Below are 57671 nucleotides of genomic sequence, written 5' to 3' on the forward strand. Positions count from 1 at the left end.
ATTTAAATGTATTGGACGCTACATTGCCATGCCAATAGCCTGTTTTCCTTCGTCAATCAAGCATGGTTATCGCTTGATTCGGATGATGATTCTTGAAGAGAAAACAAATGGCAATGTATCAGGATGGTCATGATGGAAATAATATTCCCGATAGCAGAGATTGTAATTTCTTTGCATCGGATAAAGATCTAGGTGCCTTGCTGTCTTTGCATTTGGGGCGCGAATATTATTCTGGTATCAAGGAGCAGTTGTTTGATCTGGGTGGCAGGATAACGGCGGAGCTGGATGAGCTGGCATTGCTGGCTGATCGGAATCCACCGGTGTTGTATCCACGGAATCGTCGCGCCGAGCCTGTGGATCATATTGAAAAGCACCCGGCTTATATCAAGCTGGAAGAGGTAGCTTATTCAGAATTGGGCTTGGCATCGCTCAGTCATGATGGAAAAAATAATCCCCCATTACTGAAATATGCCCTGACATATCTGTTTGTGCAGGCGGAATTTGGCTTGTGTTGCCCGGTCAGCATGACTGACTCCCTCACCCGCACCTTGTGCAAGTTTGGCGAGCCAGACCTGGTGGCGCGCTATTTACCTTTTCTCAGCACACGGGATTTTGACCAGCTCTATCAGGGCGCCATGTTCATTACCGAGCAGCAAGCCGGTTCGGATGTTGGCCAGGTGGCCACCCGTGCCGTGCGCAGCCAGGCGACGGATGGCAGCGAACAGTGGCAGCTGTATGGCGACAAATGGTTCTGCTCCAATCCGGATGCCGATCTGGCCATGGTGCTGGCACGTCCGGAAGGGGCTGCTGAAGGGATACATGGCCTGGGTTTGTTCTTGTTGCCCAGGCATTTACCGGACGGGCAACGTAATGCCTACCGTATCGTGCGGCTGAAACCGAAAATGGGCACCCGTTCCATGGCCAGCGGGGAAATCGTGCTGGAAGGGGCCACCGCCTACCTGATTGGCCAGATTGGCCGTGGTTTCCAGCAAATGGCCGACATGATCAATATGTCGCGGCTGTCCAACGGGGTGAGGTCTGCCGGGCTGATGCGCCGTGCCTTGTCAGAAGCCTTGTTCGTGGCTGGTCAGCGTCAGGCTTTTGGCAAACGCCTGATCGACATGCCGCTGATGCAACGCCAGTTGCTGAAAATGCTGCTGCCTACCGAACAAGGCCGTTCCATGTTCATGCATACCGCGCAAATGCTGGGGCGGGCCGATGCTGGTGATGCCAGTGCGCAAAGCGCGGTACGGCTGTTGACGCCGCTGATCAAGTTCCGTACCTGCCGCGATGCGCGCCGGGTGACCGGCGATGCCATGGAGGTGCGCGGCGGGCTGGGCTACATCGAGGAATGGAGCGATGCCCGCATTGTGCGCGATGCCCATCTGGGCTCCATCTGGGAAGGCACCAGTAATATCGTGGCGCTGGACATTCTGCGTGCCGTCAAGCGCGCCGGGGCGCTGCCACCTTTGTTGGTCCATGCCTTGGCCCTGCTGGACGAGGCCGCTCTGCCCGCTGTCAGCGATCAGCTGTTCCGTCGCGTATTACGTCAGGCCGCCGACAATCTGGTGCAGGTGGCCGAGCGGGGCGAGGAACAGTCGGTTCGCCAGGCGGGCAGCCTGTTCTACCACGTGTTGACTGCCTTGTTTATGGCTTGTGAAGGTGCGCAGCTGGCCCCGAACTACCGTCGCTTGGCCTTGGCGCATCTGGTGCTGCGCCACCGCGTATTGCCACAGGACCCAATGCAATTGGATGGCGCGGCCCTGCCCGTGGGCTTGGCCACAAAACTGCTGGCTGATCAGGATATCAATCTGGATGAAGCGATGGCCTGCCTGCCGTCAGGAGCGCGGGCATGAGGCCGGCGGCAGGAGCCTTGCACGGGGTGCGCGTGCTGGACTTGAGCCGGGTGCTGGGCGGCCCGTATTGCAGCCAGGCACTGGCCGATCATGGCGCAGATGTCATCAAGCTGGAGCCGCCCGGCGGGGATGAAACCCGTGGCTGGGGGCCCCCCTTTCTGGGTGATACCGCCTGGTACTTCGAGGGCGTCAACCGTAACAAACGCGCCATTTGCGTCGACCTGTCGCAAGAAGCAGGGCGGACCATTGTGTGGCAGTTGCTGGAGCAGGCCGATGTGCTGCTGGAAAACTTCAAGCCCGGCACGCTGGCGCGCTGGGGCATGGACTATGCCCGCGATCTGGCACCGCGTTTTCCTCGCTTGATTCATTGCGCGGTGACCGGCTTTGGCGTGGATGGCCCGCTGGGGGGCTTGCCTGGCTACGATGCCGCCATCCAGGCCATGACCGGGCTGATGAGCGTCAATGGCGAGCAGGACGGGCCACCATTGCGGGTGGGGCTGCCGGTGGTGGACATGGTGACCGGGCTGAACGCCTTGTCCGCCATCTTGCTGGCCTTGTATGAGCGTGAGCGCAGCGGGCTGGGGCAGTCGCTGGATATTGCGCTGTACGACTGCGGTGTGTCGCTGCTGCATCCGCATCTGCCCAATTACTTTGGCTCGGGCACGGCCACGCCGCGCAGTGGCAATGCCCATCCCAATATCGCGCCTTACGACAGCTACCGTACCGCCAGCGTGCCCTTGTATCTGGCCGTGGGCAACGACCGCCAGTTTTCCCGGCTGTGCCAGCGGCTGGAGTGTGCAGCGCTGGCGGATGACCCGCGCTTTGTCGACAACCGCAGCCGCTGCGCTCATCGCCCGGAACTCAAACAGGCATTGGAGGCGGCCCTCAGCCAGCATCGGGCGGAGGAGCTGGCCCCGCGTCTGTTGCGTGATGGCGTGCCCTGCGCGCCGGTGCAGGGGGTGGAACAGGTGGTGGCACATCCGCATACCGCCTACCGCCAGTTGCTGGTGAGTATGGGGGAATACCGTGGTACCGCCTCGCCAATCAAGCTGTCGCGCACCCCCGCGCGCTATGACACGCCACCCCCGGCCTTGGGCCAGCACAGCCGTGACGTGCTGGCCGAGCTGGGCTATGCGCCTGCACAGCAGCAGGCGCTGCTGGATGCCGGAACGGTGATCGGCCCACGCTGAAACCACCCGGCCTGCTTCCTGCCCGCCGCCCATGGTGGCGCTGGCAGGACCGCCCCATTTTCTGGAGAGACTATCCATGCATCACTCGCATACCCAGGCGGACGACAAGAAAAAACCGCTACGGGCCGCCATTGCCGCTTTTGTTGGCACCACTATCGAGTGGTACGACTTTTATATTTATGGACTGGCTGCCGCACTGGTGTTCGGCAAGGTGTTTTTTCCCGCTTCGCTCGACCCCGGCGTGGCTACGTTGCTGTCTTTTGTCACGCTGTGGGCCGGTTTTATCGCCCGGCCATTGGGCGGCATCATTTTTGGCCATTTTGGCGACCGTATCGGCCGCAAAACCACGCTGGTCATCACCCTGATGCTGATGGGCCTGTCCACGCTGGGCATCGGCCTGTTGCCGTCGTACCAGAGTATTGGCGTGCTGGCACCCATTGGCCTGGTATTGCTGCGCATCGTGCAGGGCATTGCCGTGGGCGGCGAGTGGGGCGGGGCGGTGCTGATTGCCAGTGAAAACGCGCCCAAGAACAAGGGCATCCTGTATGCCGCCTTTGCCCAGCAAGGCTCACCGGCGGGCAATCTGCTGGCCACGCTGGTGTTTTTCCTGCTCAGCCGCATGCCCATGCCGGACTTTGTGCTGTGGGGCTGGCGTATTCCCTTTTTGTTGTCGGCGCTGCTGGTGCTGGTGGGGCTGTTTATCCGCCTGCAACTGAGCGAATCGCGCGCCATGCAGCAGGTGATGGCCGAGAACAAGGTGGAGCGGCTGCCGCTGCTGAGTGTGATCCGCCAGCACGGCATGCTGCTGTGGATGGCCATGCTGGTACCCACTGTCATCCATGTGACCTATCTGAAAACCACCTTTGCCCTGTCCTGGGCCACCAGTGAGTTGGGTTATGGCCGGGAAACCTTTTTTCAGATCATCCTGTGGGCCTTGATGGTGCAGTTCGTGGTGCAGCCATTTGGCGCGGTGCTGGTATCGCGTATGGACAAGGTCAAAGCCATTTTGTGGATTTTGCTGCCGGAATTCCTGCTGATGCCGTTGATGTTCTGGGCCATCTCCACGGGTAGTTACTGGCTGGCTGTCAGTGCCATGTGTCTGGCCACCATTCCGCACTCCATGTTTTACGGGGCCATTGGCGGCATTCTGGCCCAGGCCTTCCCGGTGCAGCTGCGTTACACCGGCATGTCCTTCTCCTACCAGCTGTGTTCCTTGCTGATTGGCGGTGGCACGCCGGTGCTGGCGCAGTGGCTGCTCAATCTCACGGGCGGCATCAGCCTGGTGGCCATTATTTCTGCTTGCTATGCGCTGGTATCGCTGTTCAGCACCCTGTGGCTGCTCAAACGCATCCCAGCGCTGGATGCAGCGGAGTCCGGCGCGACGCCTGCACCGCTTGCCGCCACCGCAACGGTACAGCCACGCTGATCCACACCGTCCTAGGAGAAACAAGCATGCTTTATGCCGATATTCCCGATTTACTGCATTGCACCGGGCCGCTGGACGGGGTGCTGACCTTGCGTTTGCACCGACCCGCCGTTCGCAATGCGCTGTCCACCCCCTTGCTACAGGCCTTGGTGGAGGTGCTGGCGCGGGCCGAACAGGACGCGGCGGTGGCGGCGGTAGTGCTGACTGGTGGTGACACTGTGTTTGCCGCCGGGGCAGACCTGGCGGAAATGGCGAACAAGAGCATGCCCGCCATGTTGTGTGACGAACGCCCGCAGCTATTTGCCGCCATTGCCCGTTTTCCCAAGCCCTTGCTGGCCGCCGTGTGTGGCTATGCGCTGGGCGGCGGCTGTGAGCTGGCCATGCACGCCGACATCATCATTGCGGGCGAGTCGGCCTGTTTTGGCCAGCCGGAAATCAAACTGGGCATCATGCCGGGTGCCGGTGGTACCCAGCGCCTGCTGCGGGCGGTGGGCAAGTCGTTGGCGATGAAAATGGTGCTCAGCGGCGACTTTATTGGGGCAGAAGAAGCCAGACAGGCTGGGTTGGTGGCCGAGGTATGGCCGGATGCCGATTGCCTGCCCAAGGCGCAGGCCCTGGCAGCGCGCATTGCCCGTCAGGCCCCGCTGGCCTTGCGCCTGGCCAAAGCCGCCGTGCTGGCGGCACAGGAAACCAGCTTGTCCGCCGGGCTGGCGCAAGAGCGGGCCCACTTCGTCACCCTGGCCGCCAGCCAGGATAGGCAGGAAGGCATCCGTGCCTTTCTGGAAAAACGCCCGCCACAGTGGCAGGGATGTTGATCCCGCCTGTTCACGTAAAGAGAGAACCCATGCAACAAACCCTTTCTGTTTCACGACAGGTGGTCATTATCGGTGCTGGCGTGATGGGCCGTGGCATCGCCATGGTGGCCGCTGCCGCTGGTCATCCGGTGTGTGTATATGATGCCAATGGCCGAGCCAGCGTCCAGGCGGTAGAGACCATTCACCAACACTGGCAGCGCCAGGCCGACAAAGGCAAGTTATCCGTCGCAGACGTGGCGCGCCTGGGAGAACGGCTGTCCCGCGCCGAACAACTGGAGCAACTGGCCGAGGCCGGTCTGGTGATTGAAGCCATTGTCGAAGACCTGGCCGCCAAGCAGGCGCTGTTTTGCCAGTTAGAGCAAATCGTGGCAGCGGACTGCCTGCTGGCCACTAATACCTCCTCCCTGTCCATTACCGCCATTGCCGCCGCCATGGCCGCGCCGCAGCGGCTGGTGGGCATGCACTTTTTCAACCCAGCCCCGGCCATGCGTCTGGTGGAGATCGTCCGTGGCTTGGCCACGGAAGCGGATGTGCTGGAACAAGTGAGTGCCACTGCCCGCGCCTGGGGCAAGGAGACGGTGCTGGTGCGCTCCAGTCCCGGATTTATTGTCAATCGCATTGCCAGGCCGTTTTATTTGGAAAGCCTGCGCTGCCTGCAACAAGGCCTGGCCGACTGCGCCACGCTGGACCGCCTGCTGCAGCAGGCGGGTGGATTCCGCATGGGGCCGTTTGCCTTGATGGACCTGATTGGCCTGGATGTGAATCTGGCCGTGCATCGCGCCATCTGGCAGGCCATGTGCTTCGACCCGCGCTACACCCCCTTGTGGATTCAGCAGGAAATGGTGGCCGCAGGCTGGCTGGGACGCAAAAGCGGACGTGGTTACTACGTGTATCCGCAAGTCGAACCCGCCGTGGTGGAACCCTTGCCGGAACCGTGTCCGGATTGGGAGCAGGTCGCCTTCAATCTGGTGCAACCTGTGGCCGCAGTACTGGCTCAGCGGCTGCAACAAGCCGGTGTGCCCGTAGTGGGCGGCCACGATACTGCATCGGACTGGCTGTTCCGCTTGGGCACCGCACATGTATATCTCAGCGATGGCCGCCCGGCGGCGCGGCGTGAACAAGTGGATCGACACCCATGCCTGTTGCTGGATCAGGCTGTTGATTTTCAGCACGTCAGCCTGCTGGCCGCCCAGTCCAGCCCACGGCTATCGGCACCGGACCGGCAGGCGCTGGAGGCGGTATTGGGCGAGGCAGGCATCCGCCTGTGTCATCTACCGGACGCTGCCGGGCTGCCGGTACTGCGCACGGTGGCCATGCTGGTCAACGAAGCCGCCGATGTTCTGCAGCAAGGCCTGGCCAGCACCGAGGATATCGACCGTGCCATGTGTCTGGGCCTGAATTATCCACAAGGTCCATTGGCCTGGGGCCGACGGCTGGGCTATGGCTGGCTAGCTCAGGTGCTGCGCCATCTGGCGGATTACCACGGTGATGGTCACTACCGTATTGCCGGCTGGCTGCAGCAACAGGCCTTTTCTTCCCTGTCATCCCCTGCCGAGGTGCTGTAATGCAAGACGCTTATATTTGTGATGCAGTCCGTACCCCGATCGGCCGCTATGGCGGCAGCCTGTCAAGCATCCGCTGTGATGATCTGGCCGCCTTGCCCTTGCTTGCCTTGCACGCGCGCCACCCCGAGCTGGATTGGAGTGCGCTGGATGATATCTGGCTGGGCTGTGCCAATCAGGCCGGGGAGGACAACCGTAATGTGGCACGCATGGCGGGCCTGTTGGCCGGCCTGCCCATCAGTGCCGCGGGGGTGACGCTGAACCGGCTGTGTGGTTCCGGTATGGATGCAGTGGGCAGCGCCGCACGCTGCATCGCACTGGGCGAGGCGGATTTGCTGCTGGCTGGCGGTGTGGAGAGCATGTCGCGTGCACCACTGGTGCTGGGCAAGGCGGCCCAGGCCTTTGACCGCAATCAGGCCCTGTTCGACACCACCATAGGCTGGCGCTTTATCAACCCTTTGATGGCAGAACAGTTTGGCACCGACTCCATGTCGCAAACCGCTGACAACGTGGCAGCTGCCTTTGGCATCAGCCGGGCCGATCAGGACTGCTTTGCCCTGCAATCGCAACAACGCTGGCACGCCGCACAGCAGCAGGGCCGCTTTGCCGCGGAAATCATCCCGGTGACGCTGTCACGTCCGCGCCAGCCGGAGCGGGTGTTTGATTGTGACGAGCACCCGCGTCCGGAGGTGACGCTGGAAGGGCTGGCCAGCTTGTCCGGCATCAATGGCAAGGATCTGTCGGTGACGGCGGGCAATGCCTCCGGGGTGAATGACGGGGCTTGCGCCTTGCTACTGGCTTCGGCGCGTGCAGTAGAACAGTACGGCCTGCGCCCACTGACCCGCGTGCTGGGCATGGCCTGCGCCGGGGTGGAGCCACGGCTGATGGGCATGGGCCCGGTGCCCGCCAGCCGCAAGCTGTTGCAGCGGTTGGGTCTGCGCTTGGACCAGATGGAGGTGATTGAAATCAACGAAGCCTTTGCTGCCCAGTCACTGGCGGTGCTGCGTGAGCTGGGGCTGGCGGAGGATGCGCCCCACATCAACCCCAATGGTGGGGCGATTGCCATGGGGCATCCGCTGGGCATGAGTGGCGCACGCTTGTTGGCCACCGCCAGTTATGAGCTGCAACGCCGTCAGGGCCGCTATGCCTTGTGCAGCATGTGCATCGGCGTGGGGCAGGGCATTGCCATGGTGCTGGAGCGGGTCAGCTAGAGCGTTGCCGTAGCCGCCGCACCAAGCGCCAGCCCAGCAGCACGGCCAGCACGCTGGCGTACAGCATGGGCTGGGTGAGGTCTTTCTTCACCAGCCACCAGTAATGCAGCACACCCAGCAGCGCCACCGGGTAAACCAGCCGGTGCAGCTTGCCCCAGTTGCGTTTCAGCCGTTTCATCCAGCCCTGGGTGGAGGTGATGGCCAGCGGGGTCATCAGCAGCATGGCGGCAAAGCCGATGGTGATGAAGGGGCGCTTGGCGATGTCGTGCAGCATGCCGGGCCAGTCGAAGAACTGATCCAGCCACACATAGGTGGTGAAGTGCAGGCAGCCGTAAAAAAACGCATACAGGCCCAGCATGCGGCGCAGACGCAGCGGCCAGCCCCAGCCGGACAGCTGGCGCAAGGGGCTGATGGCCAGGGTGATCAGCAAGAAGCTCAGCGTCCAGGTGCCGGTGGAGCGGGTGATGAACTCCACCGGATTGACTGCATCGCCAGACAGCACTATCCACGCCGCGCGGGCCAGTGGCAGCAGGCTCAGCAGGAACACGGCGATTTTCAGCCAGTTGAAGCGGGCAGGCTGGCGGGCGGCAGCAGGGTTTTTCATGCGCAGGGTCGTCATGTCAGAAGTTCTTGCGCAGGTCCATGCCACGGTACAGGCTGGCCACCTGATCGCCATAGCCGTTGAACGGCAGTGTTTTGCGCTTGAGGAATTCGCCAATGCGCCGTTCGCTGGCCTGGCTCCAGCGTGGATGGTCCACCTCCGGGTTTACATTGGAATAGAAGCCGTACTCGTGGGCATTGGCCATATTCCAGCTGGTGGCGGGCATTTGCTCTTGCAGATGGATGCGCACGATGGACTTGATGCTCTTGAAACCGTATTTCCACGGCACTACCAGCCGGATCGGTGCACCGTTCTGGTTGGGCAGCACATCGTTGTACAGGCCGACGGCCAGAATGGTGAGCGGGTGCATGGCTTCGTCCATGCGCAGCCCTTCACGGTACGGCCAGTCCAGTACGCGGCTGCGCTGGCCGGGCATCTCGGCCGGGCGTTGCAGGGTTTCGAAGGCCACGTATTTGGCGCGCGAGTTGGGGGCGACTTGCTTGAGCAGGCTGGCCAGCGGAAAGCCTATCCACGGAATCACCATACTCCAGCCTTCCACGCAGCGCAGGCGGTAAATGCGTTCTTCCAGCGGCTGTTTCAGCAGTTCTTCGATGCCAAAGCTGCGCGGCTTGCCTACCTCGCCATCCACCACCACATTCCACGGCCGGGTTTTCAAGGAACCGGCGTACATGGCAGGTTCGCTCTTGTCGGTGCCGAATTCGTAGTAGTTGTTGTAGCTGGTGATGTCTTTCAGGCTGTTGGGTTTGTCGCTGGTGGACAGCTGGCTTTTCTTGCTGGCCAGTGCGGCCAGGGTTTCGCCGGACAGCAACAGTCCGGCACTACCCAGCATGAACTGGCGGCGGTTGAAATACACGCCTTCGGGGGTGATTTCCGAAGGCTGGATGTCGGTGGGTTTCTTGATGAGCATGATGGTTTCTCCAGTGCTGTGCTTCTTTGTCGCAGCAACAGGGAGAATCTGACATGCAATCTTTACGATTGTTCTGGCTGGGCTGATAGCTAATGGCTAATTTGTGTTAAGGCCTGATACAAAACCCCCGCTGCCCGGATTCTCTACGCGGCGTTGTTAGCGGCTAGAAGCCGCCGGTCGGTAAGGGGACTAAGCTGCACTCAGGCCGCCAGTGTCGCCCAACTGCGCCCCAGCGCGCTGCCCTGGCCTCCATCGCGCGCCAGCAACTGGCCAATGGCTTGCAGGGCCGTCCAGCGCGGACCGCACCAGTCCGGCGCAATCAGGGTGGGGGCTTGCGCGGTGGCGGAAATGCGGTGGAATACCACCTCCGGCGGGGTATGGCGAATCAAGGAAGCGGCCAGGCTGGCGTAGTCGTCCAGCGCCATGGCAGATACCTCGCCGCGTTGGTGCTGGGCGGCCATGCGGCTGCCGCGCACGATCATCAGCGGATGCAGCTTCAGGCCCTGTACGCCGATTTCCAGCACGGTATCCAGCGTGGCATGCACATCGGCGGCATCTTCGCCGGGCAGGCCGGCAATCAGGTGGGTGCATACCGGCAAGCCATATTGCTGCGCACGGCGCACTGCATCGCGGTAATCAGCCAGTGTATGGCCACGCAGGATGCGGCGCTGGGTGTGGTCGTGCGCAGTTTGCAAGCCCAGCTCCAGCCACACTTCCTTGCCGGTGGCCTGGTAGGACGCCAGCAGTTCCAGTGCGCTGTCCGGCACACAGTCCGGCCGGGTGCCGACGCACAGGCCGATGACATCGGCGCTGGCGGTTGCTTCGTCATAGAGCTGGCGCAGGCGGCTGACTTCGGCATAGGTGCTGGTGTAGGCCTGAAAGTAGGCCAGGTAACGACGCGCCCGGTCGGTTTTATCCTTTTCGCGGGCAATCTGGCCGCTGATGGACAGTTCGGCGGCATCCCGGCCAAAGCTTTTGACATTGCAAAAAGTGCAGCCGCCACGCCCCAGCGTGCCGTCGCGGTTGGGGCAGGTAAAGTCACCGGCCAGTGACAGCTTGTGTACCGGCTGGCCATGACGGCGTTTGAGGTAGTGCCCGAAAGTGTGCAGATGAGCGGTAAGGTCCATGAGGCAGAACAACAGTGTGCGGCAGAAAAGCGCATAGCGTAGGCTGTTTGCCCTTGCCGGACCCTGTGCCACATCAAGGCTTGGGCTCAGAGCTGGTGAAAGCCCAGCGAGTACAGCAGTACGAAGATGGCCGAGGCCACCAGCAAGGCGATGGCCAGGGTGCTGATGAATTCGCGCAGGCTGGCCCGCTGACGTCGGTCCAGCAGCCAGCGTGCAATGGCATACAGCACGGCAAACAGCAGCAACAGGCGGAACAGGCGACCGATCATGACGGGGGCTGAGAGAAGAAAACCGGGCCGATTATGCGGTGGCAGCTGTCCGGTAGCAAGCAAGGCTATGGATATAATCGGCCAGACAGGCGATGATAGCAGCCGTAGCCTACAGGAGGCTCCGCACCGAGAATGGCCAGCAAGGCCGCCGGCGGGGCAATAATCAATAGAGGCCTTTTTTGTTATGTCTGATCTGACAAGGTCCGTCGGCATCGTGCAGGCGCAGACAGCGGTATTCGATACTCCGCTGCATCTGGCCAGCGGTGCCGTGCTGCCTGATTACCAACTGTGTTTTGAAACCTATGGCACGCTCAATGCGGCGCGCAGCAATGCCATCCTGATCTGCCATGCGCTGTCCGGCCATCATCATGTGGCAGGGCGCTACACGCCCGAGGATAAGGCCGCAGGCTGGTGGGACAATATGGTGGGCCCGGGCAAACCCATCGACACCGACCGCTTCTTTGTGGTGGGGCTGAATAATCTGGGTGGCTGCCACGGCAGTACCGGCCCGTCTTCCATCAATCCGGCCACCGGCCAGCCCTGGGGGTCTTCCTTCCCGGTGATGACGGTGCCGGACTGGGTGTGCTCGCAAGCGCGGCTGGCCGACCGGCTGGGCATAGACCGCTGGGCCGCGGTGATTGGTGGCAGCCTGGGCGGCATGCAAGCGCTGCAATGGAGCATCGACTACCCGGAGCGGGTGGCGCATGCGCTGGTGATTGCCTCCGCGCCCAAACTGTCGGCACAGAACATCGCCTTTAACGACGTGGCCCGTCAGGCCATTCTCACCGACCCGGATTTCCACGGCGGCGACTACTACGCCCACGATGCCATTCCGCGGCGCGGTCTGCGGCTGGCGCGCATGCTGGGCCATATCACCTATCTGTCCGACGACGGCATGGGCGAGAAATTCGGCCGCATGCTCAAAAGTGGCGATTACCAGTTTGGTTACGAGGTGGAATTCGAGATCGAATCCTACCTGCGTTATCAGGGCGACAAGTTCTCTGATTATTTTGACGCCAATACCTATTTGCTGATGACCAAGGCACTTGACTACTTCGACCCGGCCAAGGATCTGAACGACGACATCGTGGCGGCACTGAAAAAGGCCACGGCGCGTTTCATGGTGGCCAGCTTTACCTCGGACTGGCGTTTCTCGCCAGAGCGCTCGCGCGAAATCGTCAAGGCGCTGGTGGCTGCGGACAAGGAAGTGGTGTACGGCGAAATCGAATCCGTGCACGGCCATGATGCCTTCCTGATGCTGGATGAGCCCTATGTCAACCTGATGCGTGCCTATCTCAACCGTGTGGCCGAGGAGGTATCCGCATGAGCGCTGCCAACACCTTGCGGGCCGACCTGCAACTGATTGCCGACTGGGTAGCCCCCTCTAGCCGGGTACTGGACCTGGGCTGCGGCGACGGTGCCCTGCTGTCCTGGCTCAACCGTCACAAGGCGGTGCGTGGCTATGGCGTGGACTTTGACGTCAATAACGTGGTGCGCTGCGTGCAAGCCGGCGTCAATGCCATTCAGGGCAACCTGGAAACCGGTCTGGCCGAATTCGAAGACCAGCGTTTTGACCATGTGGTGTTGTCGCAAACCATTCAGGCCATGCACAATACCGAGCAGATTCTGGTGGAAATGCTGCGTGTCGGCCGTGAGGCCATCGTCACCTTCCCCAACTTCGGCTACTGGGAAAACCGCTGGCAGATTCTGCAAGGCCATATGCCGGTGTCGGAAACCATTCCTTACCAGTGGTACAACACGCCTAACATCCATTGGTGCATGCTGGGGGATTTCGAAGCGCTGTGCGCCCAAAACGGCATCCGCGTACTGGAGCGGGTGGTGATGAACGAAGCCAAGCGCATTCACTTCCTGCCCAATCTGCGCGGCAGCCTGGCGTTTTACCGGGTTGCCCGGCAAACGGCCTGATGATTGATGACTAACAAAGGCGGCTGTTGGCCGCCTTTTTGCATTGGCGGCCCATGCCGCAAGGATACATGACGCAAACTCCCGTTCACTGGCGGCAGGCCATCCTGTCGCGTCGCATACTGATCTGCATTGCCACCGGCTTCAGTTCCGGCCTGCCCTTGTATCTGCTGATCAACCTGCTGCCGGCCTGGCTGCGCAGCGAAGGGGTGAATCTCAAGGCCATCGGCCTGTTTGCCCTGATCGGCCTGCCGTATACCTGGAAATTCCTGTGGTCGCCGCTGCTGGACCGCTTCGTCCCGCCGCTGTTGGGGCGGCGTCGTGGCTGGATGCTGCTCAGCCAACTGGCCTTGCTGCTCAGCATGGCCTTGTTCGGCCTGTTCAATCCCGCCATCCAGTTACAGCAGATTGCAGCCCTGGCGGCGGCGGTGGCCTTTTTCTCTGCCAGCCAGGACATCGTGCTGGATGCCTATCGCCGCGAGCTGCTGCCCGAAGTCGAGCTGGGCCTGGGCAACGCAGTGCATATCAATGCCTACCGGCTGGCCGGACTGGTGCCCGGTGCCTTGTCGCTGATTCTGGCCGATCACACCAGTTGGACCAATGTATTCATCATCACCGCGCTGTTCATGTTGCCGGGGCTGCTCATGACCCTGCTGGTGGCCGAGCCCAGGCTGGCTGCTGCACCACCCAAAACGCTGCGCGAGGCGGTGGTGGAGCCGTTTCATGAATTCATCCACCGCCAGGGCTGGCACAGTGCCGCCACCATTCTGGGCTTCATCTTCCTGTACAAGCTGGGAGACAGCATGGCCACCGCGCTGGCCACACCGTTTTATCTGGACATGGGCTTTGCCAAATCGGATATCGGCCTGGTGGCCAAGAATGCCGGGCTGTGGCCGGCGGTGATTGGTGGGCTGCTGGGCGGGGTGTGGATGCTCAAGCTGGGCATCAACCGTGCGCTGTGGCTGTTTGGTGTGGTGCAGGTATTGTCGATTCTGGGTTTTGCCTGGCTGGCCAGCTACGGCCATTTCCAGCAGATTGGCCCTGTCCAGTTAGGTCAGCTGGCGCTGGTGATCGGTTTTGAAGCGCTGGGCGTAGGCCTGGGCACGGCGGCCTTTGTCGCCTTTATCGCCCGTACTACCCATCCGGCCTATACCGCCACCCAGTTTGCCCTGTTTACCAGTCTGTCTGCCGTGCCGCGCACCTTTGCCAATGCGGCTACCGGCTATATTGTGGATGGTCTGGGCTGGATGGGTTTTTTCCTGCTGTGCACCCTGCTGGCCCTGCCTGGCATGTTGTTGCTGTTGAAAGTGGCCCCGTGGCGCGGGGATGATCAGAACGGAGAGACTGCATGAAGGCAACTGTTATCCTGTTGAGTCTGCTCAGCCTGCCGGTGCTGGCCGAACCAGGGCCGGACGCCTCACCGGAGCCTGCCATGCCGGCTGCCGGCAATAACGTGGTATTGCAAAAGGTGGATTACCAGTGCGCGGCCCACCGCATGGTCAGCGTCGAGTATCCGCAGGCAGAAGTGGAAGACGTGGTACCCATCCGCATCAGCTGGCATGGTCGCCATTACCGGCTGGTGCGGGTCAGCAGTGCCAATGGCGCACGCTATGCCAGCCAGCAGCTGGTGTGGTGGAACAAGGGCGAGCAGGCGGTATTGCTCACCCGCGGCGGGCGCACGCTGGCACGCGATTGCCAGCCCTTGGCAACCGCGACAACTGCGCCAGTCCCTACCCCGGCAGCACCATAAAGAAACCGGCCATCAAGGCCGGTTTTGCTTTGTGCAGCGTGACTCAGGCTTTTTTACGGTGCAGGTCGGGCAGCAGCACGGTGATGATGCCCAGCAGCGGCAGGTAGGCACACAGCTGGTACACGGTTTCGATGCCGTAGTGGTCGGCCACCTTGCCCAGCACCGCCGCACCAATGCCGCCAATGCCGAAGGCAAAACCGAAGAACAACCCGGACACCATGCCTACCTTGCCCGGCACCAGCTCCTGTGCATACACCAGAATGGCAGAGAAAGCCGAGGCCAGAATGAAGCCGATGATGAAGGACAGCACGCTGGTCCAGAACAGGTCCACATGCGGCAGCGCCAGGGTGAACGGTGCCACCCCCAGAATCGAGAACCAGATCACCCGCTTGCGGCCAATGGCATCGCCAATCGGCCCGCCCAGCACCGTGCCGGCCGCCACAGCAAACAGGAAAATGAACAGATGCAGCTGCGCTGCCTGTACGCCCAGTCCGAAGTGCTGCATCAGGTAGAAGGTGAAATAGCTGGTAATGCTGGTGAGGTAGAAATACTTGGAGAACACCAACAGCACCAGCACGCCCAGCGTGAACGCCGTGCGCTGCGGCGACAGACCGGTGGGCACGATGGCCTTGTGTGCCTTGGCCGTACGCTGCTGATGGCTATACCAGTTACCGATGCGCCACAGCACCAGCATGCCTAACAGCGCAGCCAGCGAGAACCATGCCAGGCTGGGCTGACCATAGGGAAACACCACCAGCGCGGCCAGCAGCGGGCCAGTGGCACTGCCAGCATTGCCACCTACCTGGAACAAGGACTGTGCCAGACCATGGCGACCGCCGGACGCCATGCGCGCCACGCGGGAGGATTCCGGGTGGAAAATGGAAGAGCCAGTGCCCACCAGTGCGGCGGCAAGCAGCAACACCGGATAAGTGGACGCCACCGACAGCAGCAGTAGGCCGCACAGGGTGGAACCCATGCCGAATACCAGCGAATAAGGCAGCGGGCGCTTGTCGGTATAGATGCCGACCAGTGGTTGCAATAGCGAGGCGGTACACTGGTAAACCAGCGTCATCAGGCCGATCTGGGCGAAGCTTAGATGAAAGCCGCCTTTCAGTACCGGGTAGATGGCCAGAATCAGCGACTGCAGCATGTCGTTGAGGAAATGGGTAAAACTGATGGCACCCAATACCCGGAAGCGGGTGTCCTGCGGCGGGGCCATGCTCTGGCTGGCGCTTGTCATGATGATGTCGTCTTGTGGTGGTGGGTTCATCATGCTATCAAGGGCTATCCTTGCCCGTCTTGTGCATTCAGGGCAATTATCTGCGAGAAAATGACAGTCATGAATGATTATCAACATCTGCACCAGTACGACACCGGCATCGCCCCGGTAGTGGCCAAGGCCCGCGACTACCCGGCGGGTGAGGACACGCCGCGTCATGCCCATCCCACCGCGCAGCTGTTGTATGCGGTGGAAGGCGTGATGGTGGTGAGTACGGCGCTGGGGCAGTGGATTGTGCCGCCTACCCGTGGCATCTGGCTGCCAATCGACACCTGGCATCAGGTGCGGATGATCAGCGCGGTGCGCATGCGCACGGTGTATGTGCGGGCTGACAGTCTGGAAGGCTTGCCGCAGGAGTGCAGGGTACTGGCCATTTCGCCTTTGTTGCGCGAGTTGATTCTGGCAGCGATGAGCATTGCCGTGCCGTATCCGCCGGATTCGCGCGATGAGCGGCTGATGAAGCTGCTGCTGGATGAAATCCGCAGCCTGCCCACGCTGGCCTTGTCTTTACCCAGGCCGCAAAGCCCGGTTTTACAAGGCTTGTGTGATGTGTTGCTGGCCGAGCCGGGCGATGCGCGTTCGGTGGAAGAATGGGCCACACAGTTGGCGATGGACCCGCGCACCTTGCAACGGCGCTTCAGCCGAGAAACCGGCTTGTCACTGGGGCAGTGGCGGCGGCAGGCACGGCTGATTGTGGCCTTGGAGAGGTTGGCTTGCGGAGCCAGCGTGCTGGAAGTGGCACTGGATCTGGGCTATGCCAGCCCCAGTGCCTTTGCCACCATGTTCAAGCGTGAACTGGGCGTATCGCCCAGCAGCTTTTTTGCGCCGCTGCCGGATGAGACTTATCCGGTGCTATCCGGTGGTTAGAGCCGCTAACAAAACCTCGTAGAGCACCCGAGTCAAGGCGCGCCGACGCAGACAGTACAATGGGTACGGCAAGTCGGCGCAACGCAGAATCGGGGGTTTTGTTAGCGGGTCTTAGGGCAGGGCGCGGCGCAGCGCGTCCAGCTGGGCCAGGCTTTCATCCAGAATCAGCAATTGCAGCATCTGCTCGGCCAGTGCCTCTTTGCCACCCCGGTAGGCATTGGCAAAGGCATCCACGGCGGTGGCATCCAGCAAGCCGTCGGTCTGGCGGTTAAGCCGGCTGCCAAGGCCGGAAAAGCGTTCGGCCAGGCTGGTTTTCAGCCAGCCGGAGAGCGGCGGGTTGAAACCGCGTTTCTTACGCTGGAAAAAGTCGGCGGGCAGGGCAGGGTGCATGGCGCGGCGGAAGATCAGCTTGGCCGGTGCGGTATAGCGTTCGCTGTCTGAAGTGGCCAGCAGATGCTGGTACAGACCGTGGTCCAGCAGCGGGGCACGGCTTTCCAGGCCATGCGCCATGGTGCACAGGTCGGACTTTTGCAGGATGTAGTCCGGCAGGTAGTTGGCAAAGTCGATGGCCAGCAGGCTTTGCAGGCCGGGCACGGCATCACTGGCTTCCGGGCCGATGTCGTCCGGCTTGCGCCAGTAGCTGAGTTGTTGCAGCTCACGCCCGGCTTGCAGGTAGCGGCGCTGACCCGGCGTCATGCCGGAGAAGCGCAGCGAATAGGCCTCCTTCCAGCTCATCGCCAGCTCGGTACCCAGCTTGCCCTGTTTGCCATCCAGCGAGGTGCGGATACCCAGTGGCAGTTGCAGGTGACGACGCCAGCGGGTGCGCAGATGCTTGTTCATGCGCTTGTAGCCTGCCAGCAGCTCGTCGCCGCCGTCGCCCACCAGCACTACTTTCACGTGCTTGCTGACTTCCCGTGCCAGATACCAGGTGGGGAAGCTGGACGGGTCGGCAAAGGGCTGGTCGAGGTCGGCCACAATGCGCGAGAAATCCGCCGCCAGGTTTTCCGGTATGTCGATGCGGATATTACTCAGCCCCATGCGCTGGGCGGAATCGGCCGCGTCGATGGATTCATCCAGCGTGCTGCCGGGAAAGGCAGCGGTAAAGGTGGAAAACTGCTGATAGCCCTGGGTAGCCAGTCGGCTGGCAATCAGGGTGGAGTCAATGCCGCCGGACAGCAGCACACCCAGCGGACGGTCCGCCACGGTGCGCATGGCCACGGCGTGGTCCAGCTCTGGCAGCCAGTCGCCAGCCGTGGCTTGCGGCTGCCAGTAACGGCGCTTCTTGAGCTCACGGTTGGTAAGGTCGAATTCCAGGCAATAGCCGTTTTCCAGGCGCTGGATGTTTTCGAATACGGTGGCCGGTGCCGGGATGTAACGGTGTGCCAGATAGGCGTCGATGGCGGTGTGGCTGAACTGGCGGGCAGGCAGAGGCAGGAAGGGCAGCACCGAGCGCACCAGCGAGCCGAAAGCCAGGTTGCCATCCAGCAGCGCATACAGCAGGGGTTTTTCACCCATGCGGTCGCGCGCCAGATGTACCTTGCCCTGGCGCAGGTCCAGAATGGCAAAGGCAAACATGCCGCGCAGGCGGGTCAGCAAGCCGTCAATGCCCCAGGCCTCATAGCCGCGCAGGATGAATTCGGTATCGGAATGGGTGCGGAACACGGCACCGGTCTGTTCCAGTTCGCGCTTGCCTTCTTCCCAGTCGTATACCTCGCCGTTGTAGCAGATCCACACTTGGCCATCGTCATTGCCCATGGGCTGGTCGGCCTCGGGGCGCGGGTCGATGATGGACAGCCGCGCATGCAGCAAGGCGTTGTGGATGGCGTCATCCGCTGCGGGCCGGCCTTGTTGGTCCAGCCTTAACTGGTGGGCGGCATCCGGGCCACGCCTCGCCAGTTCCAGCAGCATGGCATCGGCGGTGGCCGCTGCCACCGGGTGTTGGGAGAAGAAACCTGCGATTCCGCACATAAGACATGATCCTGAATCCTGACCTCGGCACCCGGCTGTCGGTCAGTCGTCGCAAAAATGGAAAACCGGCTGGCTATGCCGTGTGCAGCGCGCCGCCGGTATCAAGCAGACAGCCTGGCTGTCTGGCCTGTGGTTTATTGCATGGTGTTGTGCAGTTTCAGTGCTGCCTCGGCCAGGCGCTTGCCTTGGGCCAGCGCCAGCTTGCGCTCGTCTTCGGACAGCGGCCGGTCATTCTTGACCCCGGCCACATGGCTCACCCCATACGGGGTGCCGCCGGTCTGGGTGGCTGCCAGCGCTGCTTCGGCAAAGGGCAGGCCGACAATCAGCATGCCGTGGTGCAAGAGCGGCAGCATCATGCTCAGCAAGGTGGACTCTTGTCCGCCGTGCATGGAGGAGGAACTGGTAAACACGCAACCGGGTTTGCCCGCCAGCGCACCGGCCAGCCATTCGCCACTGGTGCTGTCGATGAAGTACTTCATGGCCGCCGCCATATTGCCAAAGCGGGTGGGGCTGCCCAGTGCCAGGCCGATGCATTCGGTCAGATCGCTTTTTTCCACATAGGGTGCGCCCTGAGCCGGAATGGCCGGTTCACTGGCTTCGCACACGGTGGATACCTTGGGCACGGTACGCAGTCGCGCCTGGCAGCCAGGCACGCTTTCGATACCACGGGCAATCAGGCGGGCCAGTTCGGCAGTGGCACCATGCTGGCTGTAATAGAGAACAAGAATGTCTTGCACGGCAATGTCCGTTGATATGCCATCGTCAGATGATGGCCTGGATAACAGGCTGCATGATACCAGTTTCCAATCGTTAATTTGTGTGAAGACGGTATGCATCCCATGACTTTTGCAAGGTGTTTGCCAGGGATGTACCGCTGTGGATACGCAAAATCGCGTGGCGCTCACTTGCCAGCGGCAGGTGGCTGCATTACCTTGCCGCAGATGAAACTGCCGCATAAATACGCTACTCAGGCAGGTTTTGTCGGTTTTCTGGTCAGACGCATGGGCAGCCATCGTGTGATGCAGGTAGCCGGCAGCCTGACTTTTACCACCTTGCTGGCGCTGGTGCCCTTGTTCACCATTGCGCTGACAGTGATATCGGCCTTCCCGGTATTTGCCGATTACAGCACGCGCTTCAAGGTGATGCTGTTGTCCACGCTGGTGCCGGAGTTTGCCGGCAAGGTGATTTCCGTTTACATGCGCCAGTTTGCCGACAATGCGGAAAAGCTGACCGCAGCCGGTATCGTGATGCTGGGTGTCACGGCCTTGATGCTGATGTCCACCATCGAGCGCACCTTCAATGCCATCTGGAGTGTGCGCCGTGGCCGGCCCTGGCTGCAGCAGAGCATGGTGTACTGGACAGTGCTGACACTGGGCCCGCTGGTGCTGGGTGGCGGCTTGCTGTCCTGGCGCTGGCTGCTCAAGTTCACCCGCTTTGAAAAGACCATGCCGCTGCTGGCCAGTACCGTCGAGGCGGGTGGAACCATCCTGCTGACCGGTATTGTCCTGTCGCTGCTGTACCGCATTGTGCCCAACCGCTTTGTCCCGATCCGTCATGCAGCGCTGGGCGCGATGATTACGGCGGTGCTGCTTGAACTCACCAAGCTGCTGTTTGCGTATTACATCGGCCAGGTCGCCAATTACCAGCTGGTGTACGGCGCTTTTGCCAGCATTCCGATTTTCCTGCTGTGGGTGTACTGCCTGTGGATGGTGGTGCTGGCCGGTGCGGTATTCACCGCGTCCCTGTCTTACTGGGAGGGCGGGGCCTGGCGGCGTCGCTTTGAACCGCGCCGCCGTTTTCTGGATGCAGTGGAAGTGTTGCTGATGCTGGATGCGGCCCAGGTACAAGGCTGCAGCCTGACCCCGGTACAGCTGCGCGAGCAGGTGAAGATAGGCTATGACGAACTGGGCCTGGTGCTGGACAAGCTGGCACAGCATGGTTACGTGCAAAAAGGTCAGCGCGATGGCTGGGTGTTGATGCGCAAACTGTCCAGCGTGCACTTGTCCGACCTGTTCCAGCTGTTTGTCTACCGGGCCGACCTGGCCAATGACGATGATGTCGGCCAGGGTATTGAAGCCTTGCTGGGCAGTGTCACCGAACGGCTTCAGACCGTGACGCTGGAGGATTTTGCCCGCCGGCTGGGGCGGAAGTAGTCGGTATTCTGGTAGAAGGCCGGGTTTTCATTGTCCGGCCACCAGCCCGGTATGCCCAGCAAGGGCAGCGGCCACAGCTGGCGCGGACTGGTCAGCCAGTTGTCATCGGCCAGCAGCGCAGCCAGCCTGGCATCCAGCCAGGCCCGTTGCGTGTGTTCATCCAGCTGGAAAAATCCGGTGTCGACATCCAGCAGCAAGGCTTTGCCGCACCAGCCTATATGCGGCTGCAAACCTACTTCGAAAATGGCGTGTCCCAGCGTATGCACGCTGATGTGCCGTCCCCAGGCAGCACGCTCATCGACAAACAGCGTGTGCCACTGCATGTCATCCAGTGCCTGGCCCAGTTCCGGACGGGCACAGGCCACGATCACCCCGCATTCATCCAGCAAGGTGGCGGCATCACGCCGTGGCCCGCGTTTGACCTCTCCACGGCTGATGGCCCGCACATGGCGCGCGTTCAGTGCCTCCTTGCTGCGCGGCCATGCCAGCCAGGCCAGCGCATTGAACCAGTCATGCCAGTTGTGGCTGCGGGTGGGCACCTCGCCGGTGCTGCCGATGTGCATTTCATAGTAGGTGTCTGCTTGCAGGTCACAGCAGAAACGCAGCTGCGCGGGGAGCTGGCAGCGCAGGCGGGCCTGTTGCAGCAGATGGTCGTAGTCCTGTTGATCCGGCCAGTCCGCCAGCGGCAGCAGGGTGGCAAAATCGGCAACCGGCTGGTACAGCGGGTGGCTGAGGTAGTGCTTGCTCCAGTCTTTCACGGCAACGGCCATCGCGGGAAAACGCGTATTCTAGAGCCACAGTCGCCGTCTGCGATAGCCGCCTTGCCTGCTGCTGTCCCTCACACCACCTTGAGCGCCAGGTCATGACATACCCGGTTGCGTCCTTCGTGCTTGGCCTGGTACAGCAGTTTGTCTGCCCGCTTGAGCAAGTCGTCCACGTGCAAGTCGGTTTCGCGCAATAGCGTCATGCCCAGGCTGACGGTGTAATGGATGTTCTGGCCATTGACCGTCACCTGGCTGTTGCTGACAGCCTGGCGCAAGCGTTCGGCCGCGGCCAGCGCGGCATTGCTGTCGGTATTGGGCAGGACGGCGGCAAATTCTTCGCCCCCCAGGCGGCCGGTCAGGTCACTGGTGCGCAATACTTCGCGACACAGGCGGGCAAAGTGGGTGATCACTTCATCCCCGGCCGCATGACCGTATTGGTCGTTGATGTTCTTGAAATGGTCCAGGTCCATCATCAGCACCCCCATTGGCGTCTGATAGCGCTGGCTGCGTTTGAGTTCTCGCCCGGCCTGTTGCAGGAAATGGCGGCGGTTGTCCAGGTGAGTCAGTTCATCGACGGTGGCCAGCTGGACCAGCTTCTGTTCATGCAGGTCGCTTTGCAGGGCAATGGCAGTGATGTGCGAACTGCGGTACACCAGACGCATTTCTTCCGGCGTGGGGGTGCGTGGCTCGCTGTAATAAATGGCAAAGGTGCCCAGCAGTTCGCGCTGACTGCTAAACAGTGGCGTGGACCAGCATGCGCGCAGCGCAAAGCGGCGGGTCAATTCCAGATAGGGCTGCCACAAGGGGCTGCTTTCCATATCCTCGACAATAATGGTGCGTTTCCAGTAGGCCGCGGTGCCGCAGGAGCCGACTTCCGGGCCGATCGCGATGCCTTCTATCCGGGAGGTATATCCCGCAGGCAGCCTCGGGCCGGATGCCACATGCAGGTGCTGGCCGTCTTCGGTCAGCAGCATCACCGAACAGCGGCCTCCCGCCAGCTGGGTTTCTATCATGGTGCAGATCTGCGCCAGCGTATCTTCCAGCGGCTGATTGGAGGCAATCATCTCCATCACGGCATTTTCTTCACTCAGCAGGCGCTGGGCCAGTCGACTGTCGGTGACTTCACGGTCGACCGACAGAATGCTGGTGAGCTTGCCGTGGCTGTCGAATTCCGGAAACAGCCGGGTTTCGAAGATATGGCGCCGGTTGAGCAGCAGCAATTCCATCTCGAAACAGCGTGGCTGCCCGGTGTCGATCAGCGTCTGGCATTCATTTTCAAACTGCTGGACGATATCAGCCGGCCAGCCTTTTTCCGCCATGGTCTTGCCGATGTGTTCATCGCGGATCAGCGGTGAATAACGGCTGACACTGCGGTTGATGAACTGGCAACGCAGCGCCAGATCATAACGGGCAATGATGTCGCTGGAGTTTTCCACCAGCGTGCGGAATTCCTGTTCCCGCCTGCGGATGGCCGCTTCGGCCAGTTTGCGCGGGGTGATGACCTGACTGAGGGCCAGCACGCGATGCGTATCGTCCTCACAGTCCTTGCCCTGCAGGATTTGCTCCAGCCACTCCCAGTGCTGTTTTTCGTGGCGGATACGGTATTCCAGCTCCTGGCTGGTCTGCCCGCTGTGAGCGATGGCTTGCAGGGCGTTTTCCAGCTGTGGTCTGTCATCCGGGTGCACACGCTCCAACCAAGCGCCCAGATCCAGTTGCACCTCATTGGCGGGTAAGCCTAACAGGGTGGCCAAGGCCGAGGGCGAGCCATGCACCAGCTTCTTGTCGAGGTCGAATTCGCACAGGCCGATGCGCGCACCTTGCATGGCTGTCAGCATGGCCTGGGCTTGCGGTACGGCCAGCACCGCCTCGTCCTGCGCATGCAGCTGGATGATGCGCCAGCGTGCAGGCAGGAATTCCGCAGGTAGCACCAATTGCTGAATGTTCAGGCGGGCATGACCACAGCGCGCATCCGTCCACGCCATGGGCTGGGCACTCCCCAGCAGGGCGGTCTGTTGTTGCAAGCGCGTGTACAGCGTATCTGGCAGGCGCTGGTCGGGGCCGATATCCAGCCACTGTTCACAGGCTTCACCGGCAGCCTGCACACGCCCTTGTTCATCCAGAATCAGCATGGCTTCGCCGGAGTGCTGCGCATTGAAACGCAGGGCATCTTCTTGCAATTGGCGCAGCCGCCAACGTTGCCACAGGCTACCCAGCCACCCCCCTGTTGCCAGGCCCAGGCTGCACAGCAGGGGCCATTCCCAGGAGAGGCTGGCTGCCGGCGCCGCCCATGCCGAAGCACTAAGTAACAACAGGGCCGCGCCAGACCGGATGGTGCTGCTGCCGGTATTTGCGCTCAATTTATCCAATTGTCTACCCGCCGCTTTCTGATGCCGCCCCTGTTGACGTTTGTGCGGGGCTTTACTTCATCATGGCACCTGATTTCGGAATTGTGATGATGAAAATCAGACTGCATATGCCGCTATCGTCGTTTTTGTGCAACAAATAAAGTATGCTGTGCCGATTGTTGCGGAGTGTTGCATGGATTATTTTCCGATTTTTCTCAAGCTGCAGGATGCCGCCTGCCTGGTGGTGGGCGGGGGTGATGTCGCCCTGCGCAAGGTACGTTTGCTCAAGGCGGCTGGTGCTCGCCTGACGGTGCTTGCCCCGGAAGTGACGGCCGAGCTGGCCCAGATGATTGAACGGGGCGAGCTAGAGTGGCTGCCGGAGCGGTTTGAGGCATCGCGCGTTGCTGGCATGCGGCTGGTGGTGGCGGCCACCAATTTGCGCGCGGTCAATCAGCAGGTGTCGGCTGCGGCGCAAGCACAGAATATTCCGGTCAATGTGGTGGATGACCCGGAACTGTCCACCTATATCACGCCCGCCATCATCGACCGCTCGCCGTTGGTGATTGCCGTTTCCTCCGGCGGTGCCGTGCCGGTGCTGGCCCGCCTGGTAAGGGCACGGCTGGAAAGCATCATTCCGGCGGGTTTCGGCTTGCTGGCGGCATTTTCGGCCCGCTTCCGCGAGCGGGTAAAAGCCCGTTTTGCCGATGTGGAGTCGCGTCGCATTTTCTGGGAAAACGTGCTGGAAGGGCCGATTGCCGAAGCGGTGATGAATGGTCGCGAGGCAGTGGCCTGTGCCGAAATGGAGCAGCAACTGGCATCGGCAGAGGATCGTCCCAGCGGTGCGGTGTATCTGGTGGGCGCCGGGCCGGGCAATCCCGACCTGCTTACCTTCCGTGCGCTGCGCCTGATGCAGCAGGCCGATGTGGTGCTGCATGACAAGCTGGTTGCGCCGGAACTGCTGGAGCTGGTACGGCGTGATGCCGAGCGCATCTATGTGGGCAAGGCACGTGCCAATCACACCTTGCCGCAGGAAGACATTAATGCGCTGATGGTGCGTCTGGCCAGCGAAGGCCGGCGCGTGTTGCGCTTGAAAGGCGGCGACCCGTTTACATTTGGCCGTGGTGGTGAGGAAATCGAAACCCTGGCCGCCCATGGCATTCCGTTTGAAGTGGTGCCGGGCATTACCTCGGCAAATGGCGCAGCCAGTTATGCCGGTATACCCTTGACCCATCGTGACCATGCCCAGTCGGTGACCTTTGTCACCGGCCACAAGAAAGACGGCAGCATTGATCTGGACTGGCCAGCCCTTACCCGGCCGGATCAGACCGTCGTGGTGTACATGGGCCTGACCATGGCGGCTGATCTGTGCGCGGCCTTCATCGCCCATGGCAAACCGGCGGATACCCCGGCGGCAGTCATCGAATGGGCCACCACCGCGCGTCAGCGCACGCTGACCGGAACACTGGAGAGCCTGCCGGCACTGATTTCTTCCTATGGTGTTGCGTCGCCAGCGCTTATCATTGTGGGCAGCGTTGTCACGCTGGCAGATAAACTGGCCTGGTTCCGCCGTGTGGAAAACGGGCCTGCTACAATGGCGGATTCGCAGCAGAAATGAGTGCAGCCTGCCCCCGGGGCAGCTGTGTGCCGATCATCGTTACGGACAAGAAGACGCGGGCATGGTAGGTGTATTGGTCATATCGCATGGCAATCTGGGCGCTTGTCTACTGGACTGCGCCCGGCATGTATTAGGTCGGGACCCGGACAATATCGCCACGCTGGCGGTAGAAAAAACCGAGGACCCGGATCAGAAACTGGTCGAGGCTTCTGCGTTGGTTGCGCGCCTGGAACAAGGCGATGGCGTAGTGGTTCTGACTGATATGTATGGTGGCACACCATCCAATATCGCCAGCCGGCTGATTAACCCGGGCAAGGTGGAAGCCGTTGCCGGGGTCAGTCTGCCCATGCTGGTACGTGCGCTCAGCTATAGCAGCCAACCGCTGGAAATCGTGGTCAGCAAGGCCATTACCGGTGGGTTGGAGGGCGTGCTTTATATTCTTCCAGGGGACGGTAATGCTGCGCGTTGAAATACAAATTATCAATAAACTTGGCCTGCATGCGCGGGCTTCGAGTAAATTCACCCAGCTGGCCAGCCGCTTCAAGAGCGATGTGGGCATCGCCCGCAACGGTCGGCGTGTCAACGGCAAGAGCATCATGGGTGTGATGATGCTGGCCGCGGCCAAGGGGGCCACCGTGGAGCTGGACGTGGACGGCCCGGACGAGCAGGAAGCGCTGGATGCGCTGGTGGCACTGATCAACAATCGTTTTGACGAGGCTGAATGAATCAGCCCGCTTGAGGAGGGGATGGGACGATGAATATCACCCTGCACGGTGTAGCCATTGGTGGCGGCATCGCCATTGGCCGGGCCCATCTCATCTCGCGCAGCATGGACGATGTGGCGCATTACGGCCTGGAAGAGAAGGACATTCCGGCCGAAATGGCGCGCTTCGACGAAGCCGTGCGTGCCACACGCAAGGAACTGGAGATGCTGTGGGGCAGCATCCCGGAAAATGCCCCGGCCGAGTTGGGTGCCTTCCTGTCCTTGCACATCATGTTGCTGGGCGATGTCACCATTTCGCGCGAACCGCGCGAAATCATCGAAAAGCAGCACTGCAATGCCGAATGGGCGCTGAAACTGCAATGCGACCTGCTGGTGGAGCAGTTTGACGCTATCGAAGAAGACTACCTGCGCGAACGCAAGAACGATGTGTTGCAGGTGGTCGAACGCATTTTCAAGAATCTGGACGGCCATACGCCGCAACTGCCGGCACCGGGCGATTTGCTGGACGACACTATTCTGGTGGCGCACGACCTGTCACCGGCCGACATGGTGTATTTCAAGGATTCCAGCTTTGCCGCCTTCGTCACTGACGTAGGCGGTGCGACTTCACACACGGCCATTCTGGGGCGCAGTCTGGACCTGCCCTCCGTCATCGCCCTGCATCACGCGCGCGAGCTGATTCGCGAGGAAGAACAGATCATCGTCGATGGTCAGCAAGGCGTGCTGATCATCAACCCGGACGAACTGGTGCTGAGCGAATACCGCCGTCGCCAGCGTGCCTGGCGCGACGCCAAGCGCAAGCTGTCTTCCATCCGTAAGTCCGATGCCAAAACCAAAGATGGCACGGTGATCGAACTGCTGGCCAATATCGAGCTGCCGCAGGATGTCGAGGTGGTAAAGGGCTCCGGTGCGGCCGGTGTGGGCTTGTTCCGTAGCGAATTCCTGTTTCTGGGGCGCGACACCCTGCCCACCGAGGACGAACAGTTTGAGGCCTACCGCAAGGTGGCCGAAGACATGAAAGGCCTGCCGGTCACCATCCGTACCATGGACCTGGGGGCTGACAAGAACCCCAAGTGGCTGAACCACGATGTGGCCGACAATCCGGCACTTGGCCTCACCGGCATCCGCCTGTGCCTGGCCGAACCGCTGATGTTCCGCGCCCAGCTGCGCGCGCTGTTGCGTGCCTCGCACTATGGCAAGGTGAAAATCCTGTTCCCCATGCTTAACTCGCTGGGCGAACTCAAGCAGTCCATTGCCCAACTGGATTACGCCAAGCAGGAATTGCACGCCGAAGGTCTGCCCTTTGATGAAAAGGTGGAAGTCGGCGCGATGATTGAAATTCCGTCTGCCGCACTGGTGGTGGGCAGTTTCATCAAATATGTCGATTTCCTGTCCATCGGCACCAACGACCTGATCCAGTACACCCTGGCCATCGACCGTAACGACGATTCGGTCAGCCACCTGTACGACCCGGTGCATCCGGCGGTGCTCAAGCTGATCCTGCATACCATCCGCACCGGCATCAAGGGTGGGGTGCCGGTATCCGTGTGCGGCGAGATGGCGGGTGACCCGCGCCTGACCCGCTTGCTGCTGGGCATGGGCCTACGCAAGTTCTCCATGCATCCGGCCAGCCTGCTCTCGGTCAAGCGCATGGTGCTCAACACCCATCTGGACGATATCGCACCCATTGCAGGGCGCATGCTTCGATCAGAAGACCCTGATAAAATCGCCGATCTTTTGCAACTGCTGAATGCCGAGCCGGATGCCTGATCCGGCTTTTTTCACCCTATCTATGCTGAACGACTCCATCGATCTGAACCAGGTGCGCCGCGTCTTGGTCATCAAACTGCGCCACCATGGGGATGTGCTGCTCACGTCCCCTGTGTTCAGCGTCCTCAAACAGCAGGCCCCCCAGCTGGAAATCGATGCACTGGTCTATCGTGACACCCAGGAAATGCTCAGTCTGCATCCGGCCATCAGCCAGCTGCACACCATAGACCGCAACTGGAAAAAGCTGGGGCTGATTGGTCAGTGCAAGGCCGAACTGGGGCTGATCAGCCGCCTGCGCCAGCGCCAGTACGACCTGGTCATCACCCTGACCGAACACAAGCGCGGGGCTTGGCTGGTTCGCCTGCTGTCGCCACGCTGGTCGGTGGGACCGGATGGTCCGTATGGCAAGCTGTTCCGCAAAAGCTTTACTCATCGTTATTTGCAGGTGCCGGGCAACCGCCGTCACACCATTGAAATCCATCTGGATGCACTGCGGCGTATCGGGGTGTATCCCGCTGAACAGCAGCGCCAGCTGACCCTGGTGGCCGGGCACAATGCCGAGGCTACGCTGGCGGCCAAGCTGGAACAACAAGGCTTGCAGGCTGGACAGTACATTCTGGTACACCCCACCTCGCGCTGGTTGTTCAAGAGCTGGACGGTGGAAAACATGGCCGCGCTGATCAACACCCTGCAGCAGCGTGGCCAGCGCGTTCTGCTGACGGCCGCGCCCAGCCCGGATGAAATGGCCATGCTGGCCGATATCCAGTCGCGGCTGACGCAGCCGGTTGCCAGCCTGGCCGGGCAATTGACCCTGAAAGAACTTGCCGCAGCCATCGACAATGCCCGTCTGTATATCGGCGTGGATTCGGTGCCCATGCATATTGCCTCGGCGATGAAAACACCCTGTGTAGCCCTGTTCGGCCCGTCTGGTGACATTGAATGGGGGCCATGGCAAGTGCCGCACCGCGTGGTTGCTGCCCGTGTGCCCTGTCGTCCCTGCGGCAACGCCGGTTGCGGCGGCGGTTGGAACAGCGAATGCCTGAAGCTGATCAGCCTGCAACAAGTGCTGGATGCAGTGGATGCCGTGCTGGGAGAAACCGCATGAGTCGACTGGCCATTGTGCGGCAGAAATACAATCCGGCCGGTGGCGCAGAACGGATTGTCAGCGCCATTCTGGGCCAGCTCAAACAGCAGGACGAATTGCAGCCGGTACTGATCAACCGTAACTGGGAACAACTGGATGGCGTGGCCGTGTGTCGCGTCAATCCCTTCTATCTGGGCAGCATCTGGCGAGACTGGAGCTTTGCCCGCGCCGCGCGCCGCGCCTGGCAGCAACTGGAGGCAGATCTGGTGCAGTCGCACGAACGCATTCCGGGCTGCCATATCTTCCGTGCCGGCGATGGGGTGCATGCTGCCTGGCTGGCGGCCCGCGCCGAAGGCAAGGGCTGGTGGCACAAGCTGTCGGTCTGGTGCAATCCCTATCATCATTTCATGCTGCGCATGGAAAAAGCCATGTTCAGCCATCCGGCCTTGCGCACGGTGATTTGTAATTCGGAAATGGTGAAACAGGACGTATTGCAGCGCTTTCCAGTTCGCCCAGAGCAATGCGTGGTGATTCATAACGGTGTGGATGCACAGCGTTTCAATCCGGTATCTGCCCGGCAACAGCGCAGCGCACTGCGCAGCCAATACGGTATTCCTGCTGCGGCACCGGTGCTGGTGTATGTAGGTTCCGGTTTTGAACGCAAGGGCGTGGCACAGGCACTGCGTGCCATCCAGCCGCATCCGGCGGTATGGCTGGTGGTGGTGGGGGGCGACAAGAAACTGGCGGCCTATCGGGAATTGGCCAAGCAGCTGGGTGTTGCCGGCCGGGTGGTGTTTACCGGCCCACAAAAGGATGTACTCAGCCATTACGGCGTGGCCGATGGTTTTATTCTGCCCACCATGTACGAACCCTTCGGCTCGGTGGTGGGGGAAGCCATGGCCTGTGGCTTACCGGTGCTGACCAGCACCCATTGCGGTGGCGCCGAGTGGGTCAGCCCGGCCACCGGCTGGCTGGCCGCTCCGCATGATACTCCGGCCTGGCAGCGCAATGTAGCAGCCTGGCTGTCCGCACAGGCCAACTGGCCGGCCATGGCAGTTCAGGCCCGCCAGCGGGTGGAAGGACAAACCGAGCAGCACATGGTGGCGCAAATGCTGGCCCTCTATCATCGCCTGCTGCCACATCTACACGGGGAAAACTCCCAGACAGCGAGACCGGCATGATGAAAGAGAGTCGTTTCCCCGGCCGGGTACTGGTTTTCCTGTCCCTGTTGTTCCGTCTGCCATGGCAATGGCTGCGCCGCAAGCCCGGGCCGGAACAGGTACAACGCGTCTTGATTCTGCACCAGTTCCTGTTGGGTGATGCGCTGATGGCTACCAGCCTGCTGGCCAAGGCCAGGCAGTGTTATCCACAGGCCGACATCGTCATGGCCTGCCCGCCCGGGCAGGTCGCACTATACGCCGGTCATCCTTATGGTGTGCGCGCCTTTGGCTGGCACATCCGCAACTTTGCCTCGGTGTGCCAACTGTTTGCCATGCCGCGTTTCGACCTGGTGCTGCTGATGGGCGAAAACCGGCTGAGCTATCTGGCGCGGGCCATCGGCGCGCGCTGGATTGTCGGTTTTGCCGGTGAACAACCAGCCCACAAGAACTGGCTGCTGGATGAGGCGGTGCCGTACGCTACCGAGCCTGAGTGCTGGAGTGAAACCGCTGCGCGACTGATTGATGGTACAGAACCAGCCCCGTTTGAGCTCAACGCTTGGCCGGTTCTTGCTACCGCTTTACCTACTGCACCCTATGTTGTTCTGCACGTTGGAGCGAGTTCTCCCACCAAATTCTGGGCTAGCTCAAATTGGCATCAGTTAGCAGAACGCATCAGAGGTCATGGCTGGAATATCGTCTGGTCTTGTGGGCCAAAGGAAGAACACCTTCTCGCCTCATTACCCATGTCTGGAACAGACATGGTGATGGACGGTTGTTTGTCTCTACCGCAGCTGCGTTCTTTGCTTGCAGGGGCAATATGTTGTGTTAGCCCGGATACCGGAGTCGCACATCTGGCCAAAACAGCTGCAGTTCCGTTGGTCATGTTGTTTGGGCCCGGTGATGCCACGGTATTTGGTCCTGGCCGCTTTTTTTCTCATCAGCGCTGTGTTGCTGTTGGCATGGCACCTTTCCCTTGTCGCAATCAACATGAAGTCCACTTCCGGCCTGTGCAATGGGTGGAGCGCTGCTCGCGCAGGTTTGGCGAACAAAACAATGAGTGCGGGCGTGCAAAGTGTATGGAAGCCATCACGGTGGATATGGTGTGGCAAGGGATTATCGATGTACTCCAAATTCAGAATTGAAAGAGTCTAAATGTTGATGCGGAAATTTTCTGTCGGGAATATGCCGGAGTTAACTCTGAGGCAATGGCTTTTATTGCTGCCGACTGCCGGTTTTTTTGCGGCAAGCATGACCATGAAGGGCGGCGCAAATCTATTTCTTTACCTGATGTTTCTGGCTGCGCTTTGCCAGCTAGGAAAGCCAACTCGCTGGCATTGGCGTATTTTTGCCGTGTTATCCGCCCCGTTGTTGCTGGCTGGTTTGCAGATTATGTTTGGCATGCCGGTTTCCTTGCATGTATTGGATGCACCGAGCCGTTTTTTTCTGGCCGCTTTGGCATTGTTTGGCTTGACTTCGTTACCGCGTCAATGGCTGCTTACCACCTGCTACGCCACGATAATAGGTGCATTTGGAGTGATGACTTGGGGCTACCTCAGTACCCACTACGCCCATTATGCATGGGGGGTAGATCCCAGCCGTGGCTGGAATGGTTTTAGCAATCCCATTCCGTTTGGTAGTTTTTCTGCCTTACTTGGGTTCTTGGTTTTTTTACTGCCAGTTCCAATTACGTTGCGACGTTTTGCAGTTGGGTTTTCTGTCATCAAAACCGTAGGTTTGGCTGCAGGTCTGATGGGGGCGTACTACTCAGGCTCGCGGGCTGCATTGCTGGTCATGATGGCAGGTATATTCATTGCGATCGCTTATTACAGCAGGTGGCCCCTGCGCAAGGTGGCCGTGATGTCCCTGCTGTGCATTAGCATTTCATCTGTGTTGCTGCTGTCTGGCCAGAACAAGATCAGCAATCGTGTCCATGAAGGCATAAACGACATTGCCGTGAGCGGACAAAATCAGAATACCTCCATGGGCTTGCGTTTGCTGATGTGGCAGACCGCTGCAAATATCATTCTGGAACATCCGATGCTGGGAGTAGGGAAAGAAGGTTACTACGAAGAAGTCCATCGCCGGATCAAGCAAGGCCGTGCTTCATCTTTGATTTCTACTGCACCTCATCCGCATAATGAAATCCTGAACATGGGGGTGGAGATGGGCTTGCCTGGCATCGTACTGGCTTTGGCCCTGTATTGTGTTCCCGGCGCTTTCTTTGCCGGTGCTTTGACAGCGTCTATGCCCGCGCGTCGGTTTGCTGCTCATGCGGGTCTGCTGACAGTTGTGGTATTTTTCTTGATCGGATTGATGGACACTTACTTCTGGATTGTTTCCCAGACTGCCTTGTATGGTGTCTTGATCTGCGTATTTGCTGCCATTTTGCTGTCTTCTGATCGTGCAGAGGAAATGGCGTGAGCGCTGACTGGATATTGTTCACCGAATCATCCGACAATGTGGGTGGCCAGGAGCTGCAACTGATGCAGCAAATGCGCCAGATGCAGTCACATGGCCTGCGCACTATGCTGGCCTGCCGTCCTGGCAGCCGGGTGGAGCAGGTAGCCTTGCAACAAGGGCTGTCGGTGTTGCCGGTACGCTTCCGTAACAGCTTGCACCTGCCGTCCATTGCCATTTTGCGGTGCTGGATCAGCCAGCATCAGCCGCGTCTGGCCATTTGCCACAGCGGGCATGACAGCAATAATCTGGCCATTGCCGCGCGGCTGGTGTGGCGACGCCCGTTCTTGTTGCGCTCGCGCACCTATCAGCCGGGCAAACCGTCGGCCTGGTCGTATAACCGGCTGGTGGATGCCACCATGGTGCCCAGTCACTATCTGCGTAATGCCTTGTTGCAGAATCCGGCCATCCGGCCCGAGCGTATCCATGTGGTGTATCCGGGCATAGACTTTGCCGGGCTGGATGCTGCTGTTGATCAAGTTTTGCCGTCTCATATCGCCAGCTGGCTGGCGGCAGATGACAGCCCGGTGCTGTTGCATGCAGCCATGCTGCGCGGCGAAAAGGGGCACCTGACCATCCTGCAGGCAATGAACCTTTTGCGGGATAGCCATCCACACTGGCGCTATCTGGTGGCGGGGGATGGGGTGGCAAGGGCGGATATCGAGGCCGAAATCCAGCGCCTGGACTTGCAGCAGCGTGTGCTGCTGGCTGGTGTGGTATCCCCGGTGGCGCCACTGTATCGCTGCGCTGATTTGCTGCTGATGCCGTCCACTTATGAGCCGCTTGGGATGTCGCAAATCGAAGCACTGGCCTTGCACTGTCCGGTGCTGGTCAGCAATACCGGCGGCATTCCTGAAACGGTAAAACATGGCCAGACCGGCATGCTGGTTGAAGCCGGCAACGCCCAGGCCTGGGCCGAGGCAATTGCCAACGCGCTGGATGGGATGCCGCAGCAGCGTGCCATGGCCGCTGCCGGTGCGCTTGATGTCCGGCAGCGCTTTGCGCCAGACAGCAATCTGCAACAGATCATGGCCTTGAGTGGGTTTACCGGCCTGCTGACCGCATCACATTGAACTGATTGGACTTTCAACTTGAAACATAGCTGGCCCATCTACCGTCGACTACTGGGTTACCTGGCCCAGTACTGGAAAGTATTCACTCTGTCATTGGTCTCGATGACCATTGCCGCGCTGACTGAACCGGCGTTTGCCCGGCTGATGAAACCGCTGATTGATGGTGGCTTTGTCAACAAGGACCCCAAGGCCATTGTCTGGGTGCCGATGGCGATCGTCGGGGTATTCTTGGTGCGCGGCATTACCAGCTTCATCAACGAATACACCTCCAGCTGGCTGGCCGGGCATCTGGTACAAACCTTGCGCCAGCAAATGTTTGCCAAGATGCTGCGCCTGCCGGTACCGTATTACGCCGACAATCAGTCTGGCCGTCTGGTGTCGCGCATCTCCTTTGATGTCAATCAGGTGACCGAGGCAGGCTTTAATGTGATCACCGTCACGGTAAAAGACGGGGTGACCGCCGTCAGCCTGCTGGCCTGGCTGCTGTATATCGACTGGCAACTGACGATTATCTGCCTGGTGGTCATGCCGGTGGTGACTGTGTGCATGCGCATGGTGGCCAAACGTTTGCGTGGCCTGGCACTGGAAAACCAGCAGCACATGGCTGACCTGACCCAGATTCTGGGCGAAGGGGTGGATTGTCAGAAAGTCATCAAGGTTTATGGTGGCGAAGCATATGAAGAAAGCCGCTTCAATGCAGCAGCACAGGCCATCCGCCGCAACGGGGTGAAGCAGAGTGCCGCCAGTTCGGCCAACACCGGGGTGACCCAGCTGATGATTGCCTGTGCGCTGGCTGCCATCCTGTATTTTGCTGCCTTGCGCGCCCAGCATGGATCATTCACCGCCGGTGACTTCATGTCCTTCCTCACCGCCATGATGCTGCTGTTTGCACCGGTGAAACGGATTACCGGCATTTCCCAGGCCATGCAACGCGGTCTGGCCGCCGCGGAAAGCGTGTTCACTTTCCTGGATGAACCGGCCGAGCCGGATCACGGAACCCGCCGTCTGCCGCAAACCCAGGGCAGACTGCGTTTTGACAAGGTGTCTTTCCGTTACCCGAATGCCGAGCGTGATGTATTGCAACAGGTCAGCCTGGAGGTGAACTCAGGTGAAACCGTGGCGCTGGTGGGTTCTTCCGGCAGCGGCAAAACCACGCTGGTGAGCCTGATACCGCGTTTTTACCAGCCCTTGTCCGGGCAGATCACGCTGGACGATATTGCGCTGGATGATATTGTCCTGGCTGATCTGCGCCAGCATATCGCCATGGTGAGTCAGGATGTGGTGCTGTTCAACGACACTGTGGCTGCCAATATCGCCTATGGTGCACGCGATAACATTACCCGCGAGCAGATCATCGAAGCGGCACGTGCGGCAAATGCACTGGAGTTTATTGAGGCGATGCCGGAAGGGCTGGATACCCAGATTGGTGAAAACGGTGTGCGTCTGTCAGGTGGCCAGCGTCAACGTCTGGCCATTGCCCGCGCCCTGCTGAAGAATGCGCCGCTGCTGATTCTGGACGAAGCGACTTCGGCACTCGACACCCAGTCCGAGAGGCTGGTACAGGCTGCGCTGGAAAATCTGATGAAAAACCGCACCACCATCGTGATCGCCCACCGCCTGTCCACCATCGAGAATGCCGACCGCATCATCGTGATGCATCAGGGCAAGGTGGCGGAGCAGGGCAGTCATCAGCAGTTGATGCAGCAGGATGGCATCTACGCACGTTTGCACAGCTTGCAGTTCCGCGAGCCGGAGGCTGACGCCAGCTGAGTCGCCCAGCTGAGTTTCCCATCGTCACGGGTTAAACAAAACAGGCTGCCCAAGGGCAGCCTGTTTTGTTTTGGGTTGGCATCAAGCCTTGGCGGCGAACAGCGGGTCCTGTGGTGCCAGCAGCCGGCCATTTTCCTGAATGGTGCGCCATACCGGCTGATCCTTCACCTGCGACTGGATATCACGCGCCAGCCGGCAGTAAGCTTTGCAGTTGCCTGCGGAGGAGTAGGCACGTAGCAGTGTCACCTTGATGGACAGATTCTGTGGTTCATCGTGCATGGCCTCTTTCAGCACGCGTACAGCATCGCTGCTGCGACCATAAGCCAGAAACACTTCGGCCTCACCTACAGGGTCGATGCCCCGGGCACGTGGCTTCTTGTAGGTTGCCTTGCGCCAGACACGGCGTGCAAGACCATAAGTACACATCAGGCCAAAGCTGGCCAGCAAGGCTGTGATTGCATCCACCGCGGTTTCCCTCCGAGATTCTCTCTCTGCTTGATTTGTGCAGTCGATTATTCGGGGAGGCGTGCAGGGCTGCAATCCGTAAAAATCCTTAATGGAGTCAAGGTTTCCGTGATGAGGGTCTCAAACACCCTGCCGACCCAGGGCCGGGTTGATGTGCGTTGACTGGAACAACTGCTCCAGCAAGCCGGATGGAAGTCCGGCCTGAATCACCGCCTGACCCAGTTGTTTGAGCAGGACAAAGCGGATGACACCGCTTTCCACTTTCTTGTCGTGGCCCATGTGGCGCATCCATTCTTCAAGGCCGAAGTCGGGGCTTTGTACCGGCAATCCGGCAGCGGCAATCAGTGATACCACGCGCTGTACATCTTGTGCGTTCAGCCAGCCCAGTGCCTGCGATGCGACGGCAGCCAGCACCATGCCAGCGCCTACTGCTTCGCCATGCAGCCATGCGCCGTAACCGAGGCCGGCCTCGATGGCATGGCCAAAGGTGTGACCCAGATTGAGCAAGGCGCGTACGCCCTGTTCTTTTTCGTCCTGGCCGACAATATCGGCTTTCATTTCGCAGGAACGGCGCACGGCGTATTGCAGGGCTGCCGGGTCGCGTGCGCGCAGTTTGTCCATATTGGCTTCCAGCCACGCCAGGAAGTCGGCATCGCCCAGCAAGCCGTATTTGATGACTTCGGCAATGCCGGCAGACAGTTCCCGCTCAGGCAGGGTTGCCAGCAAGTCCATGTCGGCCAATACCATCTTGGGCTGGTAGAACGCGCCAATCATGTTCTTGCCCAGCGGGTGATTGATGGCGGTCTTGCCACCCACAGAAGAATCAACCTGTGCCAGCAAGGTGGTGGGAATCTGGATGAAGGGTGCGCCGCGCTGATAACAGGCAGCGGCAAAACCGGTCATGTCACCCACTACGCCGCCACCCAGGGCAATCAGCGTGGTCTTGCGTTCGGCATTGTGGCTGAGCAGTGCGTCGAAGATCAGGTTTAGCGTTTGCCAGTTCTTGTTGGCTTCTCCGTCCGGCAACACTACCGGAATGCAATGTACGCCATGGCTTTGCAGTTGTCGGGTCAGGCGCTCCAGATAGAGCGGGGCAACCACGTCGTTGGTGACGATGGCCACCTGGGGAATGGGCAGGTGCGGCAGGATCAGTTCAACCTGATCAAGCAGTCCGTGGCCAATGTGAATGGGGTAGCGGGTATCCGGCAGGGTCAGGTCTAGCGTAATCATGCGTCAGGTCTTGGCTGGAATGTTATGCAGCTGATCGAGCAGGCGGCTGACCAGCAGGTTGACGTTCTGTTGCGAGGTGTCGACCACGATGTCGGCAACTTCACGGTACAAAGGATCGCGCTGCTCCAACAGGCTTTGCAGTTTGGCGCGCGGGTCGGCAGTTTGCAGCAGCGGGCGGTTCTTGTCGTGCATGGTGCGGGCCAGCAGGTCGTCAATGGAGGCGCGCAGGTAGATCACCACGCCATGTTTTGACAGTTCGGCCCGGTTTTCCGGACGCAATACTGCGCCACCACCGGTGGCCAGTACGATATTGTTCATTTTTGCCAGATCGGCAATCACGCTGCTTTCGCGGTCGCGAAAGCGCAGTTCGCCTTCTATCTCGAAAATGGTGGCGACGCGAACGCCAGTGCGCGCCTCGATTTCATGATCCGAGTCGTAGAAGGTCTTGCCGGTCTTGCGTGCCAGTGCCCTGCCAACAGTGGTCTTGCCGGCACCCATCAGCCCGACAAGAAAAAAATTGCCTGCCATGTTCTCCATGGCAGGCATTGTAGCTGATGCTGACTGGGTCTGTCTGCGCAGGCAGAAGACAAAATATGCGCAGATGCCCAGTGTTTAACGATTTTGCAGGTTCAAATCCTCAACCACCTTGGGCGTGATGAAGACCAGCAGCTCGGTGCGGTTGTTCTTGTCCACCTTGCTGCGGAACAATGCCCCCAGGAACGGAATGTCACCCAGCAGCGGTACCTTGTTGACCGTGGTATCCAGTGTTTGCTGGTAAATACCGCCAATCACCACGGTGCCGCCGTTTTCCACCATCACCTGGGTTTTCACCACCTTGGTGTCGATGGCCGGGGTGCTGTTGACATACAAGGTACTGCTGACGCTGTCCTTGTTGATCTGGATTTCCATCAGCACGCGGTTATCCGGTGTGATTTGTGGCGTTACTTTCAGGCTGAGGTTGGCCTTTTTGAACGACACGGATGTCGCACCGCTGGAGCTGGCTTCCTGGTAAGGAATTTCCGTACCCTGTTCGATACTGGCCTCGACCCTATCGGCGGTCATGATGCGCGGATTGGCCAGAATCTTGCCCTTCTCGCCGGTTTCCATGGCATCCAGCTCAAGGCCGATCAGGCCGCTGGAGCCTGCGCTGAATACTGCCCCAATCGAGTTGTAGGTGCCCGACAGGCCAAGGTTGACCCCTGCATTGCCAGAAGAAGATGACGTGCTGCTCAGCGCCTTGTTGGCCAGCGCATCAGAAATGGAGCTGCCGATGGAGGTGCTGCTCCCTACCTTGGCAAAGCTCATCTTCACCCCAAGACTCTTGCTCCAGTCATCCGTGGCTTCGACAATACGGGCTTCAATCAACACTTGTTTGACCGGAATGTCGGTCTTGGTCACCAGATCGCGGATCTTGTCGATCACGGTCTGGGTGTCGTTGATGATCAGTGTGTTGGTTTTCGGGTCGATCATGAAGCTGCCGCGGGCCGACAGCAGGCCGTTGCCGCCGCTGTTGCCTGTTGCACTGGAGCCGGCTGTGGTGGTGCTGCCATCCAGAATCTTCTTGAAGTCTTCGGCCGAGCGGTAACGCAGGACAAAGGTCTCCGAGCGGATGGGCTCCAGCGCATTGAGCTGTTGCTTGCCTTCCAGAATCTGCTTGTCGCGGTTGAGCAGCTCTTCACGCGGGGCAATATTGATGATGTTGCCGTTGCGGCGCTGATCCAGGCCTTTGGTTTGCAGGATCAGGTCCAGGGCCTGATCCCACGGCACATCCTTCAGACGCAGCGTGATATTGCCGGTGACCGAATCGCTGGTGACGATGTTCAGCCCGGTGAATTCGGCAATAACCTGCAATACCGTGCGCACTTCGATGTTCTGGAAGTTCAGCGACAGCTTGTCACCCTTGTACTGCGGCTTGCTGTTCAGCTCGTTCTTGCTGGCACTTTCCACCACGGCCTTGCGCACTTCCACCACCAGCTTGCGCTCGGTCTGGTAGGAAGAGAATTCCCAGTCGCCCTGCGGTTGAATCACGACACGGCTGTTGCGGCCCTGATTGCTGGCAATCACCTTGTCCACCGGTGTGGCAAAGTCGCTGACATCCATGCGTTTTTCCAGCGAACGCGGCAGATTGGCACCCATCACGTCCAGTACCAGGTTCTTGCCCTCGCGGCGGATATCCACCGGGGTGCTTTCGGCTGGCAGGTTGATTTCCACACGGCCCTCACCGCCACGGCCACGACGGAAGTCCAGGCCCAGCGGGGTGGTGGCCACGGCAGCCTGGGCGCTGGCTTGGGCCGCGGCCGAGGCATTGCTGGCCGGCTGCTCTTGCGAAGTGGCCGACTGCTGCGTGGAAGACATGCTGTTGTTGATGCGCACCAGCAGCTTGTTGCCGGAGACGCTGGTGCTGTAGGACACGTTGTGCGCCAGGTTCAGTACCAGGCGGGAGCGGCCGTTTGCCTCAACCGCGACAGCGGACTTGACGATGGGGTTGCCCAGATCAATCGTGCTCTTCGGCAGCTTCACCTGGGTATCGGCAAAGTCGAAGGCGACACGTGCCGGGTTGGCAATGGCGAAGCTGTTGGGCTTGATGGCCGGCCCGTCAAAGGTGATCTGCAGCAACTGCGCGTCGCCATCGGTCTGGGCAATGTCGATCGCGGTGATGGATGCAGCATGGGCAATGGAAAATGCAATGGACAGACCCAGCCCCGACAACAGTTTGATTGAATGGTTTTTCATTATTTCTGCCCTTGTTCATCCAGGTACATGCTGGTTTCGCGTTGTACCCATTCTCCGTTCAGATCTTCCACGGTCTCGGAAAGTACTAGTTCGGTATCGCTGATACGTTTGATCTGGCCGAAATTGGGGCCAATGAAATTACCTGGCTGCACGCGGTAGATACTGCCTTCCGGGGTGCGGATCAAGGCATAGGTAATATTGTTGCGCTTGAGCAAGCCGGTCATTTTCAGCTTGTCCAGATCATAGTTTTCCAGCAGTTCGCGCGGGCGCTTGAAGTCGGGCGCATTGGCTGAATTCTGTCGTTTTGCCATTTGCAGTTTGACCGGGTTGAACGGATCGGGCAGGTCAAACGCATTGTAGGTAAACGGCTGATAGCTCTGCGCCTGGGGCAGAGGGTCGATCTGACCGCGCAAACCCTGGCTGGCCTGCAACATCCAGGCATGCAGGTCCTCGGTATTGCTGCCACTGCAGGCAGTCAGCAGCAGCGGGCACAGCAAGATGGCGTAAGTTTTTTTCAGCATGAAGTCACACTCACTTCTTCGGCGGCTGTGCCGCTGCGATGCGCTCTTCCGGCTCCAGCGAGCGATAGGTCTTGGCCGTGGCTTCCATGGTCATGCGTGCGGCATCCTTGCCCTGTCCCGGAGTCAGCTTGATATCGCCGATGGTGACTATGCGCGAGAGCTGTGCCACATCGCTGACAAAGGCGGCCAGGTCGTTGTAGCTGCCGGTCAGGCGGATGGCGATCGGCACTTCTGCCATTTCGGCCGTCTTGACTTCGCCATTGGGGCGGAACAATTCAAACTGCAACCCGCGACCAATGCCGGCCTGGTTGATTTCGGTCAGCAGGGCATCCATTTCGGCCTTGGTGGGCAGCTGCTTGAGCAGCGCGCCGAAGGACAGCTGGATCTCTTTCAATTGCTGTTGCAGGGCTTCCAGATTGATGGCCTGGCGTTTTTTATCGACGAAGGTTTGTTTGAGCTGTTCTTCCTGTTGCTGGGCGTTGTGCAGCTTGTCCAGCTGGTCGCTCAGTACAAAGAAATACCCCAGTGCCAAAAAGGCCAAGGCGATGAAAATGGCCACGAATACCTGAGCCGGGAAAGGCCAGTTGGGCATGTCCTTGGGGTCAAGGTTGCGGAACTCGTCTAGGGTCATGGTTTGGCTCCCTGCGGTGCGACCTGGCCTTGTGGTGCGCTGGCAGCCGGGGCTGTCTGTTTAAAGGTGCTGGTCAGGCTGAACTCACTCACCCGCTGGTTGCTGGCGGTGGAGGCTTTTACCTCAACCAGTTGCGGCTCGGTGAACACCGACGACTGCGCCAGGGTACGCATGTAATTGGATACGCGCGCACCGGACAGACCATAGCCGGTGAAGCTGAAGCTGTTCCCGCTTTGCTTGAAGCTGCTCAGGTAGATGCCATCCGGCGTCTGGCGTACCAGTTGGTCGAAAATGTGTACTGCATCATTGCGACCCTGTTGCAGGCGTTCCACCAGCTGTTTGCGGGCCAGCAGGTCGTCACGCTGCTTCTTGAGCGCGCCGATGTCCTTGATTTGCTGATCCAGCTTGGCGATTTCACCTTGCAGGAACTGGTTGCGCTCTTCCTGGTGCGACTGGCGCGTATCCAGAATGAAGTAGCCCAGACCGACAATCAGCAGGGCGGCACCGAAGCTACTACCTAGCAACAGCTGGAAGCGCAGGCGGTGGGCGGCTTTTTTCTGCTCGCGGTGGGGCAGGAGGTTGATGCGTATCATCAGTCAAACCTCCGCATGGCAAGTCCACATGCAATAAGCAGTGCCGGGGCATCCAGCAGCAATTCTTTCAGCCGGATCGAACTGGACTGCACCATGGAGGTGAAGGGGTTGGCAATCATGGTACTGATCTGGGTGCGGGAGGCCACGGCGTCGTCCAGTCCGGACAGCATGCTGCAGCCGCCACCCAAGAGAATGTAGTCCACCCGCAGGTATTGCGACACGCTGACCGTGGTGTAGAAAAATTGCAGTGCACGCTGGATTTCTTGCGCCAACGCGTCGACAAAGGGATGCAGCAGTTCCGACTCATAACCGTCCGGCATGGCCATGCTGCGTTTGCCGTTTTCCGCTTCGTCAAAACTGATGCCGTAACGGCGCTGGATGTCACGCGTCAGTTGCAGGCCGCCAAACATCTGTTCGCGGTAGTAGATTTGCTGGCCGTTACGGATGACATTGCAGTGAATTTTGCTGGCGCCGATGTCAAACAGGGCAAAGGTCTGGTTCATGCCATGATCGGGCAATTGCTGCTGGATCTGCTCGAAGGCCGTCATCATGGCGAAGGATTCCACATCCACCACATGTGCTCGAAGACCGGCCATTTCCACCACGGCTACCCGTTCTTCCACTTTTTCCTTGCGTGCCGCACACAGCAGGACTTCCAGATCATCCAGGCTGCTACTGGACGGCCCCAGTACCTGGTAATCCAGATTCACTTCATCGAGCGGGAAGGGGATGATCTGGTCGGCTTCGGACTCGATCATGCCTTCCATGTCCTCGGATTGGCTGACCGGTACCAGAAGCTTTTTGTAGATGGCCATCGAGGTGGGAATGGCGATGGCGACATTCTTTATCGGGCTGCCAAGTCGCTTCCATGCTTTGCGCAAGGTCTCGGCAATCCCTTCGATATCCACCAGATTGCCTTCGGAAACGGCTTCCTTGGGCAGGTTTTCAATCACATATCGCTCGATCTGGAAGTTTTTGCCCGATCTGGATAGCTCTACCAGCTTGACCGAGGTAGTGCTGATATCAAGACCCAGCACAGGAACATTCTTGGATTTCCCCAATCCAAGTTGATCCAGCCAGTCCGTACTGAACCGAAATTTGTCGGATAGCATCAGTTAAGGCCCCGAAAAGGTCTAGTGCGACAGTTTTTGCACTGTCGCTGTCAATGTTTGTCTTGCTAGTTCTCACAAGACGTTATAATCCGCTTTCTTCCGAAAGCCTATTTGTAATTATGTTCAAACGACTTCTTGCGATTCTGGCCGGTTTGGTCATTGGTGGGGCCGTGCTGGCAGCCGGTGCGGCAGCCATTGCCATCATCATAACCTACCCGCGTTTGCCAAGTCTTGATGTGCTGACGGATTACCGTCCAAAAATTCCATTACGCGTCTACTCGGCAGATGGGCAGTTGCTGGGTGAATTCGGTGAAGAACGCCGTTCCTTCGCCCGCATCCATGAAGTCCCGCAACTGATGAAACAAGCACTGCTGGCTGCCGAGGATGAAAGATTCTATCAGCATAGTGGCATCGACTACATGGGTGTCATGCGCGCTGCCGTTGGTAATCTGGTGTCCGGTCATGCCCGTTCCGGTGCCAGTACCATCACCATGCAGGTGGCCAAGAATTTCTTTCTATCCAGTGAAAAGACTTTCACACGTAAGTTTAATGAAGCTTTGCTCGCTTTCAAAATCGAACATACGCTTTCCAAGGATCAAATTCTCGAGCTGTACTTCAATCAGATCTATCTTGGGCAGCGCGCCTACGGTTTTTCCGCAGCTGCACAAGCCTACTTCGGCAAGCCCATCACCGACCTGAGCGTGGCTGAAATGGCCATGCTGGCCGGCCTGCCCAAGGCACCCTCGGCCTATAACCCGATTGTGAATCCCGAGCGTGCCCACCTGCGTCAGCAGTATGTGCTGCGCCGCATGCGCGAGTTGAATTTCATTACCCAGGATCAGTATGACGCGGCCATCAAAGAGCCGCTGCATCTGGCCAGCGCCAGTGTGGACGGTAATCAGCCGGCCTTGTATGTGGCGGAAATGGTCCGTCAGGCCATGTACGAGCGCTACAAGGATGCTGCCTATACCGAGGGCTACAAGGTCTACACCACGCTGGACAGTCATCACCAGCAATGGGCTTATGACGCATTGCGTGCCGGCCTGATCGATTTTGACCGCAAGCAGGGTTATCGTGCCCCGGAAAGTTATATCGACCTGGCCTCGGCCGAAGGGGAAGACCAGACCGAAGTGCTGGACGATGCACTGTCTGAAATTCGCGACAGTGGCGACATGCAGGCGGCCATTGTGCTGTCTGCCAGCCCGTCCGAAGTCCGCGCTTACCTGCGTGGTGGCAAGGTTGCTGTCATCAAGGGGCCGGGTCTGGAGTTTGCGCGCCGTGCGCTGAACCCCAAGCTGGCGGCTGATAAACAGATTCGCCGCGGTGCGGTGATTCGGGTGCGTGCCAATGACAAGGGTTACTGGGAAATCGTACAGATGCCGGATGTCGAAGGGGCATTCGTGTCGATGGACCCGCGCAGCGGTGCCATCAAGTCGCTGGTGGGCGGTTTTGACTTCAACCGTCGCAGCTTCAACCACGTGACCCAGGCCTGGCGTCAGCCGGGCTCCACCTTCAAGCCCTTTATCTATTCAGCCGGTATCGAACGCGGTGTGACGCCGTCCACCATGTTCAACGATGCGCCGCTGACCGTGCCTGGTGCGCCGGGTACCGGCAATTGGGAACCGAAAAACGACGATGGCAAATTTGCCGGCCTGATTACCCTGCGCCGCGCGCTGACCCAATCCAAAAACCTGGTGTCGGTACGCTTGCTGATGGCGCTGGGAACCGATTACGCCCAGCAATATATCCAGCGTTTCGGCTTCTCGCCCAAGCAGCATCCGGCCTATCTCACCATGGCACTGGGTGCTGGTGCCGCCACGCCGCTGCAAATGGCCGAGGGCTATTCGGTGTTCTCCAATGGTGGCTATCGCATCAAGGCCTACTTCATTGACCGTATCGAAGACCAGTCCGGCCATGTGCTGGCCAAGACCCAGCCTGCGGTTGCAGGACAGAATGCCACCCAGGCCATCGACCCGCGTAATGCCTTCATCATGACTTCCATGCTCAAGGATGTGGTGCGTTACGGCACGGCCGCCAAGGCCATGAGCCTGGGGCGTATGGACCTGGCCGGCAAGACCGGTACCACCAGTGACTGGAAGGATGCCTGGTTTGTCGGCTTCAACCCCAATCTGGTGGCGGCAACCTGGGTGGGTTACGACCAGCCACGCTCGCTGGGCCGTTACGGTTACGGCGGTACCGCCGCGCTGCCGGTGTGGATGAACTACATGGCCAATGCGCTCAAGGGCTTGCCGGAAGTGGAACTGCCAGTGCCTGCCGGCATCGTGGTGAAACCGGGTGCCGGTCAACGTGGTGGTGATGAGTACTACTACGAAGAATTCCAGAAGACCAATCCGGAACTGAAGATCGACAACCACGGCAGCATACCGGGCGGTAACGCCTCTGATGCTGCGGCAGACGACGCTGCGGCGAAAGATCCCAACGCGCCTGCTGCCAAGGACGCCGTGGAAAACGTCAAGGAAATGCTGTTCTGAGTCAGTCCGGCCCGTCACGCCAGCCCACCCCATGCCGGGGTGGGCTTTTTCTTGCCTGTTTATCCGTCCAGCTCACCAGGATGTGCCGGATGCCGGACGATTAACATCTATAAACAGCTTGTCGATAGGCAAGGGCAGGGCGATTCCTTATCATCTCAGCCTGTTTGCTGCTCTGCATCAGGCTTGTCGATTCTGACTCCGCTGACAACTTAAGCTGGTCCTTTCCCGGAAAACCAATATGTCTGCCGCTTCTGCCAAACCCACCCATACCTTGCGCAATGTTTCCCTGTTACTGCTGGCCGTCGCTGCTGGCGGTTGGTGGTGGAGCAGCCATCGTGCCGCCGCCACGGATGCGGCAGCACCCAAGCGCGGTGGTGGTCCGGTGGCGGTGGCGGTGGCCCCGGTGACGCAGCAGGATGCGCCCTTGCAGCTGGGGGCCCTTGGCACGGTGACGGCTACCAATACGGTGACGGTGCACAGCCGGGTGGATGGCCAGTTGATGGCCCTGCATTTTGAGGAAGGCCAACTGGTTCAAAAAGGCCAGCTGCTGGCCGAACTGGACCCGCGCCCCTTCCAGGCGGCGCTGACCCAGGCCGAAGGCCAGCTGATGCGCGACCAGGCACTGCTGCAAAACGCCCGGCTGGACCTCACCCGTTACCAGCAGTTGCTGGCGCAAAACTCCATTGCCAAGCAGCAGGTAGATACCCAGCAGGCGCTGGTGGCCCAGTATCAGGGCACGGTGAAGCTGGACCAGGGTGCCGTGGCTACCGCCCGGCTGCAACTGGATTACAGCCGTATCACTGCGCCCTTGTCTGGCCGCGTTGGTCTGCGTCAGGTGGACCTGGGCAATATCGTGCATGCCAGCGACAGCAACGGCGTGGTGGTGATTACCCAGACCCAGCCCATCAATGTGCTGTTTGCCGTGCCGGAAACCAGCCTTGGCCAGGTGCTGGCCGCCGCCCGTGCAGCCAAGGGCAAGTTGCAGGTGGAAGCCTGGGACCGCGACAACCGTCACAAGCTGGCGGATGGCGAGCTGCTGGCCATCGACAATCAACTCAGCACCACCACCGGCACGGTGAACCTGAAGGCGCGCTTTGCCAATGCCGATGCCGCCCTGTTCCCCAATCAGTTCGTCAATGTGCACCTGCAACTGGGCGACCAGCCCAATGCAACCGTCGTACCCAGCGTTGCCCTGCAGCAGGGTAAGGTGGGCAGCTATGTGTATACGGTGAATCCGGACCAGACCGTCAGCATCAGCAAGGTGAAAACCGGTGCCGTATCTGGCGACAACACCATTATCGAAGAGGGTGTGAAAGCCGGTCAGAAAGTGGTGGTGGATGGCCTGGACAAATTGCGTGAAGGCGCGCAGATCAAGGTGATCGACCGTGCCAAGCAAAGCACGGCGGAGGCAAGTGGCAAGGGCCGGGGCAAGCCGCATGCGGCCAGTGGCAGCTGGGGTGGCCAGCGCCAACATGCCTCTGCCGCCAACTAAACCCAGGATGATGGCATGAACCCTTCACGTCCCTTTATCCTGCGGCCGGTGGCCACCACCTTGCTGATGCTGGCCATCCTGCTCACCGGCCTGGTGGCCTGGAAGCTGCTGCCGGTATCGGCCTTGCCCGAGGTGGACTACCCCACCATCCAGGTGGTGACCCAGTACCCCGGTGCCAGCCCGGAAGTCATCACGTCTTCCATTACCGCGCCACTGGAGCGCCAGTTCGGCCAGATGCCCGGCCTCGCCCAGATGTCGTCCACCAGCTCGGGTGGCGCGTCGGTGATTACCTTGCAGTTCAGCCTGGAGTTGACGCTGGATGTGGCCGAACAGGAAGTGCAGGCCGCCATCAACGCGGCAGGTAATCTGTTGCCCAGCGACCTGCCCAATCCGCCGATCTACAGCAAGGTGAACCCGGCGGATACGCCGATTCTCACCATCGCGGTCAGCTCGGACACCTTGCCGCTGACCAAGCTGGAAGACCTGGTGGATACCCGGCTGGCACAAAAGCTGTCGCAAGTGCCCGGCGTGGGTTTGGTCAGCCTCAGCGGTGGCCAGCGGCCTGCGGTACGCATCCAGAGCAACCCCAAGGCACTGGCAGCGCGCGGCCTGACGCTGGAAGACATCCGCACCGCCATCAGCAATGCCAATGTGAACCAGGCCAAGGGTAGTTTTGACGGCCCGCAGCAGGCTTCTACCGTGGATGGCAACGACCAGCTCAAGTCGGCCGAGGAGTACCAGAATGTCGTCATCGCCTACCAGAACGGTGCGGCGGTGCGCTTGCGGGACGTGGCTAAGGTGGTGGACGCGGCAGAAAACATGCGGCTGGCGGCCTGGGCGGGCAGCACGCCGTCCATCATCCTCAATGTGCAGCGCCAGCCGGGTGCCAATGTCATCCAGGTGACCGACCGCATCAAGGCCTTGCTGCCGCAGTTGCAGTCCACCCTGCCCGGTGCGGTGGATGTGAAGGTGCTGAGCGACCGCACTGTCACCATCCGTGCCTCGGTGGAGGATGTGGAATTTGAACTGCTGCTGTCCATTGCGCTGGTAGTGATGGTGATTTTCGTGTTCCTGCGCAATGTGCCGGCCACCATCATTCCGGCCGTGGCGGTGCCGCTGTCGCTGGTGGGCACCTTTGGCGTGATGTACCTCACCGGCTTTTCCATCAACAACCTCACCCTGATGGCGCTGACCATTGCCACCGGCTTTGTGGTGGACGACGCCATCGTGATGATCGAAAACATCGCCCGTTACATCGAGGAAGGCGAAAAGCCGATGGCGGCGGCGCTGAGGGGCTCGCAGCAGATTGGCTTTACCATCATCTCGCTGACTTTCTCGCTGATTGCGGTGCTGATTCCGCTGCTGTTCATGGGCGATGTGGTGGGGCGGCTGTTCCGCGAATTTGCCATCACGCTGGCGGTGTCCATCCTGATTTCCGCCTTCATCTCGCTGACGCTGACGCCGATGATGTGCGCGCGCCTGCTCAAGCATGTGCCGGAAGAAAAACAGGGCCGTTTCTATCATGCCAGCGGCGCGTTTTTTGACCGCATCATCGCCCGTTACGGCCAGATGCTTGGCTGGGTGCTGGACCGGCAAAAACTCACCCTGCTGGTGGCGGCAGGCACACTGGTGCTGACCGTACTGCTATACGCGGCAGTGCCCAAGGGCTTTTTCCCGCTGCAAGATACCGGCGCCATCATGGGCAGCAGCGAGGCGGCGCAAAGCATTTCTTTCACTGCCATGGCGCAAAAACAGGAACAGCTGGCCCAGGCCTTGTTGAAAGACCCGGCGGTGGACAGCCTGTCATCCTTTATTGGCGTGGATGGTAATAACGCCTCGCTCAATAGCGGCCGCCTGCAAATCAACCTCAAGCCCAAGGGCGAGCGCGATGATATCCGCACCGTGCTGGCACGGCTGCAGCAAAGCGCCAACAGCGTGCCGGGCATGTCGCTCTATTTGCAGCCGGTACAGGACTTGTCCATTGATACCCGCGTCAGCCGCACCCAGTACCAGTTCACCTTGCAAGCCACCAATCCGGACGACCTGTCGCAATGGGTGCCCAAGCTGGTGCACAAGCTGAACCAGCTGCCGCAACTGGCGGATGTTGCCAGCGACTTGCAGGACAAGGGCCTGCAAGCCTATGTAAATATCAACCGCGATACTGCCGCCCGGCTGGGTGTCACCACTGCCGCCATCGACAATGCGCTGTACGACGCCTTTGGCCAGCGGCTGATTTCCACCATCTTCACCCAGACCAACCAGTACCGCGTGGTGCTGGAAGTGGACGGGCAGAACCAGCAAGGCCCGCTGTCGCTGAAGGGTATTTACGTACCCACCGCCAGCGGCGGCCCGGTGCCGCTGGATACCGTGGCCAGCATCGAGCAGCGCCCGACGGCACTCACCATCAACCATCTGGGGCAATTCCCCACCACCACCATCTCGTTCAACCTGGCCAAGGGTGCGGCGCTGGGCCCGGCGGTGGAGGCCATCCGTCAGGCCGAAGCCGAACTGGGCATGCCCGCCAGCCTGGATACCAAATTCCAGGGCGCGGCACTGGCCTTCCAGGCTTCGCTCAGCAATACCTTGTGGCTGATCCTGGCGGCCATCATCACCATGTATATCGTGCTGGGCGTGCTGTACGAGAGCTATATCCACCCCATCACCATCCTGTCGACGCTGCCCTCGGCCGGTATTGGTGCCTTGCTGGCCTTGCTGGTGAGCGGCGATGACCTGTCGGTGATTGCCATCATCGGCATCATTTTGCTGATCGGCATCGTCAAGAAAAACGCCATCATGATGATCGACTTTGCACTGGAGGCAGAGCGCGAGCAGGGCATGCGTCCGCGCGATGCCATCTACCAGGCCTGCCTGCTGCGCTTCCGTCCCATCCTGATGACCACCATGGCGGCGCTGCTGGGCGCGCTGCCCTTGATGCTGGGCAGCGGCATGGGGTCCGAATTGCGCTCGCCGCTGGGCGTCACCATGGTGGGCGGGCTGATGGTCAGCCAGGTGCTGACACTGTTTACCACGCCGGTGATTTACCTGGCCTTCGACCGGCTGGCCCGGCGCTGGCGGCGGGCTGATCATGCCGCGGATGATCAGGCAGAGGCCGAGGCATGATTCCGTCCGCGCCCTTCATCCGGCGGCCCATTGCCACCACGCTGCTGACGCTGGCCATCCTGCTGGCGGGTTTCCTCGCCTTCAAGCTGCTGCCGGTATCGCCTTTGCCGCAGGTGGATTTTCCCACCATCTCGGTCAGCGCCAAGCTGCCCGGCGCCAGCCCGGAAACCATGGCGTCCACCGTAGCCACGCCGCTGGAACGGGCGCTGGGACGCATTGCCGGGGTGACAGAAATCACCTCGTCCAGTTCGCTGGCCTCCACCCGCATTACCTTGCAGTTTGACCTCAACCGTGACATCAACGGTGCCGCGCGCGATGTGCAGGCCGCCATCAATGCCGCGCGTTCGCTCTTGCCCACCGGCATGCCGTCCAACCCCACCTACCGCAAGGTGAACCCGGCCGATGCGCCCATCATGATCATCGGCCTGACCTCGGACTCGCTTACCCGTGGCCAGATGTACGATGCCGCCGACTCCATCCTTGGCCAGAAGCTGGCCCAGGTGGAGGGCATTGGTGATGTGAATATCGGTGGCGGCGCACAACCGGCGGTACGGGTGGAAATGAACCCCTTGCAGCTGAACCATTACGGCATTGGCATGGAAACCGTGCGCGCGGCCATCACCAGCACCAATGCCAACCGGCCCAAGGGCTTTGTCGAGGATGGCCAGCGCCACTGGCAGGTGCAGGCCAATGACCAGGCGGGCAAGGCCAGCGACTACCTGCCGCTGGTGGTGAGCTACAAGAACGGCGCGGCGGTGCGCCTGTCCGACGTGGCCGAGGTGAAGGATTCGGTACTGGACGTGCGCAATGCCGGTTTGCTGGGCAAGCAACCGGCGGTGATGATCATCCTGTTCCGCCAGCCGGGTGCCAACATCATCGAAACCGTGGAGCGGGTAAAAGCGCTGCTGCCGCAATTGCAGGCGTCCATTCCGGCCGCCATCAAGATGCAGGTGGTGATGGACCGCACCTCCACCATTCGCGCCTCGCTGTCCGAGGTGGAGCGCTCGCTGCTGATTTCCATCGCGCTGGTCATCCTGGTGGTCTTCCTGTTTTTGCGTAATGGCCGTGCCACCGCCATTCCCGCCATCACCGTGCCGGTGTCGCTGGTGGGTACTTTTGCCGTGATGTATCTGTGCGGCTTTTCACTCAACAATCTCAGCCTGATGGCGCTGACCATTGCCACCGGTTTTGTGGTGGACGACACCATCGTGGTGCTGGAAAACATTGCCCGCCATATCGAAAACGGCATGAAGCCCTTGCAGGCGGCCTTGCAGGGCGCGCGTGAGGTGGGCTTTACCGTGCTGTCGATGAGCATTTCGCTGATTGCGGTGTTCATCCCCATCCTGATGATGGGCGGCATCATCGGCCGTCTGTTCCGCGAATTTGCCGTCACGCTGTCGGTGGCCATCATGGTGTCCTTGCTGGTGTCGCTCACCACCACGCCCATGCTGTGCGCGCGCTGGCTCAAATCGCATACGGAACAACCGCCGGGCCGACTGTTTGCCTGGAGCGAGCGCATGTTCGACGCCATGCAGGCCGGCTATCGGCGCAGCCTGGGCTGGGCGCTGCGTCACGGCCCGCTGATGATGCTGATTCTCGGCGCCACCATCGCGCTGAATGTGTATCTGTATGTGATTGTGCCCAAGGGCTTTTTCCCGCAGCAGGACACCGGCCGCCTGACCGGCATGATCAAGGCCGACCAGAGCATCTCCTTCCAGGCCATGCAGCAAAAGCTGCAACGCTTTATCGACGCGGTAGGGCAGGACCCGGCGGTGGACAAGGTGATCGGCTTTACCGGTGGCGGCCAGCGCAATACCGCCAATATGTTTGTCAGCCTCAAGCCCTTGGGTGAACGCACGGAAAACGCCGATCAGGTAATCGCCCGGCTGCGCAAGCGGCTGGCGCGTGAGCCGGGGGCGCAGTTGTTCCTGCAATCCGTGCAGGACATCCGCATGGGGGGGCGAGCTGCCAACGCCCAGTACCAGTACACCCTGCAAGGTGATGATCTGGAAGAACTGCGCCGCTGGACGCCCAAGGTGCAGCAGGCGCTGCAAAAGCTGCCGATGCTGGCTGATGTCAGCAGCGACCAGGAAATCAAAGGCCTGCAAACCACGCTCACCTTCGACCGTGACGCCATGGCCCGGCTGGGCCTGACCCAGTCGCAAGTCGATTCGGTGCTGAACGACGCCTTCGGCCAGCGCCAGGTGTCCACCATCTACAACCCACTCAACCAGTACCATGTGGTGCTGGAAGTCGCCCCCCCGTTCTGGCAAAGCGCCGAAGGCCTGCGCAGCATCTATCTGCAAACCACCACCGGCCAGCCGATTCCGCTGTCGGCCTTTGCCCGCTGGCAGCCCACCAATACCGCGCTGGCGGTGAACCACCAAAGCCAGTTTGCCGCCACCACCTTGTCCTTCAATTTGCCGCCGGGCAATTCGCTGTCCGACGCGACCGCGGCCATCGACAAGGCCACAGCCGACATCGGCCTGCCATCGTCGATACATGGCAGCTTCCAGGGGACGGCCAAGTCCTTTCAGGATTCGCTGGGCAGCCAGCCCATGCTGATTCTGGCGGCCATGGTGGCGGTGTATATCGTGCTGGGCATGCTGTATGAAAGCGTGGTGCACCCGCTCACCATCCTGTCCACGCTGCCGTCGGCCGGGGTAGGGGCTTTGCTGGCACTGCTGGCCACCGGTGGAGAGTTCAACATCATTGCGCTGATTGGCGTGCTGCTGCTGATCGGCATCGTCAAGAAAAACGCCATCATGATGATTGACTTTGCCCTCAGCGCCGAACGCGAGCAGGGCCTCAGCTCGCACGATGCCATCTTGCAAGCCTGCCTGCTGCGCTTCCGCCCCATCATGATGACCACGCTGGCCGCCCTGTTTGGTGCCTTGCCGCTGGCACTGGGGCATGGCGATGGTGCCGAGATGCGCACCCCGCTGGGCATCTCCATTGTCGGTGGCCTGCTGCTCAGCCAGTTGCTGACCTTGTACACCACGCCGGTGGTGTACCTGTATCTGGACCGCTTCCGCCTGTGGTGCCAGCAATGGCGTGACAACTGGCGCAGCCGGGCTGCCGCCGCACACAAGGAATGACACGCATGTCTGCATTCACCCCGTCCCGGCTGGTACTGGCCGGCCTGATCAGCCTGCTGTTGGCCGGTTGCGCCATCGGCCCGGACTATACCCGGCCCAAGATGGATATTCCGGCAACGTACAAGGAAGACGGCCGCTGGAAAACCGCTACCCCGCAAGATGCCGCCCCGCGTGGCAACTGGTGGGCGGTGTATCAGGACCCTCAGCTCGATAGCCTGATGGACACCCTTAACCGGCAAAGCCCCACCATTGCCCAGGCCGAGGCCAATTACCGTAATGCCCGCGCCTTGCTGGATCAGGCCGAAGCCAGCCTGTGGCCCACCATCAGCAGCACCGCCAGCAAAACCCGCGGGGTGACCACGGCGGGCGGCAGTGTCAGCAATCAGTACAATCTGTCCGCCAGCGCCAGCTGGGAAGTGGACCTGTGGGGTACGGTGCGCCGCGCGGTGGAGGCGGGCAATGCCAAGGAGGCGGCCAGCGCCGCCCAGCTGGCGTCCATCCGTCTGAGCAGTCAGGCGCAACTGGCGACGGCGTATCTGCAACTGGTGGCCGCCGATGTGCAGCTCAAGCAATTGCAGGACAGCGAGGCCAATCTGCTGCAAACCCTGCAGCTCACCCGCAACCAGTTTGCCGTGGGCATGGTGTCGGATGATGCCGTGGCGCAGGCGGAAAGCAGCTGGAAAACCGCTCAGGCCGCCCGCGTGGACAAGCAGCTGAGCCGTGCCCAGCTGGAGCACGCCATCGCCGCCTCGCTGGGTGTGGCCCCGGCCAGCTTCACGCTGCCGGTCAGCAAAACCCTGCCCCATCTGCCACAACTTCCAGCCGGCCTGCCGTCCACCTTGCTGGAGCGCCGTCCGGACATCGCGGCGGCAGAGCGGGCGGTGGCACAGGCCAATGCCGAAATCGGCATTGCCAAGGCCGCGTTCTTTCCCACGCTGAACCTGACTGCCAGCGGCGGTTACAAGAGCAGCAGCTTTGCCGACTGGGTCAGCCTGCCCAACCGCATCTGGAGTGTGGGGCCAGCGCTGGCGCTCACCCTGTTTGACGGTGGCTTGCGCCGCGCACAGACCGCCGCTGCCGTGGCCAGCTACGACGCCAGTGTGGCCAGTTATCGCCAGACGGTGCTGAGTGCTTTTCAGGCGGTAGAGGACAATCTGTCAGCCCAGGCCTTGCTGGATGAGGAAATGCAGTACCAGCAAGCAGCGTTGGCGGCGGCGCAGCGGGCGGAAACCATTGCGCTCAACCAGTACCGCGCCGGGGTGGTGAGTTATCTGAATGTGCTGACCGCGCAAAATAGCCGCATCAGCGCGGAAAACAGCCTGTGGACCTTGAAAAACCGCCAGTACACCGCCAGCGTGGCCTTGATTGCCGCACTGGGTGGCCAGTGGTAGTACTGACTTGTTACGCGAAAAAACAGCCCTTAACGGGCTGTTTTTCGTGAAATGACCAATCGGATAGCGGCGCTCAGAACGGCCTTCTGCCACTGATGGCACCGGGCGACTGCACGCTCCATTCGCTGATCACCAGATAGCCATCCTGCACGGCAAACAGCATGGACAGGTCCACGCTGCGCAGCAGGGTGCCGGGCGTGTGGCTGTGCGGCTCCAGCCAGCCATGGGCGCGATGCACCACAAAGCTCACGCCATTGGCCTCGGCCAGACAGTTGATATCGCCAAAGGCACGCAACTGCCGCAGGACGGCGTCCAGCGGGCCGCGCAGGTTCAGCGTGCGTTCGGCCTCGCCCCAACGCGGCCAGTAGCTACCCGGCCCTTGCGGCTTGGCCTGTTGCCACAGTCTGGAGAAGTCCGCGATCACACGGCGGCCCAGCTGCTCCAGCGCCAGCTGGCACTTCCATTCCAGCGTGACCAGGGTTTCATCAGGGCTCAGGGCGAACAGTTGCTGATCCAGCAGCGCGCCGCTGTCAAAGTGCGGCTCCACCACATGGCAGCTCACGCCCCATTGGCTGCGCTGTTCCAGAATGGCCCGCACCAGCGGAAACGGCCCGCGTGCTTCCGGCAGCGGCGAGGGGTGGAAGTTGACCGCATGGGCCAGATAAGGCCGCCAGTCCGGTACTTTCCAGTCATAACTGCCCAGCAGCAGGGCTTCGCAGCCTTGCGCTGCCAGTGCGGCCAGATCCGCCTCGGTCATGGGCGACAGCTGGACGGGAATGCCCAGCCGGGCGGCCTGCTCCACCACCTGCCGGTTGTCGTGGATTTTGCCATCCAGCGGACAGGTGAAGATTTTCAGCGGCTGCCAGCCAGCCAGCAAGGCCAGGTCCAGCAGCACCTTGAAACGATCGGTCAGGGTAATGGCAAAGCGCATGGCGGCATCCGGGCGTGAATCAGGCTGACAGGTATACCAGTAACTGCTCTGCTTGGGACTATCCTGGCAAACACCTTAACAATTCACCCATCTCTTCATGGTGTGTGGCTTATCCATTGCTTGCGGCAGATGCCATGCTGACCGTGCTAGGCTGTCAACGATCTCCCGGTCTGTACGTGTTGACTACTACAGACCAACAGACCATCGTCCGCCATACTGACACGGTCAACACAATGGTGACTGGCTACGGCACCTTGAAGCCAGCGCGCAAGCCCAGAGAGCTCAACATGAACCGGGAACTGGAAATCGTCGAACAACTGATACTGGGCCAGGACCCTTTGCACCGTGGCCAGGCGCTCCACACCCCCAAAGACCCGGCGCTGGACCAGGCGCGGGCCCACTACTACCAACAGCTCAAGCGGGTGAGCAAGCAGCACGCCGCTGAGCCTGCCCAGCCCTCGCAACCTGCCCGCTGCGGCCAAAACCGGGCTGGTGAGCGCTGGAGCATTGCCGAAGACAACCGCCTGAGTGCGCTGTGGGAAACCTCCGCCACCGTCACCAGTGCCGAGCTGGCAGACAAGCTGGGCCGCAGCCGCACCGCCATCCTCGCCCGGCTGGTGAAACAAGGTTATTTTGCCGACCAGGCCAGCGCCATGCAGGCCGACGACCAGCGGCTGGAGCAAGCCGGTCAGCCCGCCTGGTGGGCCACTCAGCCCAAGCCCGCTATGCCGGCCACGACGTCTGCTACACCACCCCGTCCGCCCGCGCATACGACACAAGGCAGCGGCCCTATCGACATTCCCAACGCAGGCAAAGCCTGGAGCGCCAGCGACGACGCCCGCCTGCGCGCCAACTGGCACGACCCCGCCTCGCCAAACTGCGCCAGCATCGCGCAAAGCATGGGCCGCAGCCGCGCTGCCATCATCGCCCGGCTGGTGCGCATAGGAGAGTTTCCCGACCGCGATGCGGTACGGGCGGCGGATAGGGAGAGGGGAAGTAACTTGGGGCAGGATGACTGAATGCTGGTAACGACAACTTCGGCCAGCGTGGCCAGTGCGGCGGCACGTTTGCCGATGTAGCTTCTCCCGGCTTCGAGCATGCTGATTTCGGCTTCATCGCGGGCGAATTCCAGTTCTTGCAGAAAGTCGCGGAAGTCTTCGGCCTGGCTGTAAGCGGCCCGTTCTTCGGCACGGAGCGCCTGCAGTTCTTTGGTGTTCTTGCCCATCATCTGGCGCAGCAGGGCGCGGGCTTGTTCCTTGAACCCTTTGGCGCTGGTTTCTGCAGCGTCGGCGGCAGCGCTTTGCTGATTGAGCAAGGCAGTCTTGGCTTGCCAGTCCTGGCGGTGGCGCAGGTAGTCGGCCATGGCGGCTTCGGCGTCGGCCAGTTGTGCGGTCAGCGTGGTGTTCATCACTGAGTTGGAAAGGTGCATGAGTGTGACTTTCTGGTTTTATTGTTGACGGGCGGCGATGCGGCTGGCCATCCAGCTTTCGATTTCGGTGGATACCCAAGCCACCCCCTTACCGCCCAGCGGCACAGAGGCCGGAAAACTGCCGCGCTTGATGGCGTCGTACAAGGTCGAGCGCGACAGCCCTGTTAGACCCATGACTTCCGGCAGGCGCAAGAAACGGGTGGGCGTGGTTGGGAGGAGGGATGGCGGCATGGTGTGTCCTGTTGTCGTTGGTTGGATGGCGTCGGCGTAACCCGGATGTGTCGGGGAACGGGTGCAGTATCCCGAAAACAAAACGGCTTGAAACGCGAAGCCTGTTGTATGGAAGCGCCATACAACAAGCCCCCGAAAAGCGGCAGAAAACCACGCACAAATCACCCGCTCAGCCGGGTGGAGTCATCGGGCCGTACTGCGCTGGACGTAACAGGACGCCACCGGATCAAAAACGCGATGTGTCCGAGAACGTCCAGCAGGGAAAGCGGGAAATCACCCGAAAGAGGCGCATGAATCTGCATGAAAGTGCATGAAAACGCATGATTCGACAGAGGGGAAAAGGCTACGACAAAGCCCGGCTGGGCGGGCTTTGCGGGGAATCATGCAGGTGCATGATTTGAGGCACATTAAGACCGGGGGCGAGGCGGGGCTTCGATTGCGCGCGCTCGGGGTTGGGGGCGCTGTAGCGGCCCAGGAACGGCGAACGCTGATGCCGACGGATGTCGGCTTCAGTT

48 protein-coding genes are annotated in these 57671 nt (G+C 60.5%); 29 read left to right on the forward strand and 19 right to left on the reverse strand.

Annotation, left to right across the window (positions count from 1 at the left end; translation table 11 throughout):
• The first annotated feature begins 113 nt into the window (after positions 1-113).
• From HWX34_RS09220 to pcaF, 6 genes are all read left to right on the forward strand, one after another.
• A complete protein-coding gene (locus HWX34_RS09220) occupies positions 114-1856 on the forward strand; it encodes an acyl-CoA dehydrogenase family protein (protein WP_255496654.1) in 1743 nt (580 codons plus the stop codon).
• Positions 1853-3046, forward strand: a complete 1194-nt coding sequence (locus HWX34_RS09225) for a CaiB/BaiF CoA-transferase family protein (RefSeq protein WP_178971954.1) — start codon at positions 1853-1855, stop codon at positions 3044-3046. Before HWX34_RS09220 ends, HWX34_RS09225 begins: the two co-directional genes overlap by 4 nt.
• A gap of 76 nt (positions 3047-3122) precedes the next feature.
• Positions 3123-4472 (forward strand): MFS transporter, encoded by a 1350-nt coding sequence (locus HWX34_RS09230; RefSeq protein WP_178971955.1) that lies wholly within the window; start codon positions 3123-3125, stop codon positions 4470-4472.
• Between the two features lie 26 nt (positions 4473-4498).
• A complete protein-coding gene (locus HWX34_RS09235; RefSeq protein ID WP_178971956.1) occupies positions 4499-5287 on the forward strand; it encodes an enoyl-CoA hydratase-related protein in 789 nt (262 codons plus the stop codon).
• A gap of 29 nt (positions 5288-5316) precedes the next feature.
• Positions 5317-6852: a 3-hydroxyacyl-CoA dehydrogenase gene (locus tag HWX34_RS09240; RefSeq protein WP_178971957.1), complete on the forward strand. Its 1536-nt coding sequence runs from the start codon at positions 5317-5319 to the stop codon at positions 6850-6852.
• Positions 6852-8060, forward strand: a complete 1209-nt coding sequence (gene pcaF, locus HWX34_RS09245) for a 3-oxoadipyl-CoA thiolase (protein WP_178971958.1) — start codon at positions 6852-6854, stop codon at positions 8058-8060. Before HWX34_RS09240 ends, pcaF begins: the two co-directional genes overlap by 1 nt.
• On the opposite strand, the gene HWX34_RS09250 is transcribed toward pcaF, so the two are convergent.
• The 4 genes from HWX34_RS09250 to HWX34_RS09265 form a co-directional block, all read right to left on the reverse strand.
• Complete coding sequence (locus HWX34_RS09250) at positions 8053-8679, reverse strand: sulfite oxidase heme-binding subunit YedZ (protein WP_178971959.1); 627 nt, start codon at positions 8677-8679, stop codon at positions 8053-8055. The two genes, pcaF and HWX34_RS09250, sit on opposite strands and share 8 nt — an antisense overlap.
• 1 nt (position 8680) lies before the next feature.
• On the reverse strand, positions 8681-9589 hold the full coding sequence (msrP, locus tag HWX34_RS09255; RefSeq protein ID WP_178971960.1) for a protein-methionine-sulfoxide reductase catalytic subunit MsrP: 909 nt from the start codon (positions 9587-9589) through the stop codon (positions 8681-8683).
• 200 nt (positions 9590-9789) lie between these two features.
• On the reverse strand, positions 9790-10716 hold the full coding sequence (locus tag HWX34_RS09260; RefSeq protein ID WP_178971961.1) for a TIGR01212 family radical SAM protein: 927 nt from the start codon (positions 10714-10716) through the stop codon (positions 9790-9792).
• A gap of 86 nt (positions 10717-10802) precedes the next feature.
• On the reverse strand, positions 10803-10985 hold the full coding sequence (locus tag HWX34_RS09265) for a hypothetical protein (protein ID WP_178971962.1): 183 nt from the start codon (positions 10983-10985) through the stop codon (positions 10803-10805).
• 184 nt (positions 10986-11169) lie between these two features.
• Between HWX34_RS09265 and HWX34_RS09270 the strand changes: the two genes are divergently transcribed.
• The 4 genes from HWX34_RS09270 (at position 11170) to HWX34_RS09285 (ending at position 14658) form a co-directional block, all read left to right on the forward strand.
• A complete protein-coding gene (locus HWX34_RS09270; RefSeq protein WP_178971963.1) occupies positions 11170-12312 on the forward strand; it encodes a homoserine O-acetyltransferase in 1143 nt (380 codons plus the stop codon).
• Complete coding sequence (gene metW / locus HWX34_RS09275; protein WP_178971964.1) at positions 12309-12911, forward strand: methionine biosynthesis protein MetW; 603 nt, start codon at positions 12309-12311, stop codon at positions 12909-12911. Before HWX34_RS09270 ends, metW begins: the two co-directional genes overlap by 4 nt.
• Before the next feature lie 68 nt (positions 12912-12979).
• Complete coding sequence (locus HWX34_RS09280; RefSeq protein WP_178971965.1) at positions 12980-14260, forward strand: AmpG family muropeptide MFS transporter; 1281 nt, start codon at positions 12980-12982, stop codon at positions 14258-14260.
• Positions 14257-14658 carry an MliC family protein gene (locus tag HWX34_RS09285; RefSeq protein WP_178971966.1) on the forward strand — a complete coding sequence of 134 codons (402 nt, stop codon included), beginning with the start codon at positions 14257-14259 and terminating at the stop codon, positions 14656-14658. Before HWX34_RS09280 ends, HWX34_RS09285 begins: the two co-directional genes overlap by 4 nt.
• Before the next feature lie 43 nt (positions 14659-14701).
• Here HWX34_RS09285 and HWX34_RS09290 read toward each other — a convergent pair whose 3' ends face one another.
• A complete protein-coding gene (locus HWX34_RS09290) occupies positions 14702-15931 on the reverse strand; it encodes an MFS transporter (RefSeq protein WP_304506136.1) in 1230 nt (409 codons plus the stop codon).
• Between the two features lie 66 nt (positions 15932-15997).
• Between HWX34_RS09290 and HWX34_RS09295 the strand changes: the two genes are divergently transcribed.
• Positions 15998-16804: a helix-turn-helix domain-containing protein gene (locus HWX34_RS09295; protein ID WP_178971967.1), complete on the forward strand. Its 807-nt coding sequence runs from the start codon at positions 15998-16000 to the stop codon at positions 16802-16804.
• Between the two features lie 111 nt (positions 16805-16915).
• Here the strand turns inward: HWX34_RS09295 and asnB are convergent, their stop codons facing one another.
• Both asnB and wrbA read right to left on the reverse strand, forming a co-directional pair.
• Positions 16916-18772, reverse strand: coding sequence for an asparagine synthase (glutamine-hydrolyzing) (asnB, locus tag HWX34_RS09300; protein WP_178971968.1), 1857 nt, complete (start codon positions 18770-18772; stop codon positions 16916-16918).
• A gap of 134 nt (positions 18773-18906) precedes the next feature.
• Entirely contained in the window at positions 18907-19509 is a 603-nt protein-coding gene (wrbA, locus tag HWX34_RS09305) for an NAD(P)H:quinone oxidoreductase (protein WP_370459706.1), read from the reverse strand.
• 204 nt (positions 19510-19713) lie between these two features.
• Between wrbA and HWX34_RS09310 the strand changes: the two genes are divergently transcribed.
• On the forward strand, positions 19714-20925 hold the full coding sequence (locus HWX34_RS09310) for a YihY family inner membrane protein (protein ID WP_178971970.1): 1212 nt from the start codon (positions 19714-19716) through the stop codon (positions 20923-20925).
• On the opposite strand, the gene HWX34_RS09315 is transcribed toward HWX34_RS09310, so the two are convergent.
• Positions 20877-21683, reverse strand: coding sequence for a DUF3025 domain-containing protein (locus HWX34_RS09315; RefSeq protein ID WP_370459707.1), 807 nt, complete (start codon positions 21681-21683; stop codon positions 20877-20879). The genes HWX34_RS09310 and HWX34_RS09315 overlap by 49 nt on opposite strands.
• A gap of 80 nt (positions 21684-21763) precedes the next feature.
• On the reverse strand, positions 21764-24046 hold the full coding sequence (locus HWX34_RS09320; protein ID WP_178971972.1) for a diguanylate cyclase: 2283 nt from the start codon (positions 24044-24046) through the stop codon (positions 21764-21766).
• Positions 24047-24227: 181 nt separating this feature from the next.
• On the opposite strand from HWX34_RS09320, the gene cysG reads away from it, so the two are divergent.
• From cysG to msbA, 10 genes are all read left to right on the forward strand, one after another.
• A complete protein-coding gene (cysG, locus tag HWX34_RS09325) occupies positions 24228-25649 on the forward strand; it encodes a siroheme synthase CysG (RefSeq protein ID WP_178971973.1) in 1422 nt (473 codons plus the stop codon).
• 61 nt (positions 25650-25710) lie between these two features.
• Entirely contained in the window at positions 25711-26118 is a 408-nt protein-coding gene (locus HWX34_RS09330) for a PTS sugar transporter subunit IIA (protein WP_178971974.1), read from the forward strand.
• Positions 26105-26374: an HPr family phosphocarrier protein gene (locus tag HWX34_RS09335; RefSeq protein WP_045847765.1), complete on the forward strand. Its 270-nt coding sequence runs from the start codon at positions 26105-26107 to the stop codon at positions 26372-26374. Before HWX34_RS09330 ends, HWX34_RS09335 begins: the two co-directional genes overlap by 14 nt.
• A 29-nt stretch (positions 26375-26403) precedes the next feature.
• The gene (gene ptsP / locus HWX34_RS09340; RefSeq protein ID WP_178971975.1) at positions 26404-28143 is read left to right on the forward strand and encodes a phosphoenolpyruvate--protein phosphotransferase; all 1740 of its coding nucleotides are present in this window, start codon (positions 26404-26406) and stop codon (positions 28141-28143) included.
• Positions 28144-28165: 22 nt separating this feature from the next.
• Complete coding sequence (rfaQ, locus tag HWX34_RS09345) at positions 28166-29248, forward strand: putative lipopolysaccharide heptosyltransferase III (RefSeq protein WP_178971976.1); 1083 nt, start codon at positions 28166-28168, stop codon at positions 29246-29248.
• On the forward strand, positions 29245-30408 hold the full coding sequence (locus HWX34_RS09350) for a glycosyltransferase family 4 protein (RefSeq protein WP_178971977.1): 1164 nt from the start codon (positions 29245-29247) through the stop codon (positions 30406-30408). The genes rfaQ and HWX34_RS09350 overlap by 4 nt, the downstream gene beginning before the upstream one ends.
• A 47-nt stretch (positions 30409-30455) precedes the next feature.
• A complete protein-coding gene (locus HWX34_RS09355; RefSeq protein ID WP_178971978.1) occupies positions 30456-31529 on the forward strand; it encodes a glycosyltransferase family 9 protein in 1074 nt (357 codons plus the stop codon).
• A 10-nt stretch (positions 31530-31539) separates the two neighbouring features.
• Entirely contained in the window at positions 31540-32808 is a 1269-nt protein-coding gene (locus HWX34_RS09360) for an O-antigen ligase (protein WP_178971979.1), read from the forward strand.
• The gene (locus tag HWX34_RS09365) at positions 32805-33917 is read left to right on the forward strand and encodes a glycosyltransferase family 4 protein (protein WP_370459708.1); all 1113 of its coding nucleotides are present in this window, start codon (positions 32805-32807) and stop codon (positions 33915-33917) included. The genes HWX34_RS09360 and HWX34_RS09365 overlap by 4 nt, the downstream gene beginning before the upstream one ends.
• Before the next feature lie 18 nt (positions 33918-33935).
• On the forward strand, positions 33936-35687 hold the full coding sequence (msbA, locus tag HWX34_RS09370) for a lipid A export permease/ATP-binding protein MsbA (RefSeq protein WP_178971980.1): 1752 nt from the start codon (positions 33936-33938) through the stop codon (positions 35685-35687).
• 81 nt (positions 35688-35768) lie between these two features.
• Here the strand turns inward: msbA and HWX34_RS09375 are convergent, their stop codons facing one another.
• From HWX34_RS09375 to HWX34_RS09405, 8 genes are all read right to left on the reverse strand, one after another.
• On the reverse strand, positions 35769-36152 hold the full coding sequence (locus HWX34_RS09375; protein WP_370459709.1) for a FimV family protein: 384 nt from the start codon (positions 36150-36152) through the stop codon (positions 35769-35771).
• A gap of 120 nt (positions 36153-36272) precedes the next feature.
• Complete coding sequence (gene aroB, locus HWX34_RS09380) at positions 36273-37382, reverse strand: 3-dehydroquinate synthase (RefSeq protein ID WP_255496644.1); 1110 nt, start codon at positions 37380-37382, stop codon at positions 36273-36275.
• A gap of 3 nt (positions 37383-37385) precedes the next feature.
• Complete coding sequence (gene aroK, locus HWX34_RS21290) at positions 37386-37928, reverse strand: shikimate kinase AroK (protein WP_255496645.1); 543 nt, start codon at positions 37926-37928, stop codon at positions 37386-37388.
• Between the two features lie 66 nt (positions 37929-37994).
• Positions 37995-40115: a type IV pilus secretin PilQ gene (gene pilQ, locus HWX34_RS09385; RefSeq protein ID WP_178971981.1), complete on the reverse strand. Its 2121-nt coding sequence runs from the start codon at positions 40113-40115 to the stop codon at positions 37995-37997.
• Positions 40115-40636, reverse strand: a complete 522-nt coding sequence (locus HWX34_RS09390) for a pilus assembly protein PilP (protein ID WP_178971982.1) — start codon at positions 40634-40636, stop codon at positions 40115-40117. Before HWX34_RS09390 ends, pilQ begins: the two co-directional genes overlap by 1 nt.
• Before the next feature lie 10 nt (positions 40637-40646).
• The gene (locus tag HWX34_RS09395; RefSeq protein WP_178971983.1) at positions 40647-41267 is read right to left on the reverse strand and encodes a type 4a pilus biogenesis protein PilO; all 621 of its coding nucleotides are present in this window, start codon (positions 41265-41267) and stop codon (positions 40647-40649) included.
• A complete protein-coding gene (locus HWX34_RS09400; protein WP_178971984.1) occupies positions 41264-41860 on the reverse strand; it encodes a PilN domain-containing protein in 597 nt (198 codons plus the stop codon). Before HWX34_RS09400 ends, HWX34_RS09395 begins: the two co-directional genes overlap by 4 nt.
• Positions 41860-42897, reverse strand: a complete 1038-nt coding sequence (locus tag HWX34_RS09405; RefSeq protein ID WP_370459710.1) for a pilus assembly protein PilM — start codon at positions 42895-42897, stop codon at positions 41860-41862. Before HWX34_RS09405 ends, HWX34_RS09400 begins: the two co-directional genes overlap by 1 nt.
• 194 nt (positions 42898-43091) lie before the next feature.
• Between HWX34_RS09405 and HWX34_RS09410 the strand changes: the two genes are divergently transcribed.
• From HWX34_RS09410 to HWX34_RS09430, 5 genes are all read left to right on the forward strand, one after another.
• On the forward strand, positions 43092-45464 hold the full coding sequence (locus HWX34_RS09410) for a penicillin-binding protein 1A (protein ID WP_178971986.1): 2373 nt from the start codon (positions 43092-43094) through the stop codon (positions 45462-45464).
• A gap of 238 nt (positions 45465-45702) precedes the next feature.
• A complete protein-coding gene (locus HWX34_RS09415) occupies positions 45703-46956 on the forward strand; it encodes an MdtA/MuxA family multidrug efflux RND transporter periplasmic adaptor subunit (protein ID WP_178971987.1) in 1254 nt (417 codons plus the stop codon).
• 15 nt (positions 46957-46971) lie between these two features.
• Positions 46972-50076, forward strand: a complete 3105-nt coding sequence (locus HWX34_RS09420) for an MdtB/MuxB family multidrug efflux RND transporter permease subunit (protein WP_178971988.1) — start codon at positions 46972-46974, stop codon at positions 50074-50076.
• Positions 50073-53174 carry a multidrug efflux RND transporter permease subunit gene (locus HWX34_RS09425; RefSeq protein ID WP_178971989.1) on the forward strand — a complete coding sequence of 1034 codons (3102 nt, stop codon included), beginning with the start codon at positions 50073-50075 and terminating at the stop codon, positions 53172-53174. The genes HWX34_RS09420 and HWX34_RS09425 overlap by 4 nt, the downstream gene beginning before the upstream one ends.
• Before the next feature lie 5 nt (positions 53175-53179).
• Positions 53180-54565: an efflux transporter outer membrane subunit gene (locus HWX34_RS09430; RefSeq protein ID WP_218645118.1), complete on the forward strand. Its 1386-nt coding sequence runs from the start codon at positions 53180-53182 to the stop codon at positions 54563-54565.
• A gap of 73 nt (positions 54566-54638) precedes the next feature.
• Here the strand turns inward: HWX34_RS09430 and HWX34_RS09435 are convergent, their stop codons facing one another.
• Positions 54639-55496, reverse strand: coding sequence for a formyltransferase family protein (locus tag HWX34_RS09435; RefSeq protein ID WP_178971991.1), 858 nt, complete (start codon positions 55494-55496; stop codon positions 54639-54641).
• Positions 55497-55783: 287 nt separating this feature from the next.
• On the opposite strand from HWX34_RS09435, the gene HWX34_RS09440 reads away from it, so the two are divergent.
• Both HWX34_RS09440 and HWX34_RS09445 read left to right on the forward strand, forming a co-directional pair.
• The gene (locus tag HWX34_RS09440; protein WP_178971992.1) at positions 55784-56515 is read left to right on the forward strand and encodes a hypothetical protein; all 732 of its coding nucleotides are present in this window, start codon (positions 55784-55786) and stop codon (positions 56513-56515) included.
• A 116-nt stretch (positions 56516-56631) separates the two neighbouring features.
• The gene (locus tag HWX34_RS09445) at positions 56632-56910 is read left to right on the forward strand and encodes a hypothetical protein (protein ID WP_178971993.1); all 279 of its coding nucleotides are present in this window, start codon (positions 56632-56634) and stop codon (positions 56908-56910) included.
• 33 nt (positions 56911-56943) lie between these two features.
• On the opposite strand, the gene HWX34_RS09450 is transcribed toward HWX34_RS09445, so the two are convergent.
• Positions 56944-57156 carry an AlpA family transcriptional regulator gene (locus HWX34_RS09450; RefSeq protein WP_178971994.1) on the reverse strand — a complete coding sequence of 71 codons (213 nt, stop codon included), beginning with the start codon at positions 57154-57156 and terminating at the stop codon, positions 56944-56946.
• Between the last annotated feature and the right edge of the window lie 515 nt (positions 57157-57671).

The sequence above is a fragment of the Aquitalea sp. LB_tupeE genome (assembly GCF_013391415.1).
GTDB lineage: Bacteria > Pseudomonadota > Gammaproteobacteria > Burkholderiales > Chromobacteriaceae > Aquitalea.

Coding starts and splice junctions, on each gene's coding strand:
- ptsP (WP_178971975.1), top strand. CDS start 26,404: ATGAATATCACCCTGCACGGTGTAGCCATTGGTGGCGGCATCGCCATT.
- HWX34_RS09360 (WP_178971979.1), top strand. CDS start 31,540: ATGTTGATGCGGAAATTTTCTGTCGGGAATATGCCGGAGTTAACTCTG.
- HWX34_RS09230 (WP_178971955.1), top strand. CDS start 3,123: ATGCATCACTCGCATACCCAGGCGGACGACAAGAAAAAACCGCTACGG.
- aroB (WP_255496644.1), bottom strand. CDS start 37,382: ATGATTACGCTAGACCTGACCCTGCCGGATACCCGCTACCCCATTCAC.
- HWX34_RS09220 (WP_255496654.1), top strand. CDS start 114: ATGTATCAGGATGGTCATGATGGAAATAATATTCCCGATAGCAGAGAT.
- asnB (WP_178971968.1), bottom strand. CDS start 18,772: ATGTGCGGAATCGCAGGTTTCTTCTCCCAACACCCGGTGGCAGCGGCC.
- HWX34_RS09415 (WP_178971987.1), top strand. CDS start 45,703: ATGTCTGCCGCTTCTGCCAAACCCACCCATACCTTGCGCAATGTTTCC.
- HWX34_RS09225 (WP_178971954.1), top strand. CDS start 1,853: ATGAGGCCGGCGGCAGGAGCCTTGCACGGGGTGCGCGTGCTGGACTTG.
- HWX34_RS09235 (WP_178971956.1), top strand. CDS start 4,499: ATGCTTTATGCCGATATTCCCGATTTACTGCATTGCACCGGGCCGCTG.
- cysG (WP_178971973.1), top strand. CDS start 24,228: ATGGATTATTTTCCGATTTTTCTCAAGCTGCAGGATGCCGCCTGCCTG.
- HWX34_RS09450 (WP_178971994.1), bottom strand. CDS start 57,156: ATGCCGCCATCCCTCCTCCCAACCACGCCCACCCGTTTCTTGCGCCTG.
- HWX34_RS09260 (WP_178971961.1), bottom strand. CDS start 10,716: ATGGACCTTACCGCTCATCTGCACACTTTCGGGCACTACCTCAAACGC.
- metW (WP_178971964.1), top strand. CDS start 12,309: ATGAGCGCTGCCAACACCTTGCGGGCCGACCTGCAACTGATTGCCGAC.
- rfaQ (WP_178971976.1), top strand. CDS start 28,166: ATGCTGAACGACTCCATCGATCTGAACCAGGTGCGCCGCGTCTTGGTC.
- HWX34_RS09395 (WP_178971983.1), bottom strand. CDS start 41,267: ATGACCCTAGACGAGTTCCGCAACCTTGACCCCAAGGACATGCCCAAC.
- HWX34_RS09420 (WP_178971988.1), top strand. CDS start 46,972: ATGAACCCTTCACGTCCCTTTATCCTGCGGCCGGTGGCCACCACCTTG.
- pilQ (WP_178971981.1), bottom strand. CDS start 40,115: ATGAAAAACCATTCAATCAAACTGTTGTCGGGGCTGGGTCTGTCCATT.
- HWX34_RS09330 (WP_178971974.1), top strand. CDS start 25,711: ATGGTAGGTGTATTGGTCATATCGCATGGCAATCTGGGCGCTTGTCTA.
- HWX34_RS09390 (WP_178971982.1), bottom strand. CDS start 40,636: ATGCTGAAAAAAACTTACGCCATCTTGCTGTGCCCGCTGCTGCTGACT.
- HWX34_RS09290 (WP_304506136.1), bottom strand. CDS start 15,931: ATGATGAACCCACCACCACAAGACGACATCATCATGACAAGCGCCAGC.
- HWX34_RS09265 (WP_178971962.1), bottom strand. CDS start 10,985: ATGATCGGTCGCCTGTTCCGCCTGTTGCTGCTGTTTGCCGTGCTGTAT.
- HWX34_RS09270 (WP_178971963.1), top strand. CDS start 11,170: ATGTCTGATCTGACAAGGTCCGTCGGCATCGTGCAGGCGCAGACAGCG.
- msrP (WP_178971960.1), bottom strand. CDS start 9,589: ATGCTCATCAAGAAACCCACCGACATCCAGCCTTCGGAAATCACCCCC.
- HWX34_RS09250 (WP_178971959.1), bottom strand. CDS start 8,679: ATGACGACCCTGCGCATGAAAAACCCTGCTGCCGCCCGCCAGCCTGCC.
- HWX34_RS09280 (WP_178971965.1), top strand. CDS start 12,980: ATGACGCAAACTCCCGTTCACTGGCGGCAGGCCATCCTGTCGCGTCGC.
- HWX34_RS09295 (WP_178971967.1), top strand. CDS start 15,998: ATGAATGATTATCAACATCTGCACCAGTACGACACCGGCATCGCCCCG.
- HWX34_RS09310 (WP_178971970.1), top strand. CDS start 19,714: ATGAAACTGCCGCATAAATACGCTACTCAGGCAGGTTTTGTCGGTTTT.
- HWX34_RS09335 (WP_045847765.1), top strand. CDS start 26,105: ATGCTGCGCGTTGAAATACAAATTATCAATAAACTTGGCCTGCATGCG.
- HWX34_RS09440 (WP_178971992.1), top strand. CDS start 55,784: ATGAACCGGGAACTGGAAATCGTCGAACAACTGATACTGGGCCAGGAC.
- HWX34_RS09410 (WP_178971986.1), top strand. CDS start 43,092: ATGTTCAAACGACTTCTTGCGATTCTGGCCGGTTTGGTCATTGGTGGG.
- HWX34_RS09430 (WP_218645118.1), top strand. CDS start 53,180: ATGTCTGCATTCACCCCGTCCCGGCTGGTACTGGCCGGCCTGATCAGC.
- HWX34_RS09425 (WP_178971989.1), top strand. CDS start 50,073: ATGATTCCGTCCGCGCCCTTCATCCGGCGGCCCATTGCCACCACGCTG.
- HWX34_RS09285 (WP_178971966.1), top strand. CDS start 14,257: ATGAAGGCAACTGTTATCCTGTTGAGTCTGCTCAGCCTGCCGGTGCTG.
- HWX34_RS09400 (WP_178971984.1), bottom strand. CDS start 41,860: ATGATACGCATCAACCTCCTGCCCCACCGCGAGCAGAAAAAAGCCGCC.
- aroK (WP_255496645.1), bottom strand. CDS start 37,928: ATGCCTGCCATGGAGAACATGGCAGGCAATTTTTTTCTTGTCGGGCTG.
- HWX34_RS09240 (WP_178971957.1), top strand. CDS start 5,317: ATGCAACAAACCCTTTCTGTTTCACGACAGGTGGTCATTATCGGTGCT.
- HWX34_RS09435 (WP_178971991.1), bottom strand. CDS start 55,496: ATGCGCTTTGCCATTACCCTGACCGATCGTTTCAAGGTGCTGCTGGAC.
- HWX34_RS09350 (WP_178971977.1), top strand. CDS start 29,245: ATGAGTCGACTGGCCATTGTGCGGCAGAAATACAATCCGGCCGGTGGC.
- pcaF (WP_178971958.1), top strand. CDS start 6,852: ATGCAAGACGCTTATATTTGTGATGCAGTCCGTACCCCGATCGGCCGC.